Origin of the sequence: Nonomuraea jiangxiensis, from assembly GCF_900099965.1 — a bacterium.
Lineage (GTDB): Bacteria > Actinomycetota > Actinomycetes > Streptosporangiales > Streptosporangiaceae > Nonomuraea > Nonomuraea jiangxiensis.
This window is the reverse complement of the sequence record NZ_FNDJ01000021.1, coordinates 113,767-168,983: the sequence shown is the minus strand read 5'-3', so window position 1 is coordinate 168,983 and position 55,217 is coordinate 113,767. Positions and strand designations below refer to the sequence as shown.

The following is a 55,217-nucleotide window of genomic DNA, read 5'->3' as shown; positions in this document are numbered from 1 at the left end:
ATGGGGTTGCCCATCCCGATGGGCGCCATGACGGTGATCTCCATCGTGCTGCTGTTCCAGCCGAGCTTCTGGTCACTGCTGGCGGTGCTCGGCGTGGCGTGGCTGATGGTCAGCCGGATCGAATACCCCAAGCCGAAGGGCCAGCTCCTGGCGATCGTGCTCGGCTGGATCATGGTGAACGTGGCGTTCCTGACCGTGTGGGTGGCCTGGCCCGAGGGCGGTGACCTGCCGATCAAGATCGGGGCGTCGATGCAGATCGCGCTCGTGGCGGCGATCCCGCTGCGGATGCTCTTCTACAAGCGTGAGCAGCGCCGGGTCTACAAGCGTGAGCAGGGTCGGGAAGCCGAGCGGATCGGCCACTGACGGGATTTTTCGTCGTACTTCGGCTTTGATGGAGCCATGTCGGTGACGCCGCGCGAGCACACGCGCACGTACTTTCTCGGCAAACTGGCTACGGAGCTGGAGCGGCGTGGGCTGACGGCCACGCTCCGGCCGTATCCGCCCGTCCTGCGGATCAGTGATCCCGACACGGTCATGCTGGCCGAGACCGTGGACTGCGTGCCTCTCTCCGAGGGGTGGTTCTACCGATGGTCGTGGGGCGAGCTCGTCGGCCTGGCCGACGATCCCGCCCTCGCGGCCGAGCGGATCGTGCACGTCCTGACCGCCCGTCAGTGACCACCGATCGTGTGCGAGTCCTGGCGGTGTGTGCCCGGTTGCGGGTGGCGCAGGGTTGTATGCGGTGCGCCCGGCATTTCGCGCGGGCGGTGGTGCAGAGTGTGCGCGGCGTTTCGGGTGGGTGGCGGCCAGGATCTTCGTGGGTCCTGGCCGCGGCGGTCTTCTGGGTCTTACCAGCCCCGCGCCTTCCACTCCGGCAGGGACGGGCGCTCGGCGCCCAGCGTGGTGTCCTTGCCGTGGCCCGGGTAGACCCAGGTGTCGTCGGGCAGGCGGTCGAAGATGCGCTGGACCACGTCGTTGTAGAGCTGGGTGAAGCGCTCCGGGTCCTTCCAGGTGTTGCCGACGCCGCCGGGGAACAGCGAGTCGCCCGTGAACAGGTGCCGGCCCGCCTCTCCGCCGTCGTAGAGCAGGGCGATCGAGCCCGGCGTGTGTCCGCGCAGGTGGATGACCTCCAGGCTGACCGGGCCGACGTTGACGGTGTCGCCGCCTTCCACCAGGCGGTCCACCGGCAGCGGGAGGGCGGACGCGTCGAGCGGGTGGGCGATCACCTGGGCGCCGGTGACCTTCGCCACCTGCGTCAGCGCCTGCCAGTGGTCGCCGTGCTGGTGGGTCGTGACGATCGAGCCGACCGGCTCGTCCGCTATCAGGGCGAGCAGGCGGTCGGACTCGGCCGCCGCGTCGATGAGCAGGCCGTCGCCGGTCTCGGTGGAGCGCAGCAGGTAGGCGTTGTTGTCGTACGGCCCCACGGCGAGCTTGCTGATGGTGAGCTCGGGCAGCTCGCGAACGTCGGCGGGGCCGCCGACCTGGACGTCACCTGTGTAGGTCATGGATAGTCCTTCGGAGGCGTCGTGGGCAGATCGGCCGGGGCGGGCATCGTCAGCCACGGCGGCGGCGCGGGAAGCGCTCTGGCCTCCGCCTCCGGCGTGAACGACTGTCCCATGGGGACCAGGGTAACGCCCTCGCCCCGCGATCTACCGGTCAGCCATGCCAGCATGTCGGCCGGTGCGCCCGCGACGGCGGGACCCGTTCCGAGATCGCGCCACCGGGCGGCGATCCCGGCCGAGGGGTGCTGGAGGACGATCTCGCTGACCGTGCTGCGGGCGTGTTGCCAGCAGGCGCGGCAGTCGTGGAGTTCGCGCCGGACGAACGGGTCCGGCCAGTCCGCGGGGCCGTAGCCGGCGTCGAGGTCCACGTGGTGCAGGCCGACCTCGCGTAGCCGGCGTACCAGGATGTACCAGGCCGGATGTACGGGCGGGCGGAGCCCCTCCACCGGCGCCGACCAGGCGTGCTCGGGCAGGTCGCGGACGGCGGCGGCCAGGCGGGCGGCGCTGTCCGTCAGGTCGGCCAGGTGCCGGGCGGCCGGTTGGCCGGCCGTGGCCTCGACGGCGGCGGCCCGGGCCGCGTAGGAGGCGTACTGGGGGGTTCTGACGCCGGTTCTGGCCCAGGTCAGCAGGTTGACGTGGGAGTCGGCGTTCTGGGCGACGTGGGTGAGCACGTGGCCCCGCGTCCATCCGGGCAGGCGGGAGGGCGCGGCGATGTCGGCGTCGGACAGGGACGCGGCCGTGGCCAGGAGTCGGTTGGTCGCGCAGGCGAGCTCGGCCTGCAGCACGGGTAGGACGCTCATATACGGATATTTCCCTATTTGGTGGGTTGCAGGGGGAGGTGGGCATAAAGCCGCAGGCCAGATGGTTCCCTCGTGAAGGACGCCTACCTGGGTGGCAGATGGCCGTAATCTGTGAGGGACGGATTTCGGGGGCCGTCGGGACCGGCCGCCGAAATTGTCGGAGCCCCCGTCTACCATCCCCCGTGGACCTATCCGCCTTTCGACTTCCGGGATCGCCGTGGCAGACCGCTTGATCGTGCGTGGAGCACGAGAACACAACCTCAAGGACGTCTCGCTGGACCTTCCGCGAGACTCTCTGATCGTTTTCACCGGCCTGTCCGGCTCCGGCAAGTCGAGCCTGGCCTTCGACACGATCTTCGCTGAGGGTCAGCGGCGCTACGTGGAGTCGTTGTCGGCCTATGCGCGCCAGTTCCTCGGGCAGATGGACAAGCCGGACGTCGACTTCATCGAGGGCTTGTCGCCCGCCGTGTCGATCGACCAGAAGGCCACCAGCAAAAACCCCCGTTCGACCGTCGGCACCATCACCGAGGTCTACGACTACCTGCGACTGCTGTGGGCGCGCATCGGCAAGCCGCACTGCCCGGTGTGCGCGCGGCCGATCGCCAGGCAGATGCCGCAGCAGATCGTCGACCGGGTGATGGACCTGGAGGAGGGCACCCGCTTCCAGGTGCTGGCGCCGGTCATCCGAGGGCGTAAGGGCGAATACGCCGAGTTGTTCCGCGAGCTGCAGACCAAGGGGTTCGCCCGGGCCAGGGTCGACGGCACGGTCGTGCGGCTGGAGGACCCGCCGACGCTGAAGAAGTACGAGAAGCACGACATCGAGGTCATCGTCGACCGCCTGTCGGTCAAGGAGTCGGCGCGACGCCGGCTCACCGACTCGGTCGAGACCGCGTTGCAGCTCTCCGGCGGCACGATCACGCTCGAGTTCGTTGACCTGCCCGAGGACGACCCCAACCGCGAGCGCTTCTACTCCGAGCACCTCTACTGCCCCTACGACGACCTGTCCTTCGAGGAGCTGGAGCCGCGCTCGTTCTCGTTCAACTCGCCGTTCGGGGCCTGCCCCGAGTGCACCGGTCTGGGCACCAAGATGGAGGTGGACCCTGACCTGGTGGTGCCCGACCCCGAGCGCACGCTCGGCGAGGGCGCGCTCCACCCCTGGTCGGGCGGCCACACCAGCGAATACTTCGTCCGGCTGATCGAGGCGCTCGGCCACGCGGTCGGGTTCACGCTCGACACGTCGTGGGAGAAGCTGCCGAAGAAGGCGCAGAAGTCCCTGCTGTACGGCCACAACGAGCAGGTGCACGTGCGCTACAGCAACCGCTTCGGCAGGCAGCGCTCCTACTACACCAACTTCGACGGGGTCATCCCGTGGGTGCAGCGCCGGCACGCCGAGGCGGAGAGCGACTCGGCGCGGGAGCGGTTCGAGGGCTACATGCGGGAGATCCCCTGCCCCGCCTGCAAGGGGGCCAGGCTCAAGCCGGTCACCCTGGCCGTCACCGTCGCCGGCAAGTCGATCGCCGAGGTCTCGAGCATGTCGATCGGCGAGTGCGCGAAGTTCCTGGCCGCCCTCAAGCTGTCCGACCGCGACATGCATATCGCCGAGCGGGTGGTCAAGGAGATCAACGCCCGCCTGGGGTTCCTGCTCGACGTCGGCCTCGACTACCTGAGCATGGACCGGGCGGCGGCGACGCTGGCGGGCGGCGAGGCACAGCGGATCAGGCTGGCCACGCAGATCGGCTCCGGCCTGGTCGGCGTCCTCTACGTGCTGGACGAGCCGTCCATCGGCCTGCACCAGCGCGACAACATGCGGCTGCTGGACACGCTGATCCGGCTGCGCGACATGGGCAACACGCTGATCGTGGTCGAGCACGACGAGGACACCATCGCGGCCGCCGACTGGGTGGTCGACATCGGGCCGGGCGCCGGTGAGCACGGCGGCCAGGTCGTCGTATCCGGCACCGTGCAGGAGCTGCTGGGCAGCGAGGAGTCGCTGACCGGGCAATACCTGTCCGGGCGCAAGAGCATCGCCATCCCGGCCACACGCCGCAAGCGCGACAAGAAGCGGCAGATCACGGTCAAGGGGGCACGGCAGCACAACCTCAAGGGGGTCGACATCGACTTCCCGCTGGGCGTGTTCACGGCCGTCACCGGGGTGTCGGGGTCCGGGAAGTCCACGCTGGTCAACGACATCCTCTACAGCGCGCTGGCCAAGGAGCTCAACGGGGCCCGTACGGTGCCGGGGCGGCACTCCCGGATCAACGGCATGGACCTGGTGGACAAGGTCGTTCATGTCGATCAGTCGCCCATCGGGCGGACCCCGCGCTCCAACCCGGCCACTTATACCGGGGTCTTCGACCACGTACGCAAGCTGTTCGCGGCCACGTCCGAGGCGAAGGTGCGCGGCTACCAGCCGGGGCGGTTCAGCTTCAACGTCAAGGGCGGGCGCTGCGAGGCGTGCGCCGGCGACGGCACCATCAAGATCGAGATGAACTTCCTGCCGGACGTCTACGTCCCCTGCGAGGTCTGCCAGGGGGCCCGCTACAACCGGGAGACGCTGGAGGTCCACTACAAGGGCAAGACCATCGCCGAGGTGCTCGACATGCCGATCGAGGAGGCCCTGGACTTCTTCGAGGCCATCCCGGCGATCAAGCGGCACCTGCAGACGCTCAACGACGTGGGGCTGGGCTACGTGCGGCTCGGGCAGCCCGCCACGACGTTGTCGGGCGGTGAGGCGCAGCGGGTCAAGCTGGCCTCCGAGCTGCAGCGGCGGCAGACCGGGCGGACGATCTACGTGCTCGACGAGCCCACCACCGGCCTGCACTTCGAGGACATCCGGCGGCTGCTGGGAGTGCTCGGGCGGCTGGTGGACAGCGGGAACACGGTGATCGTCATCGAGCACAACCTCGACGTCATCAAGACCGCCGACTGGGTCATCGACATGGGACCCGAGGGCGGGTCCCGTGGGGGGACGCTCGTCGCCAGCGGGACACCGGAGGAAGTGGCGCTGGTGGAGGGGAGCCACACGGGGCGGTTCCTGCGGAAGATCCTGGCGTTCTGAGATTCGCCGAGGCGGTGCCCCCGCGCCGGCGGGCGTGGGGGCAACTTTCGTCGGGTGATGCCGGGTGCCGGTGCATGGTTCCGGGGTGGGGTTTCGGTGCTGAGGTCAGCGGGCGGCGCGGAGGCGGCGCCTGGCGGCGTCGCCGCGTTCGAGCCACCACTCCGCCAGCAGCAGCGGCAGGACCCAGCCCAGCCAGGCGCCCAGGGCCGACACCGTGGCGGCCATCAGGGCCTCGTCACCGTGGAACGTGGTGTCCAGCTGCGGTGACAGCATGATCGTGAACCCGACGCCCCAGAGGCGGTTGGTGATGATGGACATGGTCAGGGCGAAGCTGCGCACCATCCAGCGGCGGTGATCGACGAACCTGCGCTGCCTGGCCATCCGCCAGCCCGCCAGCGTGCAGCCCAGCCAGAGGAGCGCCAGCATGACGTTGCTGACCATGGTGACCGGGCCGAACGGGGTGGCCACACCCACCACCAGCCCCAGCAGGCCGCTGGGGAGGCAGCCGCCGAAGACGTACACGCGGCCGATCATGCGGTGCGCCCCCGGCCAGCGCCGGCGGAACCACGGCCAGATCTGCAGGCAGCACGTGATCATCGCGATCGAGCCGAAGACGACGTGCAGGGAAAGCATCACGAAGTGCGGCGGGAAGAAGTCGGGGGCGGGCACCCGGGACTGGGCCGGATCCATCGACAGGTACGGCGGCAATGAGAACGCGATGAAAACGGCGGCCACCACCGCAAGGGGTGCGACCCATGGGCGACGCCACCAGCGCGGGCCGGTTCGGCTTCGGGAGGGCTTGCCGGGGGAGGCGGCCGGAGGGGTGAGGGAGGCCGGGGTCGTCGTAGGAGTCATGGTCGTAGGCTGCGGTGGGCCGCTGACCGTCCGCGCACCAGGCGCTGACCGGTGTGACGTCCTGTGCTGACGGGTGTGGGCCGCTGGTGGCGGGGCGGAGCCGCCGGTTCGGTGGGGTGTCGGGCGGGGTTCACCCGATCGCGGGACCGAGGGGTGGCGGCCATAGGGTTGGGGTCCGTAACGGCTTGGCCTGCAGGGGGTCAGCGGCGACGCGGAGGGTCGGCAACACGATGACGGTTACGGAGCGGGGCGGAGCCATGCCCGCCGACGGCTCGTACGGGCGGCGCGAGCTCCTGGGGGCGGCGGCCGGGGTCGCGGTGTGCGGGGTGGCGCTGGCGGGATGCGGCACAGGCGATGCCAAAGCCCAGCCGAACATCAAGGGCAAGGTCATCGCCAAGGTGGCCGACGTGCCCGTGGGCGGCGGCAAGCTGGTCAAGGATCTGAACGTCATCGTGACGCAGCCCACGCAAGGGGTCTACAAGGCGTTCAGCGCGGCCTGCACGCACAAGGGCTGCACGGTCAGCACCCCCAGGGACAACGTCCTTCGTTGCCCCTGCCACGGCAGCGAGTTCGCCGCCGACAGCGGCAAGGCGCTCAAGGGGCCCGCCTCGGCTCCGCTGGCTTCGTTTCAGGTCAGGGCGGAAGGCGATGGAATCGTAGTCGTCTGACCAGGCCAATGGGTAATTGTGCGTAGTCACTCCCGATTGGGTGCGGGCAGGCTGAACCGGCGCGAGAGCGCCGGCGTACCTGAAGTAAGCACCACATTGGGAGGACGAACGATGACTGAATCGACGCGTCGGGCGATGATGCTCGGAGCCGGTGGCACTGGACTGGCGGCGCTTCTGTCGGCCTGTGCGAGCTACGGCTCGCCGACGTCGGAGGTGAGCGTGGAGTCTCCGGCCCCGGAGGAGGAGGCGTCGTCCGACGCTCCGAAGAAGAAAAAGACCGCGAAAAAGGCGCTGGCCGACACCGCGGACATCCCCTCGGGCGGCGGGAAGGTCTTCGAAGGACAGAAGATCGTGGTCACGCAGCCGACGGACGGCGAGTTCAAGGCGTTCACCGCGATCTGCACCCACCAGGGATGTACGGTCGCCAGCGTCTCGAACGGGACCATCAACTGCCCCTGCCACGGCAGCAAGTTCAACATCGCTGACGGATCCGTGGCCGCCGGGCCCGCGAGCGACCCGCTCGAGGAGAAGCAGATCACCGTGGACGGTGACAAGATCCGGCTGGCCTAGCCCGTACTTCATGAAGGTTTGCTTAGCCCGTGTCTCATGAATTTCTCACCTGAGTGCGGTTGGGTGAGCTGCATGGGAGATGACCTTCAGAGCCGCCGAGTGATGATCGCGAGCGTGGGAGCGGGTGGCCTGGCGCTGGCGATCTCGGCCTGCGGCAGCGGAACCGACACCGCGCAGCCTGCCGGCAGCGCCCCCGCGTCCAGCCCTGCATCGAGTCCGGCGTCGAGCGCGCCTGCGTCCAGCGCGCCGCAGGCCGGTGGGCCGGCGCTGGCCAAGACCGCCGACATCCCCGTCGGCGGGGGCGCGGTCTTCAAGGATCAGAAGATCGTGGTCACGCAGCCGACGGACGGTGAGTTCAAGGCGTTCACGGCTGTGTGCACCCACCAGGGATGCACGGTCGCCGATGTCGCGGACGGGACGATCAACTGCCCGTGTCACGGCAGCAAGTTCAACATCGCCGATGGGGCGGTTACGGACGGGCCTGCCCAGGAGCCGCTGGCGGAGCAGCAGATCAAGGTGGATGGCGACCAGATCACGCTGGCTTGAGCTTAAGTTCTGAGCCTGGGACATAGGTTGAGGTGGGGCGCTGGGGCTGGGCCTGAGGCGCCGGGGCTGGGCCTTCGGACGTTGTCGCGGTGCTCTGGTCGGCTGGGAGTGGTGTGGCCGGTGGGGCTCGGTCGTTGAACAGGGAAGGGCCCGTCGTGCCCGGGAAGGTGCGGCGGGTCACCTTGTCGGTGCGGGCTACTAGGCTTTTGGGCGTGGCGAGATCAGCGGGCAACACCTTGAGCTTCCGGCCCAAGCCGGGGTCCATCCCCGAGTCACCGGGGGTCTACCGATTCCGGGACGCGCACGGCCGGGTGATCTACGTTGGCAAGGCCAAGAGCCTGCGCCAGCGGCTCAATTCGTACTTCGCCGATTTCGCCGCGCTGCACCCGCGCACCCGGTCGATGCTCGACAATGCCGCCGACGTCGACTGGACCGTGGTCGGCACCGAGGTCGAGGCGCTGCAGCTCGAATACTCCTGGATCAAGGAGTTCGACCCGCGCTTCAACGTGAAATACCGCGACGACAAGTCCTATCCCTATCTCGCGGTCACCATGGGCGAGGACTTCCCGCGGGTTCAGGTCATGCGCGGGGCCAAGCGCAAGGGCACCCGCTATTTCGGGCCCTACTCGCACGCCTGGGCCATTCGGGAGACGGTTGACCTGCTGTTGCGGGTGTTCCCCGTGCGCACGTGCAGCGCGGGGGTGTTCAAGCGGGCAGGACAAATCGGCCGGCCGTGCCTGCTCGGCTACATCGACAAGTGCTCGGCGCCGTGCGTCGGCCGGGTCACCCCGGAGGAGCACCGCGCGCTGGCCGAGGACTTCTGCGACTTCATGGCGGGCAACACCAGCCGTTTCATCAGGCGGCTGGAGAAGGAGATGCGCGAGGCCGCCGGAGAGCAGGAATACGAGCGGGCGGCCCGGCTCCGTGACGACGTCCAGGCGTTGCAGCGGGCTCTGGAGAAGCAGGCCGTCGTGCTCGGCGAGGCCACCGACGCCGACGTCATCGCGCTCGCCGAGGATCCGCTCGAAGCCGCCATACAGGTCTTCTACGTGCGCGGCGGCCGCATCCGCGGGCAGCGCGGGTGGGTGGTCGACAAGGTCGAGGAGACCTCGCCCGGCGCCCTGGTCGAGCAGTTCCTGCTGCAGATCTACGCCGAGGCCAGCCCCGACGCGATGCCGCGCGAGGTGCTCGTCGCCGCGCTGCCGCCCGACAGCGAAGCGGTCGCCGAGTTGCTGACCGAGCAGCGGCGGGCCCGCGTCGAGGTGCGCGTGCCGCAGCGCGGCGACAAGAAGGCGCTGATGGAGACCGTCGAGCGCAACGCCAAGGAGTCGCTGGCGCAGCACAAGATCCGCCGCGCCAGCGACCTGACCACCCGCAGCAGGGCGCTGCAGGAGATCGCCGACGCGCTCGATCTCGACCAGGCGCCGCTGCGCGTGGAGTGCTACGACGTCTCCCACCTGCAAGGCGAGAACGTGGTGGCGTCGATGGTGGTGTTCGAGGACGGCCTGGCGCGCAAGAGCGAATACCGGCGCTTCGCCGTCAAGACCAAGGAGGGCGACGTCGCCTCGATCCACGAGGTGATCCTCCGCCGGTTCCGCCGCTATCTGGAGGAACGTTCCGCCACCGGCGAGCTGGCCCCCGACGACGATTCCGGCCACGGGCCGATCGACCCTGAGACGGGCAAACCACGCAAGTTCGCCTACCCGCCCAACCTGGTCGTGGTCGACGGCGCCGGACCGCAGGCCGCGGCGGCGCAGCGGGCGCTCGACGAGCTCGGCATCGACGACGTGGCGGTGTGCGGGCTGGCCAAGCGCCTGGAGGAGGTCTGGCTGCCGGGCGATGACCAGCCAGTGATCATGCCTCGTTCAAGTGAAGGTCTCTACCTGCTGCAACGCGTGCGAGACGAAGCACACAGGTTCGCCATCACCTACCATCGATCCAAGAGGTCGAAGACGGTGAAGGAGAGCGCGCTCGACAACGTGCCCGGCCTCGGTCCGGCGCGCAGGCAGGCGTTGCTCAAGCACTTCGGCTCCGTCAAGAGACTGCGTGAGGCCACAGCCGAGGAGATCTGTGAGGTCCCCGGCATCGGTCCGTCCATCGCCGAGGTCATCGTGTCGACGCTGAAGGGAGAGTCACCTTGATCTCGCCAGAGGCCCGGGGAGGGCACTGAAATGAACACCGGTGAGGCTCAGCCTGACGGGCAGCAGGACGAGACGACGAGCAGCGAGAGGGCGTTCGTCATCGTCACTGGCATGTCCGGGGCGGGGCGGAGCACCGCGGCCAAGGCGCTCGAGGACCTCGGCTGGTTCGTCATCGACAACCTGCCGCCCGGGCTGCTGTTCGCGATGGCGGAGGAGGCCGGCAAGGTCAAGCTGGCCGCCGACAAGGTGGCCGCCGTGGTCGACGTGCGGAGCCTGGCCTTCACCACCGACCTCAACGCCGCCATCGAGGAGCTCGAGGCGCGGGGCGTGCGGGTGCGGGTGGTGTTCCTGGAGGCCAGCGACGAGGAGCTCGTCCGCAGGTTCGAGAACGTCCGCCGGCCGCACCCGCTGCAGGGAGAGGGCCGGCTGGTCGACGGGATCACCCGAGAGCGGGGGATTCTACGCGAAGTACGCGCCAACGCCGATCTCGTGATCGACACCTCGTCCCACAACGTGCATGATCTACGTAACAAGATCGTCGCGTACTTCGGTGGGGAGGATCGGCCGGGATTGCGGGTCAACGTGGTGTCGTTCGGGTTCAAATATGGGCTGCCGGTGGATGCCGACCTCGTGGTCGACTGCCGGTTCCTGCCCAACCCGCACTGGGTGCCCGAACTGCGGCCGATGAACGGGCTCGACGCCCCGGTCCGCGACTACGTGCTCGGGCAACCGGGGGCCAAGGAGTTCCTCGACTCCTACGAGGAGGTGCTGCGGGTCATCGCCGCCGGATACTCGCGCGAGGGCAAGAGCTACGCGACGCTCGCGGTGGGGTGCACAGGTGGCAAGCACCGCAGCGTGGCCATGGCTGAGCAGCTCGCCGCGCGATTGCGCGACCGCGAGATGGAGGTCCAGGTGAGTCACCGGGATGTGGGGCGGGAGTGACGGATGAGCACTTCACAGCGTCGGCGTCGTCGCACTCGCTAGCGGGCGGTACGCCTGCCGGGCGGGAAGGTCACGGTGATCCGCCCACCGGCGGGCAAGCCGGTTCTGAGGGTCTGTCTGTTGGGCAGGGGCGTCGGGGTGGGGCGCACTTGTCCGATGGGGGGATCGGGCCCGGTGTGGTGGCGTTGGGGGGCGGGCATGGGTTGTTCGCCTCTCTGTCCGCCTTACGAGTCGTCACCGACCGGCTGACCGCCGTGGTGACCGTCGCCGACGACGGCGGGTCCAGCGGGCGGTTGCGGCGTGAGCTCGGTGTGCTGCCGCCGGGTGACCTGCGGATGGCGCTGGCCGCGCTGTGCGGTGACGACGAGTGGGGCAGCACCTGGAGCGAGGTCGTGCAGCACCGCTTCCGCAGCGAGGGCGACCTGCACGGGCACGCCGTCGGCAACCTGCTGATCGTGGCGCTGTGGGAGCTGCTCGGCGACCCCGTGACCGGACTCGACTGGGTCGGGCGGCTGCTCGGCGCGCACGGCCGGGTGCTGCCGATGGCCTCGGTGCCGCTCGACATCGTGGCCGAGGTGGAGCTCGACGGCGTCATCTCGATCGTGCGCGGGCAGGTGGCGTGCGCGCTGACGCCCGGCCGGGTGCAGGCGATCTCGCTGGTGCCCGAGGACCCGCCGGCGCGGCCCGAGGCCGTCGCGGCGGTGCTGGACGCCGACTGGGTGGTGTTCGGGCCGGGGTCGTGGTTCACCAGCGTGTTGCCCCATCTCAAGGTGCCCGAGCTGGCGCGTGCCCTGCATGAGACCAAGGCCAAGCGGCTCGTCACGCTCAACCTCGCCCCCCAGCCGGGCGAGACCGACGATTTCTCCCCCCAGCAACACCTGGAGGTGCTCCGGCAGCACGCCCCGGACCTGGCCATCGACGTCGTACTCGCCGACACGGGAATCGTCGACGATCCCGGCGCGCTGGAGAAGGCCGCCGCGGCGCTCGGCGCGCGGCTCGTCATGGCGGACGTGGCCGCCGCCGACGGCTCGCCCAAGCATGACCCACGACGTCTTGCCTCCGTCCTGGACGAGATTTTCCTCCAGAAGCGTTGATCCTGGTCGGCGTGGCGCGAAGGTGCGAGAGACTGACGTGAGCCGGTCTGAATGGGGGAGAGGACTTACGTATGGCCATGACAGGTGTGGTGAAAGACGAGCTGAGCCGCCTGCCGGTGCTGAAGCCGTGCTGCCGCAAGGCGGAGGTTTCGACGCTGCTGCGGTTCGCCAGCGGTCTGCACCTGGTGGGCGGCCGGATCGTGATCGAGGCCGAGCTCGACACCAACGCCACCGCGCGGCGACTGATCAAGGACATCGGCGAGGTGTTCGGGCACAAGGCGGAGGTGCTGGTGCTCGCGCCGGCCGGACTGCGCAAGGGCTCGCGCTACGTCGTACGGGTCTACCGTGACGGCGAGGCGCTGGCCCGTCAGACGGGCCTGATCGACAACCACGGCCGCCCGGTGCGCGGCCTGCCCCGCCAGGTGGTGGCGGGGGCCGCCTGCGACGCGGAGGCGGCCTGGCGCGGAGCGTTCCTGGCACACGGGTCGCTGACCGAGCCGGGGCGGTCGATGTCGCTCGAGGTCACCTGCCCGGGCCCGGAGGCGGCGCTGGCCCTGGTCGGCTCGGCGCGACGGCTCAAGATCCACGCCAAGGCGCGGGAGGTGCGCGGCGTCGACCGGGTCGTCGTGCGCGACGGCGACGCGATCAGCGCGCTGCTCACCCGGCTCGGCGCGCACGACAGCGTGCTGGCCTGGGAGGAGCGGCGGATGCGGCGCGAGGTGCGGGCCACCGCCAACCGCCTGGCCAACTTCGACGACGCCAACCTGCGTCGTTCGGCCCGCGCCGCGGTCGCGGCGGGGGCGCGGGTGCAGCGGGCGCTGGAGATCCTCGGGGACGAGGCGCCCGAGCACTTGGTGGTGGCCGGGCGGCTGCGGGTGGAGCACAAGCAGGCGTCGCTGGAGGAGCTGGGGCAGATCGCCGACCCGCCGCTGACCAAGGACGCCATCGCGGGGCGTATCCGGCGGTTGCTGGCCATGGCCGACAAACGGGCCTCCGACCTGGGCATCCCCAACACCGAGGCCAATCTCACCGTGGACATGCTCGCCCCCTGACCGGCGGGTGGACGCCTTTTTTGGTGCTGTCAAAAGCCTTCACAGCTTTTACGGCAGGGCACGGTGGGCTCGCACGCGCCGACGTGGGTGGCCGTCTGTCATGGCCGGTCGTCGGGGCTCACGGGGTGCTCGCCGTGACGAGCGCACTGTGGGCCGGGTGTTCCGTGACCCGTTGACCGTGGAGGCGGTGAATCGGGCGGCGCGGCCGGTGGTGGTGTTCATTGGGACGCCGGTCGCAGGCAGACGCCTCTTGACGGTTCGGGCCTCGGTAGGGGCGTCTGGTCGGCGTTGCCGGTGATGGGTGCCGGTGGGGGCGTCTGGTCGGCGTTGCCGTGAAGGGTGCCGGTGGTGGGGGCGCCCGCCGGTGGGGGGCGGCGGTTGGTGTGCTAATGGGGGGTGCCTTTCGGGGGGTTCAGTCGCGGGCCGGCCTTCGGGGGGTGAAGAGGTCCTGCTTGGGGGGCTGGGCGGGCTCGAAGGGGGCGCGGTACTCGGGCTCCTGCGGCTCCGGTTCGGCCGGGGCCGTCTGGGCCCGTCGTACGCGGACCACGCGGAACGTGAGCAGGCACAGGGCCGCCAGGGCGGCCACCGCGATGTAGAGCCAGACCGCCCACATCTCGGCCAGGGGAGCCTGGTAGAGGGACAGTGCCGTGGGCAGGCCCTCGGTGAAGTTGGGCACGGTGACGTCGGCCAGTCCGGCCGGGGCGCGTTGATCGGGCGGGGTGCGCAGGATCGTGCCGGCCATGATCGACGAGCCCGTGATCTGGCCGGCGACCACGGCGCCGCCCGCGTACAGCGCTGACAGGGGAAGCAGGACGATGTTGCGCGGGCGTACCGCGCCCATGGCGAACGCGACCACCATGGCGATCACGAGAGACAGTGCGAGGGAAAGGGGCAGGCCGTTGCCGAACTGCGTGAGGACGCCCGGAAGGCGGTCCTGGAAGAGGACGGCCGCTCCCAGCGCGGCAGCGCAGACGAGTGCGGCGAGCAGGCCTGCGAGTAGTCCGGGAAGCAGGCCGGACCTGTTATGCGACATCTCAGCCCCCAGAGATTTGCTCGAACTTACTACGACGAGTCGGGCACTTTACTCGAACCGGGCAAAACGTGTCTGCCGAACTGTCACACACAGCACGGGACCTGAAGTGGTCTAAACCAATTTGGTTCGGATAGGGTTCGTGGTTGAGGTTTCAGCCCGCCATCTGATAAACGAGGGGATCGGTTCTGTGAGCATCCGCGTAGGCGTCAATGGCTTCGGCCGTATCGGCCGCAACTTCTGGCGCGCTGTCGCCGCCAGTGGCAAGGACATCGAGATCGTCGCGGTCAACGACCTGACCGACACGGCGACGCTCGCGCACCTGCTGAAGTACGACAGCATCCTGGGCCGCCTGCCCTACGAGGTGAAGGCCACGAGCGACGAGATCACCGTGGACGGCAAGGGCATCAAGGTCTTCGCGGAGCGCGACCCGGGCAAGCTGCCCTGGGGCGACCTCGGCGTTGACGTGGTGGTGGAGTCCACCGGCCTGTTCACCGACGCCACCAAGGCCAAGGTGCACGCCGACAACGGCGCCAAGAAGGTCATCATCTCCGCCCCGGCGAAGAACGAGGACGTCACCATCGTGATGGGCGTCAACGACGGCGCCTACGACCCGTCCAGCCACACCATCATCTCCAACGCCTCCTGCACCACCAACTGCCTGGCGCCGATGGCCAAGGTCCTGCACGACACCTTCACCATCCAGAAGGGTCTGATGACCACCATCCACGCCTACACGCAGGACCAGAACCTGCAGGACGGCCCGCACAAGGACCTGCGCCGCGCCCGCGCCGCCGCGCTCAACGTGGTGCCCACCTCCACCGGCGCCGCCAAGGCCATCGGCCTGGTGCTGCCCGAGCTCAAGGGCAAGCTCGACGGCTTCGCCATGCGCGTGCCGATCCCCACCGGCTCGGCCACCGACCTCACCGTCGACGTGAGCCGCGAGGTCACCGTCGAGGAGGTCAACGCCGCGGTCAAGGCCGCCGCCGAGGGCCCGCTCAAGGGCATCCTCGCCTACACCGAGGACGAGATCGTCTCCTCCGACATCGTCACCGACCCGGCTTCCTGCATCTTCGACGCCGGCCTCACCAAGGTCATCGGCAACCAGGTCAAGGTCGTCGGCTGGTACGACAACGAGTGGGGCTACTCCAACCGCCTCGCCGACCTGATCGAGCTGGTGGGCCGCGGCCTCTGATGCAGCGACGCACTGAGCGGACCACGCACCGGCTGACCTCTCGGGGCGCGTGCCCCGCCGAAACAGGAGCATGAGCATGCGCACGCTCGACGATCTCGACGTGAAGGGCCGGCGCGTGCTCGTGCGCGCCGACCTCAACGTCCCGCTCGACGGGGAGACGATCACCGATGACGGCCGCATCCGGGCGTCGGTACCGACGATCAAGGCGCTGACCGGCAAGGGCGCCAAGGTCGTCGTCTGCGCCCACCTGGGCCGGCCCAAGGGCAAGGTCGACCCGGAATTCTCGCTCAAGCCGGTCGCCAAGCGCCTGGGCGAGCTGCTCGGCCAGGACGTGGCCTTCGCCGCCGACGTGGTCAGCGACAGCGCCCGCGACACCGTCGCGTCGCTCCAGGACAGCCAGGTGGCCCTGCTGGAGAACCTGCGTTACGAGCAGGGCGAGGAGTCCAAGGACGACGCCGTGCGCGAGGCCTTCGCGCAGCGGCTGGCCGGGCTGGCCGAGCTCTACGTCGGCGACGGCTTCGGCGCGGTGCACCGCCGCCACGCCAGCGTCTACGACGTGCCCAAGCTGCTGCCGCACGCGGCGGGCGGGCTGGTCGTGGCCGAGGTCGAGGTGCTGAAGCGGCTGACCGAGGGCACCGAGCGGCCCTACGTCGTGGTCCTGGGCGGCGCCAAGGTCTCCGACAAGCTCGGCGTCATCGCCAACCTGCTGACCAAGGTCGACCGGCTGCTGATCGGCGGCGGCATGGCCTACACCTTCCTGAAGGCCCAGGGGCATGAGGTCGGCAGGTCGCTGCTCCAGGAGGACCAGCTCGACCAGGTGCGCGGCTTCCTCGCCGAGGCGGGGCGGCGCGGCGTCGAGCTCGTCCTGCCCGTGGACGTGCTGGCGGCGGTCACGTTCGCCGCCGACGCCGAGCACGACGTGGTCGACGCGACCGCGATCCCGGCCGACCGGGAGGGGCTCGACATCGGGCCCAGGACGCGCGAGCTGTTCGCGACCAAGCTGGCCGACGCCGAAACCGTGTTCTGGAACGGGCCCATGGGCGTGTTCGAGTTCGACGCGTTCTCCGGCGGCACCAGGGCGGTGGCCGAGGCGCTGATCTCCCGGACCGGCAGCGGGGGCGCCTTCACCGTGGTCGGCGGCGGCGACTCGGCGGCGGCCGTACGGAGGCTGGAGCTTCCCGAGGACGGTTTCTCGCACATTTCCACCGGTGGCGGGGCCAGCCTCGAATACCTTGAGGGCAAGACCCTGCCCGGACTCGCGGCGCTGGAGGCGTGAAGTGGCGACGGAGCCGATCCGGCGTGGCGAGTGGCGCGGAAGATCGAGGGACGAGGCGTCCCATGGCACCGACGAGGAGTGGTGAGCGACCAATGAGCACCCGCAAGCCGCTCATCGCCGGCAACTGGAAGATGAACCTCAACCACCTTGAGGCCATCGCGCTGGTCCAGAAGCTGGCCTTCGCGCTCAACGACAAGGACTTCGACAAGGTGGACGTGGCGGTGCTGCCGCCGTTCGTCGACCTGCGCAGCGTGCAGACGCTGGTCGACGGTGACCGGCTCAGGATCGTCTACGGCGCCCAGGACCTGTCGCAGTATGACGCCGGCGCCTACACCGGAGAGGTGTCGGGCGTCATGCTTGCCAAACTCGACTGCACCTACGTGGTGGTCGGCCACTCCGAGCGCAGGCAATACCACAATGAGGACGACGACCTGGTCAACGCCAAGGTGCACGCCGCCCTCCGCAACTCGCTGACGCCGATCCTGTGCGTGGGCGAGGGGCTGCTCGTGCGTCAAGAGGGCGGACAAATCACGCACTGTCTTGGACAACTCGACGGGGCGCTGCGCAAAGTCACCGCCGAGCAGGCAAAATCGATAGTAGTGGCCTACGAACCGGTGTGGGCGATCGGCACCGGCGAGGTGGCCACTCCTGAGGACGCCCAGGAGGTCTGCGGGGCGCTGCGAGCCAGACTCGCTGAGCTCTACGACCCCGAAGTGGCCTCGTCGGTCCGTATCCTTTACGGTGGCTCGGTCAAGTCAGGCAATATCGCAGGGATCATGGCTCAACCCGATGTGGATGGCGCGCTCGTGGGCGGTGCCAGTATCGACGCCGGGGAGTTCACCAAGATCTGTCGTTTCTCCGAAATGCCCGGCTAACTGAGTCGTTCTGGGGGTGCGACTTGACAACAGGCCGTACCCTCAGAAGGCAAGTCTGAATCGTCACGCGTAACAGAGCATCGAAGGAACAGGCATACCGTGGAAATCGGAATCTCCATCGCCCTCATCCTGGCGAGCGGTCTCATGATCCTGCTCGTCCTGCTCCACAAGGGCAAGGGTGGCGGCCTGTCTGACATGTTCGGCGGCGGCTTCTCGTCGAACTTCGGTGGTTCCTCGGTGGTGGAGCGCAACCTCGACCGGTTGACCGTTATCACGGGCACGGTCTGGTTCGTCTGCATCATCGCTCTCGGCCTTCTCATGAGGCCGTGAGCACACAAGTTAACGCGTGACAGTGATTCTCCCCCCGTGTCCGTACGCGGGGCGATCGAGCGAGGAGTTCATCCGTGGGTAGTGGCAACGCGATCCGTGGCAGCCGAGTCGGCGCCGGCCCGATGGGGGAGGCCGAGCGCGGCGAGGCAGCTCCGAGAGTGCGGGTCTCGTTCTGGTGTGCCAACATGCACGAGACGCGCCCCAGTTTCGCCAGCGACGCGGCGGTCCCCGAGCTGTGGGACTGCCCGCGATGCGGCCTCCCAGCCGGACAGGACGAGGAGGCCCCGCCTGCCCCGCCCAAGAACGAGCCGTACAAGACGCACCTGGCTTACGTGAAGGAGCGCAGGAGCGACAAAGACGGCAAGGCGATCCTCGAGGAGGCACTGGAGCGCCTGCGCAACAACAAGTCCCCCTGGTAGTCCGAAGTCGGCGAAGGGCCCCGGATGCTCGTTTCCGGGGCCCTTCGCCGTTCCCGAAGTGCTGTAGGGCGGGGGTCAGGGGCGCTCGTAGACCGGCTCGCCGTCCACGAACGTCATGCGTACGCGCGTCGTCCAGATCTCGCCCGGCGGCAGCTCGAACGGGTCGCGGTCCAGCACCGCCAGGTCGGCCGGGCGGCCGGGCTCGACGGCGCCCGCGGGCGAGCGGTTGATCCAGGCCGAGCCCGCCGTGTACGCGGTCATGGCGGCGGCCAGGTCGATGCGCTGGCCGGGCAGGAACGGCGTCTGCGCGGTCGGATAGCCGGCGTGCACCGAGCCGCCCGGCTCCGTGCGGTTGACCGCGACGTGCATGCCCTGCAAAGGATCGGCGCTGGAAACGGGCCAGTCGCTGCCCGCGCAGCAGTGGGTGCCGTGCGCCAGCAGGTCCGCGAACGGATACTGCCACGACGAGCGCGGCTCGCCCAGGAACGGCAGCGTCAGCTCGTCCATCTGCGCGTGGTGGGTGGCCCACAGCGGCTGCAGGTTGGCCGTGACGCCCAGCGCGGCGAAGCGGGGCACGTCGGAGGGCTCGATGATCTGCAGGTGGGCGATGTGGTGGCGGTTGGCGGGATCGGTGCCCTCGAAGCTGTCCAGGGCCTCGCGTACGGCCCGCTCGCCGATGGCGTGGAAGTGCACCTGGAAGCCGAGGCGGTCCAGCTCGGCCACGTAATGCCTGAGCTTGCCGGGGTCCACGTACGACAGGCCCGTGCCGCCGCAGCGGCAGTAGGGCTCCAGCGTGGCGGCGGTGAAGTTCTCCGTGATGCCGTCCTGCATGATCTTGACGGAGCCGGCGCGGAAACGGTCCAGGCCCTCGGCGGCGGCCCGGCGTTCGACCAGGTCGTCGATCTGCTCCGCACCCCGGGTCCTGTCCCACCACAGGGCGCCCACCACGCGCGCCCGCAGGCTGCCCGAGCGGGCCGCCGCCAGGTAGGTGGGCAACTGGTCGTCCGAGCCCGCGTAGGAACCCACGATGGCGTCCTGCCAGCCGGTGATGCCCAGGGAGAACAGGTACGCCTGCGCGTCCGCCAGGGCGTCCAGGAGGTCCTGCGAGGTGGGGCGGGGGGTGAGCAGGCCCACGAGGTCCATCGCGCCCTCGTGCAGCACGCCGGTCGGGGCGCCGGTGGCGTCGCGCTCGATCCGGCCGTCCGCCGGGTCGGGGGTGTCCCTGGTGATGCCGGCCCGGTCGAGGGCGCGGGTGTTGACCCAGGCGGCGTGGTGGTCGCGCTGGATCAGGTAGGCGGGGCGGTCGAGGAAGTCAAGGTGTTCGCGGTGGGGGAGACCGCCAGGGAATGCGGACATGTCCCAGCCGCCGCCATCAATCCACTCTTTATCTGGATTTTTCGCGGCATAATCGGTGATCTTTGCCAAGTATGTGTCTAGGCCGAAATCTTCTGACAAATCGCACTTTGCGCGTTCGAGTCCCGCCTGGACCGGATGGATGTGCGCATCCGTGAATCCCGGCGCCAGCAAACCCCCGTCCAGGTCCACCGTCTCGTGTGGCCGGCGGGCGAGGTCACGTTCGGGGCCCACTTCCGCGATCACGCCGTCCCGGACGAGCACCGCTTCGGCCAGGACACCTTTCGGGGTGAAGACGCGCCCTCCTCGGAAGAGGATGTTCATCCAGGTCTCGCTTTCTGTGGTTGCTCGCCGCCGGCGCGGTCTCGCGGGTTCGGTCACTTCCGTTAAGTGTGCCGGTGATCGACGAGCTGCTGCCCGCGGGGGTGCACGCGGCCGAGGTCTTCGACGACGAGTCGCCCGTCGAGCTGTTCCCCGAGGAGGCGGCGCTGATGGCCGGCGCCTCGGACCGGGGGCGCAGCCAGTTCGCCAGCGTACGGGGGTGCGCGCGCCGTGCGCCGAGCCCGCCTCCCGCTTCCCGAGGGCGTGCTCGGGCTCGTGACCGGGCCGGAGGAGCGGGCCATGCCGGCGCGGCTCCCCGGGCCGCAGCCGTGGGACCGGGTGCTGTTCTGCGCCATGGAGGCCCTCTACAAGGCGTGGTTCCCGCTCACCGAGACCTGGGCCGGGTTCCGGGACGCGGTCGTCGAAATCGAGCCCGGGGGCGGGTTCGCCGCCCGCATGCTGCTCGACGCCGCCGGCCGCGGCCGGCGCTCGGCAGGCTCCTGCTCCGCCAGACCATGGCGCCCGGGGCGCCCAAGGCCGCGGCCGAGGCCGACCGGCGGATGTTCGCCGAGCCGCCCGGCGAGGTGCGCGCCGCCCGCTTCGCCTGCTCGCGCGGGATGGGCCTGCGGCAGGACCTGGCCCGCGGTGACCGTTCCCGCGGTCGTGCTCGCGGGTGACGCCGACAAGGTCATTGCTCCGGAGCTGGGCGAGGCGGTGGCCGCCGCGCTGCCGTACGCCCGGTTCGAACGGGTGCCGGGCGCCGGGCACACCCTGCCGCTGGAGGCCCCGGGCCGGATCGTCATGGCGGTCGCCGAGCTCGCGGGACGCTGAGACGACCGCGCATGCGGCTGAGCCTCCTGACTATGGAGCATCTCGGGCCGCCGGGCTTGACTGTTCGACGTGATGGAGAGGGGCCGGGCCGCGGACGGACACCAGGGAGCTGCGCCGCCGCGCGCCGGGGTTCGCCGCCGAGGAGAAGGAGAGCTGACCTCATGACATACACCGCTCGGCGCCCGGTCGCCGTCTCTCACAGTCGCGGATGGGCCTCACCCCTGCTGTGGCTGGCCACGGTGGCGATGGGTTTGATGGCGGGCTTGTTCTACGCCTTCTCGGTGTCGGTGATGCCAGGGCTGGCCCAGGCGGACAACCGTGCGTTCGTCCTGGTCATGAACCGGATCAACCAGGCCATCGAGAACCCGGCCTTCGCCCTGACCTTCTTCGGCGCTTTCGTCTTCACCGGCGCCGCCGCCATCGCCCAGTACCGGATGGGACTGCGTACCGCCGCCCGCTGGACCGCGGCCGCCCTGGCTCTGTACGTCGTGGCCCTGGCCATCACGATGGGTGTCAACGTGCCGCTCAATGAGGAGCTGGCCAAGGCCGCCGACGACTACGCCGCCGCCCGCGAGAACTTCGAGGGCCTCTGGAACGTCACGAACAACGTCCGCGGCCTGGCCTGCACCCTCGCCCTGGTCTGCCTGGCCCGCTCCCTGAGGCTGCAGGGCCGGGACGAGCGGGCGTGAGCCGCCGCCCCGCGGGGTCAGGCGTAGGCCGGCAGCCGGTCCGGCTCGCCCGCCCCGAGCGGGCCGGTGAGCATCCGCCTGCGGTAGTCCTGCGGGCTGAGCCCCCGTACGCGCTTGAAGGCCGCGCTCAGGGCGAACGAGCTGCCGTAGCCGACCTTCCTGGCCACCGTCGAGATCGTCGTGTCGGACTCGCACAGCAGGTCGGCGGCCAGGGCGAGCCGCCAGCCCGTGAGGTAGCTCATGGGCGGCTCGCCCACCAGCTCCGTGAAGCGCCGGGCCAGCCCGGCCCGCGAGATCCCGGTACGGGCCGCCAGCTCCGCCACCGTCCACGGATGGTCCGGCGCCTCGTGCAGCAGGCGCAGCGCGGGCCCGACCACCGGGTCGTGCTGCGCGCGGTACCAGGCGGGGGCGCCGGTGCCCGGGCGGGCCAGCCACGACCGCAGCACCCTGATCAGGATCAGGTCGAGGACGCGGTCCAGCACCAGTGCCTGCCCCGGCTCGCCCTTGCCGGTCTCCTCGGCCAGCAGCGCGATGAGCGCCGCGTCACCGGCCTCCGCGGGCCTGACCAGCAGTGGCGGCAGCGCGGCCAGCAGCCGCTTGCCGATCTCGCTGTGCATCTGGTAGGTCCCGCTGAGCATCAGCGCCGCCCCGTCGGGCCGCTCGCCCCAGGTGCGCACGCCGAGGTTCATCGACTCCCGCAGCTTCTCGCCGCGCAGTGTGGTGCAGCGCTGGCCGGGATGGATCACGATGTGCGGCGGAGTGCCGGGAGTGTCACCGATCGTGTACGGCTCCGGCCCCCGCGCGATGGCCACCTCACCCGGCCGCAGCGGCACGGCCTCGCCCTCGTCGGGAACGAGCCACGCCTCCCCCCGGATCACCGTGATCAGGGACAGCGGCGCGCCGTCCTCGATGCGCAACGACCACGGCGGGTCCATGACCGTCCTGAGCAGGAACGCTCCCTGCGCCCGCGGCCCGCGCAGCATACCGGTCAACGTGTCGTCAGTCAGCGTTCTCATGAGGTGAGCGTAGACGCTCACGCATGAAATAGCCATATATCATCAATAACCGTCTAAATATATGATCTTTGGATCGGGAAGGACTTCGCAATGGTTCACGACGTGACGCTGGTGCTGGCCACCGTCGCCACGGGGCTGATGGCCGGGCTGTTCTACGCCTTCACCTGCTGCGTCATGCTCGCGCTGCGCCGTACGGGCGACCACGTCTTCATCGAGGTCATGCAGCGGATCAGCGCCGCGATCAAGAACGGCTGGTTCGCCCTGGCCTTCCTCGGCGCACCGGTGTTCCTCGGCGTCGTCCTCGTGCTGGACTGGCGGGCGGGACGGGGCCTCGTGCCGGAGGTGGCGGCCGGGTTCGTGCTGTACGCGCTGACGCTGGTCATCACGTTCGGCGTGAACATCCCGCTCAACAATCAGCTCGACGCGGCCGGGCGGCCAGGCCGGGTGGCGGACGGGGCGCTGGTGCGCCGCAACTTCGAGGGGCCGTGGGTGCGCTGGAACCTGCTGCGTACGCTGACGTCGCTGGCCGCGTTCGCCTGCCTGTGCTGGGCCCTGCTGACGGCCAGATAAAGCGGAAATATGCTGAAAAATCGGTATAAAAAGGTGGGAGAAACACGCCGTTAGCGGTCACGTAACAGCGGTCGGGCATGCTCTGGAGCCATGGGATTCTTGCGCATCCGGACCACAGTGGACGAGCGGCCCGGGCGACTGGCCTCGCTCGCCTCGGCCCTGGCCGCCAGGGGCGGCAACATCCTTGGCCTGAGCGTGCAGTCCGACCATGACGGCACCGTGGACGAGTTCGTCGCCGACATCCCCGCCGGCCCGGAGGCCGTGCGCGAGGCCCTGGAGGCGGCCGGCGGGCGCCGGGTGCAGGTGGTCCCGGCCACCGCTCACGAACTGACCGACGAGCCCACCAGGGCGCTGCTGCTGGCCACCCGGCTCCGGGCGATGCCGTGGCGGCTGCCCGACCTGCTGGCCGAGTTGCTGCGCGCGGACGACGCCCGGTGGATCTATGGTGAGGCGGTGAGCGATCTTCCTGACCCCACCCAGCTCGTCGTGCCCGTGGCGGCCCGCCGCGCGGTCCGGCTCCGCCGCGCGGAGCTGCCCTTCACGCTGACCGAGGCGGCCCGGGCGGCCGCCTTCACCCGGCTCGCCCGGCCCGCCCCCGAGCCGAACGCCGGGCCGGAGCGCGAGGTCAAGCTCTCCGACGGGGCGCAGGTCACGATCCACCCGCTCACGTCGATCTACCGCGAGGCCGTACGCGACCTGCACGACAGGTGCTCGCCCGAATCGCGCAGGTTCCGCTACTTCACCTCGATGCCGGCGCTGCCCGCCCGCATGTTCGAGCACCTGTGCGACAGGAGCCGGGGGCATTCGCTGGTCGCCGGGCACGACGGGCAGGTCGTGGCGATGGCGAACCTGGTGTTCACCCCGGACCCCGGCACCGCCGAACTGGCCTTCCTGATCGAGGACCGCTGGCAGGGGCGCGGCCTGGGCACGGCCCTGGCCAGGATGCTCGTGCGGGAGGCACTTGACCTCGGGTACGCCGAGGTCAAGGCCACCATGCTGGCCGACAACGTGAGGATGCGCAGGCTGCTGATCTCGCTGGGCGCCACGCTCGGCTACACCGAGGACCCCGGCGTGGTCGAGGCCAGGCTGCCGGTGGGCGCGATGATCTCAGCCTAGGCCCTCGTCCCGCTCCTCGGGCCGGTCCGCGCTCTTGTCGGGGAGGATGCCGAGGTGGCGCTCGATGCGTTCCAGGCTCTCCTGGATCTGCGCCAGGCGCTCGTTCAGCGCGGAGCCGCCGCCGAAGAACATCTCGGTGGCGGGCCGCTCCTTGGAGCCGTGGCCCACGCGGTCGAGCAGGCGCTGGCGCACGTCGGCCAGGTCCGCGCCGGCGTCCGTGAGCGCCTGGGCGGCCAGGCCCTCGCCCTCCCGGATCAGCCCCAGCAGGATGTGCTCGGTCCCGATGTAGTTGTGGCGCATCTGCAGCGCCTCGCGCAGCGACAGCTCCAGCACCTTCTTGGCGCGGGGCGTGAACGGGATGTGCCCGGCCGGCGACTTGGCGCCGCGGCCGACCTCGCGCTCGACGAACCCGCGTACGTGGTCGAGCTCCACGCCGCAACTTTCCAGGACCAGCGAGGCCAGTCCCTCTCCCTCGTGGATCAGGCCGAGCAATATGTGTTCCGTGCCGATGTAGTTGTGGTTCATCATCCGCGCCTCCTCCTGGGCGAGGACGACGACCCGGCGTGCACGGTCGGTGAAGCGTTCGAACACCAGGGGCCTCCGTTCGACTGGGGGGCTGCCTCCACTATGCGCTAGAAACCGGGGTATGTGGGGTATTTGTCCTGTGTGGATCTTGACGAGGTGGCCGACAGGCTCTACGCGCTGCCGCCGCCGGAGTTCACCGCCGCCCGCGCGGCGGAGGCCCGCGCGGCCAAGGAGGCGGGCGACGTACGGCTGTCGCGCGACATCGCGAAACTACGCAGGCCCACGGTGTCCGCCTGGGCGGTCAACCGGTTCGCCCGCGAGCGGCCCGAGGAGCTGGCACGGCTGCTGGAGGTGGGCGAGCGGCTGCGCGCGGCCTGGCAGGAGCAGGACGCCACGGCGCTGGCCGAGCTGACCCAGCGCCGCGCCGAGGTCACGGCCCGCCTGGGCCGGCTCGTGCGGCAGGCCGGCGACCTGTCCGCGGCGGCGGGCGCCGAGGTGGACCAGACCCTGGAGGCGGCCGTGGTGGACGCCGAGGCCGCCGCGCAGGTGCGCGGCGGGCGCCTGGTCAAGCCGCTCAGCTACAGCGGCTTCACCCCGGCCCCGGCGCCCCGGCAGCGGCCCGCCGCGGTCAGGAAGTCCAAGGAGGAGGCGGCGAAGTCCAAGGAGGAGGCGGCGGAGGCGGCCAGGAGGCGCGAGGAGGCGCGGGCCAAGGAACGCCGCGAGGCCGAGGCCGCCCACCGGGAGTGGCGAGAGGCGCTGGCGGCGGTCACGAAGGAGCATGACGAGCGCGCCGAGGAGGTCGCCCGCCTGGAGCGGGAGCTGGCCGGGGCGCGCAGGCGGCTCGACGACAGCCGGCAACGGCTGGAGGTCACCCAGCGCGAGGAACGGCACGCGCGACGGCGGCTGGAGCCGTAGAGTGTACGAAACGGTTTCGTACACCTGGGAGTGGCGATGACATCCTGGACCCCTGCCGACATGCCCGACCTGACGGGCAAGGCGGCCATCGTGACCGGCGCCAACAGCGGCATCGGCCTGCCCACCGCGCTGGAGCTGGCCAGGCACGGCGCCCGCGTCGTCGTGGCCGCGCGCAACCCCGGCAAGGGCCGGGCCGCGGTCGAGGAGATCCGGCGGGCCGTGCCCGGCGCGCAGGTGGAGTACGGCGAGCTCGACCTGGCCGACCTGGACTCCGTCCGGCGCTTCGCCGCCGGCGTGGACCGGGTCGATCTGCTGGTCAACAACGCGGGCGTCGGCATGGTCCCCAGGCAGTTCACCAAGGACGGCTTCGAGCTGCAGTTCGGCACCAACCACCTGGGGCACTTCGCGCTCACCGGGCTGCTGCTGCCTCTGCTGCTGGCCGCCCCCGGCGCCCGCGTGGTCAACGTCTCCAGCGACGCCCACCGGGTGGGCCGGCTCGACTTCGATGACCTGGGCCTGGAGCGCGGCTACGGCAAGATGTCCTCCTACGGCCGCTCCAAGCTGGCCAACCTGCTGTTCACCTTCGAGCTGCAGCGGCGGGCCCGGCGCGCCGGCGCGGATCTGACCAGCGCCGCGACCCACCCCGGCGTCACCGCCACCAACTTCTTCACCGTGGGCCCGCTCCAGCCCCTCGTGAAGGTGTTCCTGAAGTCGGCCGCGGCCGGCGCGGTGTCCTCGCTCTACGCCGCGACCTCGCCCGACATCCGGGGCGGCGAGTTCATCGGCCCCCGGCTGCAGCGGATGACGCCCTCGGCCGAGGCCCGCTCCGAGGAGGTCGCCGGGCGGCTGTGGGAGGTGTCCACCGAGCTGACGGGCGTACGATTCGAGGAGATCGCCTATCGCTGAAGGACATGCACGTGGCTCCACTCGACCCTGAGCGTGACAGGGCCATTCTCGACGCCACGCTGGAATTGTTGTCGGAGGTCGGCTACGACCGGATGTCGGTCGACCAGATCGCCAAGCGGGCCAGGGCCAGCAAGGCCACCATCTACCGGCGCTGGGCGGGCAAGCCCGAGCTGGTGGTGGACGTCATCTGCCGGCGGTTCGACATGGACACGTCGCCGGTGGCGGACACCGGCTCGCTCCGCGGCGACCTCGCCTCCGTCTGCCGCGGGCTGTGCGAGCTGGTGGAGCGCAAGCACACGCTGATCATGGGGTTGTCCTCGACGCTGGTGTCCCACCAGGAGCTGGCGCGCACGCTGCGCGAGCACATGCCGACCAGGGATCTCGGCGGCGTGCGCGCGCTGCTGGAGCGGGCCGCGGCACGCGGGGAGCTGGCCGGGCCGGTGGATCCCGGGCGGCTCTTCGCGGTGGCCGAGGCGCTGGTGTGGCACCAGATGATCTTCATCGGGCCGCCGTTCGGCGCGGACTTCGTCGAGCGATCCGTGGACGAGGTGCTGATGCCGCTGGCCAAGGCATGGTCAGCAGGTGGTTCAGCGGACGGCGTGCGCTAAGTAGGCGCAGACCGGGAAGCCCTCCCGCGCGTACGGGGCCGCCAGCCGGTCGTAGTGGGCCCTGATGCGCTCCCTGATCTCCGGCGGCTGCCTGCCGATCATCCCGAAGCGCGGGCCGCCCGCCTGCACGACGTCGGTCCACCAGGCCGCGAGATCCACGTGGTGGCGCCAGCGCATGGTGTCGACGGCCGCCCGGGCGAATCCCGCCTCCTCCAGCAGGGCGACGAACCGCCGCGGCGTGTCGTTGCCGCTGAACGGCCGTGGCGGCGGCTCGTAGGGGATCCGGGCGGCGGTGATGGCCTCGGCGAAGACGCTGGTGGCGGTCATCTCGTCGGCCTTCCACCAGGTCAGGGCGAGCGTGCCGCCGGGACGCAGCACGCGGCGCAGCTCCTTGAGCGCTCTGTCGGTCTCCGGCACATGGTTGATGACGAAGTTTCCGGCGATGGCGTCAAAGACCTCGTCCTCGAACGGCAGGTCCGGCAGCACCGCGGGCCGGATCGTCGCGTACGGATGGCGGCGGGCGGTCAGCTCCAGCATGACGGGGTCGGCGTCCACGGCGGTGACCTCGGCACCGAGCGCGAGCGCCGCCGCCGTGACCACGCCGGTGCCGCAACCCACGTCGAGCAGGCGGGGCGCGCCGTTTTCGCGGGCGGTGGCGAGGAGGGGGCCGACGGTGTGGGAGCTGAGGTGGGCGAAGCCGCGGTCGTAAGCTTCGGCGTTGGTCACCCGCCTAGCGTAACGCAGCCGCCGAACCTAACAATTCCCTGTGAAATTACACCTCAAAGGCTGGTTTTTCGGGAAATCTCGCTCGTAAGGTCGTCGCCATGACCCTCGACGCCTTCATCCGTGCGCTGCCCAAGGTCGAACTGCACGTCCACCTCGTGGGCTCGGCCTCGATCGCCACCGTGCTGGAACTGTCGCGCCGCTACCCCGGCAGCGAAGTCCCCACGAGCGAGGAGGAGCTGCGCCGCTTCTACACCTTCCGCGACTTCCCGCACTTCGCCGAGGTCTACAGGGCCGTCAACCGCCTGGTCCGCGAGCCGGCGGACGTGGCCACCCTGGTCCTCGGCCTGGCCAGGGACCTGGCCGCGCAGGGCGGCCGGTACGCCGAGCTCCAGGTCACGCCGTACGCGCACCACGTCGTGGGGATGCCGATGCGCGAGGTGACCGAGGCGCTGGACCTGGCCGCCCGCCGCTCCCTGGACGAGCACGGCGTCGAGATGGCCTACATCTTCGACATCCCCGGCGAGTACGGCGAGGAGGCCGCGAGGATCACCGTCGACCACGCCCTCCAGGAACCTCCCGCCGCGCTGGTAGGTTTCGGCCTCGCCGGGATCGAGCAGGAGCGGGTGAAATATCAGGCCGCCTTCCGCGACGCCTTCGCGGCGGCCCGCGCGGCCGGCCTGCACAGCCTCCCGCACGGCGGCGAGATGACCGGCCCCGAGACGATCTGGGAGGTCATCGAGGGGTACGGCGCCGAGCGCATCGGCCACGGCATCTCCTGCATGTCCGACGAGCGCCTGGTCGCCCACCTGCGCGACACCCAGCTACCGCTGGACGTCTGCCCCACCTCGAACGTCTGCACCGGCCAGATCGCCGCCATCGGCGACCACCCGCTGCCCCGGATGCTGGAGGCGGGCCTGTACGTCACGCTCAACAGCGACGACCCGCCCATGTTCGGCACCACGCTGGCGCGGGAATATCGGGTGGCGGCCGACGCGTTCGGCCTCGGCAGGAACGAGCTGGCCGGACTGGCCAGGAACGGCGTTCGGGCCTCCTACCTGCCCAAGGAGCGCAAGCAGGCGCTGCTGGAGGAGATCGACGACCTGATCACAGCCGACACCTGAAAGCCGGCCGCGACCAGGCGGACCAGGCGCGCCAGGCGCGCCAGGCGGAGACGAGGCGCGCCAAAGAAGGAGACCTGGCGCGCCAGGAGGACGAGGCGCGCCAGGCGGAGACGAGCGCGCCAGGCAGAGGACAGGGCGCGTCAGGGCGAGGACGGGCGCCCCAGCCCCATCGGGATCTTGGCGGCCGCGGCCCGGTCCAGCAGGAACAACGTGCGCACCCGGCCCCGGGCCCCGGCCGCGGGCACCTGGAAGGGACCGGAGTCCGACAGCGCCAGGCGTACGGCGCCCGCCTTCTCCTCACCGGCCGACACCACCCACACCTCGCGGGCGGCCTGGATGGAGGGGAAGGTCAGCGAGATGCGGGTCGGCGGCGGCTTGGGGGAGCCGTGCACCGCCACCACCGGCCGCGTGTCGTAGAGCGCCGGCATGCCCGGGAACAGCGAGGCCACGTGCGAGTCCGGCCCGAGGCCGAGCAGCATCACGTCGAAGCTGGGCACCGGCCCGTGATCCTCCGGCCTGGCGGCCTTGCGCAGCTCGGCGGCGTAGGCGTCGGCGGACTCCTCGGCCGTCATGCCCGAGTCGGGACCGAGCATGACGTGCACCCGCTCCGGGTCCACGTCCACGTGGTCCAGCAGGGCCTCGCGGGCGCCGGTCTCGTTGCGCTCCTTGTCTCCGGTGGGCAGGAAGCGCTCGTCACCCCACCACACGTCCAGGCGCCGCCAGTCGACGGCGTCGCGGGCGGGCGTCTCGGCGATGGCCGCGAGCGTCGCTATGCCGACCGAGCCACCGGTCAGCACGATCGACGCCGAGCCCCTGGCCGACTGCACGTCGACCAGGCGGGTGATGATCCGCGCCGCCACGGCCTTGGCCAGGACGTCGGCGTTGCGGTGCACGACCACGGTGGGAACGCTCACGGTCATCCTTTGTACGTCCTGGCGAAACGCTTGACCGCCGCTTCGTAGATCTCGTCGCTGTCGAGTCTACGCATTTCCTCGGCCATCAACTCCGAAGTCTGCCGCCGGGCCAGGGCCACGTTCCGGTCCGGCTGGCCGGGCCGTGACAGGGTGGCCAGCCGGGAGTCGGTCCTGGTCACCGCCAGCTCGCCCTCGCCGAGCTGCAGCCGGACGGCGGTGAGGCCGGGCCCGGCCGAGTCGGCGACCTTGATCGGCGCCCCGAGGCGCTCGGACAACCAGGCGGCCAGCAGCGGCGCGCTCGGATTGCCGGGGGAGGCCTCCACCAGGCCCTTGCGGACCTTGCCCACCGGCTGGTCGAACGCGGCGGCCAGCAGGCTGCGCCACGGCGTCAGCCGGGCCCAGGCCAGGTCGGTGTCGCCGGGGGTGTATCCCTTGGCCCTGGTCACCAGCGACTTGACGCCGCTGTGGTCGAAACCCGTGGCGTCGGTGATCCGCCGCTGCGCGAGGGCGCCGATGGCGTCCTTGGCCGGCGCGTCCGGGGCCGCGCCCGGCCACCACACCACGACCGGCGTGTCGGGCAGCAGCAGCGGGCTGACCACGGAGTCGGCGTGCTGGGTGAGCTCGCCGTACAGGCGCAGCACCACCACCTCGCCGGGGGTGGACTCGCCGATGCGCAGCTCCGCGTCGAGCCGGATCGGCTCGTCGGCCTCGCGGCTGATCACCACGATGATCCGCGAGGGGTGCTCGCGGGCGGCGTCGGTGGCCGCGCGCAGGGCGTCGTACTGGTGACGCTCCTCGGACACCACGACGAGCGTCAGCACCATGCCGATGGCGGGCGCGCCCATCTGGTGGCGCAGGTGCGTGAACTGCGCCGAGATCTTCCCGGCCGTCGTGTCCGACAACATGAACGTCGTCACGACCCCTCCTTCGTCGCTCTCGGGCCGGTCGGGCCGGTCAGTGTCAAGCGTGTCAAGCCCATGGGTCCGGGGCGCTCGCTCACTAGAGCCTCCTCCACACGCGCCCGTCGCGGGCCATCATGGCATCGGCCGACGGCGGCCCCCACGACCCGGCCTCGTACGGCTCGGGCTGGCCCTGCGTGGCCCAGAACTCCTCGATCGGGTCGAGGATCTTCCACGACAGCTCGACCTCCCGCTGGTGCGGGAAGAGCGGCGGGTCGCCGATCATCACGTCGAGCAGCAGCCGCTCGTAGGCCTCCGGCGAGGACTCCAGGAACGACTCCCCGTAGGCGAAGTCCATCGAGACGTCGCGCACCTCCATGGCGGTGCCGGGCACTTTGGAGCCGAACCGCACCGTGATGCCCTCGTCCGGCTGCACCCTGATCACCAGCGCGTTCTGGCCCAGGATCTCGGTGTCGTCCTTGCTGAACGGCAGGTGCGGCGCCCGCTGGAACACCACCGCCACCTCCGTCACCCGGCGGCCCAGGCGTTTGCCGGTACGCAGGTAGAACGGCACCCCCGCCCAGCGCCGGTTGGCGATCTCCAGCTTGATGGCGGCGTAGGTCTCGGTGGTGGAGTCGCTCGAGATGCCCTCTTCCTCTAGGTAACCGACGACCTTCTCGCCGCCCTGCCAGCCCGCGGCGTACTGGCCGCGCGCCGTGTTGAGCCCCAGGTTGGCCGGCAGCCGCACGGCCTTGAGCACCTTCTCCTTCTCCCGTCGCAGCGCCGAGGCGTCGAACGAGGTCGGGTCCTCCATCCCGACCAGCGCGAGGAGCTGGAGCAGGTGGTTCTGGATCACGTCGCGGGCCGCGCCGATGCCGTCGTAGTAGCCGGCGCGCCCGCCGATGCCGATGTCCTCGGCCATGGTGATCTGCACGTGGTCGACATAGCCGCGGTTCCAGATGGGCTCGTAGAGGTTGTTGGCGAACCGCAGCGCCATGATGTTCTGGACGGTCTCCTTGCCCAGGTAGTGGTCGATCCTGAAGATCGAGCTCTCCGGGAAGGCCGAGGTGGTGATCTCGTTCAGCTCGTGGGCCGAGCGCAGGTCGTGGCCGAACGGCTTCTCGATGACCACCCGCCGCCACGAGCCCTCCGGCGCGTCGGCCAGGCCGGTCCGCTTGAGCTGCTCGACCACCACGGGGAAGAACCGCGGCGGCACGGACAGGTAGAACGCGTAGTTTCCACCCGTGCCCCGGGTCTCGTCGATCTCCGCCAGCGCCATGGCCAGCGCGTCGAACGCGCCGTCGTCACTGAACTCGCCGGGCACGAAATGGATGCCCTCGCGCAGCTGCTTCCAGACCTCCTCGCGGAAAGGCGTCCTGGCGTGCGCCTTGACGGCGTCGTGCGTCAATTGGGCGAAGTCCTGGTCCTTCCAATCCCGCCGGGCGAACCCGACCAGGGAGAATCCGGGCGGCAGCAGCCCCCGGTTGCCCAGGTCGTAAATCGCCGGCAACAACTTACGCTTGGCCAGGTCACCCGTCACGCCGAACAACACCATCACGCACGGCCCCGCCACCCGGGGCAGCCGCTTGTCGCGCGGGTCGCGCAGCGGGTTGGCGGCCAGGACCTCCGCGGTCGTGGCGGTGCCCGCGACGGCGGCCGCAGCGGTGACGGCGTCCTCCGCGGGTGCTGCCGGTTCTGTCATCTCAAGCCTCCTGTGCGGCTGCGAGCAGGTGCGCGACTCCCGCCGCGCGGTCGGTCAAGTGCAGGCGTACGGCGGGCCGCCCGCGGGTCTCGAGCGCCCCCAGGTCGCCGAGCGCCTGGGCGAGCTGAAGCCGCCCCAGCGTGTACGGCAGGCCGGGAACCGGCACGTCCTCCGCCACGGCCCCGGTGATCTGCAGGAACACCCCGTTCTGCGGCCCGCCCTTGTGGTATTGCCCGGTCGAGTGCAGGAATCGCGGCCCCCACCCGAACGTCACGGGCCGGTCGGTACGCAACGCGAGCAGCGCCCGCAGCGTCGCCGCGTCGGCCATCATCCAGGCGTCGGTCATCTGCTCGAAGTCGGCCCCTTCCGGCACCGGGGCGTCGAACGCCGCCATCCGGTCCAGATAGGCCATGATCGACAGGTAACCGGTGGCGGGCACCGCGTGCAGCAGTTCGGCGAACACCCCGGGCAGGTCCTTGGCCGTCGGCGCGCCGTAGACCTCGACGGGGCCGTCCACGAAGGCCGGCGCGCCGGTCGGCAGGTCGGGCAGGGCCAGCAGGACCGCGGTGTTGTCCTTCGACTCGGCCACGTTCGGCTGGTCGAAGGGGTCGATCCCGAGCAGCAGCCCGGCCACGGCGGTCGCGTATTCCCACACCAGGAACTGCGCGCCCAGCGGGCCGTCCACCCGCACGTCCGCCGGGTCGGACTCGATCGCGACGATCAGCTCGTCGCTCGTGCCGTTGGGGTCGGCGGCCACGACGGGCAGGATGCCCTTGCCCTGCTTGCCGGTGGACTCGGCGACGAGCTGCTCGATCCAGTCGGGCAGCCCGGTGGCGGCCGAGAGCCGGTCCTCCAGGACCAGCTTGTCGCGCCCGCGCAGCGCCGAGCCGCCGAGCGCCGCGCCGAGGTCGAGCCCGGGATTGCCGGTCTCGCGCGACAGCAGCGGCAGCACCTCCTCGGCGTCGTCCAGCAGCCGCTCCACGTCGGCACCCGCCAGCGCGGCGGGCACCAGCCCGTACGCCGACAGCGCCGAGTAGCGGCCGCCCACGTCGGGCACGGCGAGCACCAGGTGGTAGCCGGCCTCGGCCGCCCGGCCGGCCAGGGGTGAGCCGGGGTCGGTGACGACCACGACGTGGCCGGCCGGATCGATGCCCGCCTCAGCGAAGCGGCGCTCGTAGATCCGCAGCTGGCACTCGGTCTCCACGGTCGTGCCGCTCTTGCCGGCCACGACCAGGAGCGTGGCGTCGAGCCGGTCGTCCAGCGTGCGGCGCACCTGCTCGGGGTCGGAGGTGTCGAGCACGGTGAGCGGCACGTCGGCGGTGGCGCAGATGACCTCCGCCGCCAGCGACGAGCCGCCCATCCCGGCCAGCACCACGTTCGTCAGGCCCTGTGCGCGGGCCCGCCCCGCGAGCTCGCCCAGCTCGGGCAGCAGCTCGCGGGAGCGGCGGGGCAGCGTCAGCCAGCCGAGCCTGACCGCCGCCTCCGCCTCGGCGTCCTCGCCCCACAGCGTGGGGTCGCCGCCGGCGAGCCGCGCGGGCACGCCGTCGGCGACGAGGCGCCCCGCGACGGAGGCGGCGGCCGAGGCCACCGCCTCGTCGCGGTAGGACACGTCCATCACGGAACCAGGTTCTTGGTGACGCTCTCGAGCAGCTCGTTCCAGGAGGCCTCGAACTTCTCGACGCCCTCCTCCTCCAGCACCTTCACCACGTCGTCGTAGTCGACGCCGGCGTCCTTGAGCGCGGCCATGGTGTTCCAGGCCTGCTCGTAGTACGGGCGTACGGTGTCGCCGGTGATGTTGGCGTGGTCGGCCGTCGCGTCGAGCGTCTTCTCCGGCATCGTGTTGACGGTGCCGGGAGCCACGAGCTGGTCGATGTAGAGGGTGTCGGAGTATTCCGGGTTCTTCACGCCGGTGGAGGCCCACAGCGGCCGCTGCGGGCGCGCCCCCGCGGCACGCAGGCGCTGCCAGCGCTCGGAGTTCATCACGTCCTCGTACGCCGCGTACGCCAGCCGGGCGTTGGCCACGCCCGCCTTGCCCTTCAGCTCCGGCTTGCCCAGCTTGTCGAGCCGCTTGTCGATCTCGGTGTCCACCCGGCTGACGAAGAACGAGGCCACCGAGTCGATCGTGGCCAGGTTGAGGCCCTTGGCCTGCGCCGCCTCAAGGCCGGCCAGCCAGGAGTCCATGACCGCGCGGTAGCGCTCCAGGGAGAAGATCAGCGTGACGTTGACGCTGATGCCCTCCGACAGGGCCTGGGTGATCGCGGGCAGCCCCTCCAGGGTCGCCGGGATCTTGATGAACAGGTTGGGCCGGTCCACCATCCACCACAACGACCGCGCCTCGGCGACCGTCTTCTCGCTCTCGCGGGCCAGCCGCGGGTCCACCTCCAGCGAGACGCGGCCGTCCACGCCGCCGCTGGCGTCGAAGACCGGCCGCAGCACGTCGGCGGCCCAGCGGATGTCGTAGGTGGTGATGGCGCGCACCGCCTCGCCCACGTCCACGCCGCGCACGGCGAGGTCGTGGAGCTGGGCGTTGTAGGCGTCACCCTTGCTGAGCGCGTTGGCGAAGATCGTCGGGTTGGAGGTCACCCCGACGACGTTCTTCTCGCGGATCAGCTGCTCCAGGTTGCCGCTGCGCAGGCGCTCGCGGCTGATGTCGTCGAGCCAGATGGAAACGCCCTGGCCGGACAGCTTGTTGAGGATCTCACTCATTTTTCTTCAGTTTCCCGTCGTCTCGCCCTTTTCCTGCCCCAGCTTGGCCAGGCTCGCCTTCGCCGCCGCCGCCACCCGCTCGGCCGTCAGGCCGAACTGCTCGTACAACGTCTTGTACGGGGCGGAGGCGCCGAAGTGTTCGAGGCCCACCACTTCGCCGCACTCGCCGACGAACTCGTGCCAGCCGAGCGAGATCCCCGCCTCGACCGCGACCCGAGCCCGGATCGACGACGGCAGCACCGTCTGCCTGTATGCGGAGTCCTGCCCCTTGAACCATTCGACACACGGCATCGACACCACCCGTGTCGGGATGCCCCGCGACTCCAGCAGCTCCCGGCCGTCCACCGCGATCTCCACCTCGCTGCCGGTGGCGATGAGGATCACCCGGGGCTGGCCGTCGGACGCCTCGCGCAGCACGTAGCCGCCGCGGGCCACGCCCTCGGCGCTGGTGCCCTCGAAGACCGGCAGGTTCTGCCTGGTCAGCGCCAGGGCCGCGGGCCGGTCGGTGTGCTTGAGCACGGCCTTCCAGGCGTAGGCGGTCTCGTTGGCGTCGGCCGGGCGCACCACGTCGAGGCCGGGGATCGCGCGCAGCGCCCACAGGTGCTCGATCGGCTGGTGGGTCGGGCCGTCCTCGCCCAGGCCGATGGAGTCGTGCGTCCACACGTACGTGACCGGCAGCTTCATCAGCGCGGCCAGCCGCACCGACGGGCGCATGTAGTCGGAGAAGACCAGGAACGTGCCGCCGTACGGGCGGGTGCCGCCGTGCAGGGCGATGCCGTTGAGGATGGCGCCCATGGCGTGCTCGCGGATGCCGAAGTGCAGCGTGCGGCCGTAGCGGTTACCGGGGAAGTCCTTGGTCTGGTATTCCTCCGGGATGAAGGACGGCTCGCCCTTCATCGTGGTGAGGTTGGACTCGGCCAGGTCGGCGGAGCCGCCCCACAGCTCGGGCAGCACCGGCGCCAGCGCGCTCAGCACCTCGCCGGAGGCCTTGCGGGTGGAGATCGACGCGCCGGCCTCGAACGCCGGCAGCGCCTTGGCCCAGCCGTTGGGCAGCTCGCGGCGGGAGATGCGGTCGAGCTCGGCGGCGCGCTCCGGGTTGGCCAGGCGCCACTCGGCGTAGCCCTTCTCCCAGTCGGCGTGCAGGGTGCGGCCGCGCCGGGCGATGTCGCGGGCGTGCTCCAGCACCGCGTCCGGCACGTGGAAGGTCTTGGCCGGGTCCATGCCCAGCACTTCCTTGGTGGCGGCGACCTCCGCCTCGCCCAGGGCCGAGCCGTGGATCTTGCCGGTGTTCCGCTTGTTGGGCGCGGGCCAGCCGATGATCGTGCGCAGCCGGATGAACGAGGGCCGGTCGGTCTCCGCCTTGGCCGCCTCCAGCGCGTCGTAGAGGGCCTGGACGTCCTCGGCGTAGTCGTCGCCGGCCGTCCAGTCGACGCTCTCGGTGTGCCAGCCGTAGGCCTCGTAGCGCGCGACCACGTCCTCCGACTTGGCGATCAGCGTGTCGTCCTCGATGGAGATGTGGTTGTCGTCGTACAGGACGATGAGGTTGCCCAGCTTCTGGTGCCCGGCCAGGGAGCTGGCCTCGTGGCTGATGCCCTCCTCGATGTCGCCGTCGCTGACGAAGCACCAGATGTGGTGGTCGAACGGGGAGGCGCCGGGCGCGGCTTCCGGGTCGAACAGGCCGCGCTCGCGGCGGGCCGCCATCGCCATGCCGACCGCGTTGCCGAGGCCCTGGCCGAGCGGGCCCGTAGTGGTCTCCACGCCCGCTGTGTGCCCGTGCTCGGGGTGGCCGGGGGTGAGGCTGTCCCACTGGCGCAGCCGCCGCAGGTCGTCGAGCGTCAGGCCGTAGCCGGACAGGTAGAGCTGGATGTAGAGCGTGAGGCTGGTGTGACCGCACGACAGCACGAACCGGTCGCGGCCGAGCCAGTTCGGATCCGTCGGGTCGTGGCGCATCACGCGCTGGAAGAGCAGGTAGGCGGCGGGGGCCAGACTCATGGCGGTGCCGGGATGCCCCGAGCCCGCCTTCTCCACAGCGTCCATCGCCAGGGCTCGAATGACATCGACCGCCTGCTTGTCGAGGTCGGTCCATTCAAGGGCTGGCACGAGTTCGGTGCTCAAGTGCTCGGTCTCCGGAATCTAGTTGTCATTGGTACGCCGGTCGGCGGTCCCGCCCATCACGGGACCCTAACCGAGTGGACGTGGCGTCGATTCCCATTCCACCCGTGCGGGTCCATGTGTGGCGCAAGCCCCCCATTGGCCGGACCGGCCGACCCTGCGACTACAGTTTGTTTGTTCGCAGAGGCGTCACGGCGCCCACCCATGGATCCGCTCTTATCAGAGGTTACGCGTTGACTCCGCACAGGCTGGAAGCGCCTTGACGGTGCTGACCAACAGGCAGGCGACGGCGCCCACTCATCCCGAGGCGCCGCGCTCCGTCGGCATGATCATCAAGGCCTACATCGCGCTCACCAAGCCGCGGATCATCGAGTTGCTGCTGATCACGACGCTGCCGGTGATGTTCCTCGCGGCGGGCGGCCTGCCGCCGCTGTGGACGTCCATCTCGGTCATGGTGTTCGGCACCCTATCGGCGGGCAGCGCCAACGCGCTCAACTGCTACGTGGATCGCGACATCGACCAGAAGATGCGCCGCACCCGCCGCCGGCCGCTGGCCCGGCACCAGGTGTCGCCGCGCGGCGCGCTGGTCTTCGGGATCGTGCTCGGCGTGCTGTCGACCGCCGGCCTGTGGGTGACCACCAACGGGCTGGCCGCGTTGCTGTCCACCGGGGCGATCCTGTTCTACGTGCTGGTCTACTCGATGATCCTCAAGCGCCGCACGGCGCAGAACATCGTGTGGGGCGGCATCGCCGGCTGCATGCCGGTGATGATCGGCTGGGCGGGCATCACCGATCGGCTCGACTGGGCGCCGCTGGTCCTGTTCGGCGTGGTGTTCTTCTGGACGCCGCCGCACACCTGGACGCTGGCGATGCGCTACAAGGAGGACTACGCGGCGGCCAAGGTGCCGATGCTGCCCGTGGTGGCCACAGAGCGGCGGGTCGTGCTGGAGTCGATCGCCTACACCTGGGCGACCGTGCTGTGCTCGCTGGCCCTGTGGCCGGTGGCCGGGACCACGATGTTCTACCCGATCGTGGCGGCCGTGCTCGGCGCCGTGTGCCTGTGGGAGGTGCACCGGCTGCTGGCCCGGCTCAACGCCGGCAAGACCGGCATCGAGCTGCGGCCCATGCGCTTCTTCCACTGGTCCAACGCCTATCTGGCGCTGCTGTTCCTCGCCGTGGCGATCGACCCGCTGCTGTCCTGATGTCTCCTTGGCCGGGTGGCGGGCACCACGACACCCCCGGCCTGGGCCGGCACCGCGACGGCCGACACGGACCCCGGCGCTCTGATCCGTTAAAGTCACCCTATGGCGACCCGTGATCCACGCTGGGTGTTGAAGGACCGCCCGTCACTAGCGTTGATCATCGGGCTGGTCCTCACCGGCATCTGCGCTCTGGTCTCGTTCTCCTTCGACGTCTTCAACGGCGCTCCGGTGCAGTTCTTCATCGCCCTCATGCTCGCGCTGGCCCCGGTGCCGCTGCTGCTGGCCGCGGTGCTGGCGCTCGACCGGCTGGAGCCGGAGCCGCGCAGCAACCTGATCTTCGCCTTCGCCTGGGGCGCGGGCATCGCGGTGCTGGTCGCCGGCGTGATCAACTCGCTCAACCTGCACTACATCATCGACACCGCCAAGCTGTCGGAGGCCAGCGCCCGCAACATCGCGGCCACGTTCGGCGCGCCCGTGGTGGAGGAGACGATGAAGGGCCTGGTGCTGCTGGGGCTGCTGAAGTTCCGCCGGGCCGAGCTGGACGGGCCGACCGACGGGGTCATCTACGCGAGCATGGTCGGCCTCGGCTTCGCCATGAGCGAAAACGTCAGCTACTACATCGCCGCGCTCAACTCCGAGGCCGGGGTCAAGGGCCTGGCCGTCACGGTGGTGCTGCGCGGCATCCTGTCGCCGCTGGCCCATCCGCTGTTCAGCTCCATGATCGGGGTCGGGGTGGCCTACGCGGCCCAGCGCGCCGGCTCGGAGCGGGTGTTCTACGTGCTGGCCGGCTGGTCGGGGGCGATGGTCCTGCACGGCCTGTGGAACGGCCTGGCCTCCTACGGCGGCTTTCCCGGGCTGATCGTGGCCTACCTGGTGCTGCTGGTCGTGCTGATCGTGCTGATCGGCGTGGTGTTCAGGGACCGGCGCCGCATCGTCGCGCTCATCCAGCGCTACCTGCCGCCCTACGAGCCGACCAAGCTGGTCACCCAGGCCGACGTCTTCATGCTGTCGGCGTTCCCGCGGCGCCGCCAGGCCAGGCAGTGGGCCAGGGCCTACGGCGGCAAGCGCGGGCTGCGCGCGATGCGCGACTACCAGCTCGCCGCCACCGAGCTGGGCCTGCTGCACGAGCGGGCGGCCCGCCGCATGGTGGACGAGCAGATCTTCCACGAGGAGCAGCGGGCCCTGCTGGAGTGCATGAGCACCGCCAGGGCCGACTTCCCGATGCCGACCGTCCACGCCAGGGCCGCCCGGGGCCGCCCGCCCGGTTACGCCCCCGGCGCCCCGGACTGATCGAGAATCCTCTTGAGCGAGACCTCGCGCGGCCCGGGAAAGACCGGGTCGGAGCGCAGGATCAGCGCGTCGGCGAGGGCCTTGGCGTTGGCGGCGAACTCGCGGGCGGCGTAGACGTAGGTGGCCGCGGCGAACCTGACGGCCGAGTCCTCACCCACGCCGAACGCCTCCAGCCCGGCCGTCCGGCACAACGTCACCGCCCTGGGCAGGTGGAACTCCTGGGTCACCACGGTCACCCGCTCGGCCCCGAACACCCTGCGCGCCCGTACGCAGGAGTCCCACGTGTCGAACCCGGCGTAGTCCAGCACCATCACCGCGTCGGGCACGCCCTTGCCGCGCAGATAGTCGCGCATGGCCGTGGGCTCGTCGTAGTCCTTGCGGCTGTTGTCGCCCGACAGCAGCAGGGCCCGCACCTTGCCCGCCCGGTAGAGCTCGGCGGCGAGGTCGAGCCGGGCGGCCAGCATCGGCGAGGGATGCCTGCCGTCGTACAGGCCCGCGCCCAGCACCAGCGCGGCCTGCGTGCGCGGCACGCGGTCCAGCCACCCCGCCGTGCCGGCGATCGCCCGGTGGTCGGTGCTGCCCAGCCAGGCCCAGGTCATGGGGACGAGCGCGAGCACGCTGAGCGCCACCAGCCCCTGGTAGGCCCGGCGTAACGTCTTCCGATCGGGGCGGACCATTTTGGGCAAATCGCACGCCTTAGCGGTGGGGGAGTGGCCGACTGAACACCCCATACCCTGGCATATCTTCTCAGACAGTGGCGGGAACTTCGGTGGGGGAGTGGTCGGGCTGAGGAGTCCGGGTGCGCAACGAGGTGACCACCCGCAGGGCCGCGATCCAGACCAGGGTGGAGCCGAGCACGTGCAGCAGGACCAGGGCCGCGGGCACGGCCAGGAAGTATTGCGTGTAGCCGATCACGCCCTGGGCCAGCTCCACCACGAGCAGCGTCGCCGCCGCCCGCCTGGCCGGCCCCTTCGAGTTGCCGATGTGCAGAGCGAACATCAGCGCGAACGTCAGTCCCACCACGATGTAGACCAGGTCGGCGTGCAACCGCGCCATGGTCTCGATGTCCAGGTCGAAGCGGGAGGCGCGCTCGTCGCCCGAGTGCGGGCCGGTGCCGCTCACCGTCACCCCGGCCACCAGCAGCACGAACACCGCGGCCAGCAGCACGTGGCCGAGCCGGCGGATGTCGCGGTGGGTCACCCGCCGGACCGGGCCGTCACCCTCGCCCGCCCGGGCGTAGAGCATCCAGCAGGCGGCGATCAGGCCGGTGGAGATCAGGAAGTGCATGCCGACGGTGAACGGGTTGAGCATCGTGTTGACCACCAGCCCGCCCCACAGGGCCTGCGTCAGGATCCCGACCGGCTGCAGCCACGCCAGCAGCACCAGCGAGCGCCGGCGCGGCACCAGCCGCAGGGCCGAGAGCACGCACGCCACCCCGACCGCCAGCACCAGGAACGTCAGCAGCCGGTTGCCGAACTCGACGAACATGTTGAGCATCGACGTCTCGGGGTGCGGGACCGGGATGAAGCTGTCCGGCGTGCATCGCGGCCAGCTCGGGCAGCCGAGCCCGGAGCCGGTGACGCGCACACCCGCCCCGGTCACCGCGATGCCCGCGTTGACCACCACGGAGGCCAGGGCCCAGCCCCGCATCGACGCCGCGGTGGGCGCCCAGAAGGACAGCAGACCGCGTACGAGAGGGTGGGGGTGGTCGGTGGGTAGCTTCACGCCATCGATGGTACGGGCGGGACCGGCCGGTCCCGTCACCGGTCATCCCGGGGCTTCCACGGCGGCAAGGTATGTGACATATTACTGGCGGGAGGTGTTGATGTCCGACGTGATCGTCGTCGGCGCCGGAGTGGTGGGGGCGGCGTGCGCCTACTACGCCGCGCGCGCGGGCCTGGACGTCACCGTGATCGACCGGGGGCCGGTGGCGGGCGGCACGACCGGCTCAGGCGAGGGCAACGTGCTGGTCTCCGACAAGGAGCCGGGACCGGAGCTGGAGCTGGCGGTGCTGTCGAACGGGCTGTGGCGCTCCCTCGCCGAGCGGCACGACCGGCAGGCCGGGCCAGGGGCCCACGGCGGGTTCGAGTTCGAGGCCAAGGGCGGACTGGTCGTCGCCGAGACCGACGAGATCCAGCGCCGGCTCGTGGAGCTGGCCGCCGAGCAGGGCCTGGAGCACGTCCTGGTGTCAGGGCCGGAGCTGCGCGATTATGAGCCGCGCCTGGCCGAGGGGCTTGCCGGCGGCGTCCTCTACCCGCAGGACGCGCAGGTGCAGCCCATGCTGGCCGCCGCGCGCCTGCTCAGGGACGGCGCGGACAGCTTCGGCCGGGGCACGCTGCACCTGCGCCTGGGGGTCACCGTGACCGGGTTCGTCCACTCGGGCGAGCGCGTCACGGGCGTACGCACCTCCCACGGCGACGTGCTCGGCGGCGCGGTGATCAACGCGGCGGGCACCTGGGGCGGCGAGGTGGCCGCGCTGGCGGGCGTGACCCTGCCGATCCTGCCCAGGCGCGGGTTCATCCTGGTCACCGAGCCCCTGCCCGAGCCGCTCATCAAGCACAAGGTCTACACCGCCGCCTACGTGACGAACGTGGCCAGCGACTCGGCCGACCTGGAGACCTCCGCCGTCGTCGAGGGCACCCCCGCGGGGACCGTGCTCATCGGGGCCAGCAGGGAGCGGGTCGGGTTCGACCGGACGACGTCGGTGCCGGTGCTCGCCCGGCTGGCCGCGCAGGCGGTCGCGCTCTTCCCCGCGCTGCGCGAGGCGCGGGCCATCCGGTCCTACTGCGGGTTCCGGCCCTACTGCCCCGACCACCTGCCCGTCATCGGCGCCGATCCGCGCCTGCCCGGCCTGTACCACGCGTGCGGGCACGAGGGGGCCGGGATCGGGCTCGCCCCGGCGACCGGGCACCTGCTCGCGCAGGTGCTCACCGGTCAGACGCCCGACCTGGACCTGAAGCCCTTCCGGCCGGATCGTTTCTCGGAGGATTCCCCTTGACGTTCCACATCACGATCGACGGTCGGCAGGTGCCCGTGGTGCCCGGCCAGACCATCGGGGCGGCCCTGCACGCGGCCGGCGTGCGCTCGTGGCGCACCACCCGGTTCGGCGGGCGGCCGCGCGGGCTGTTCTGCGGGATCGGCGTCTGCTTCGACTGCCTGATCTCCGTCAACGGGCGCGCCCCTGAGCGGGCCTGCCTGCTGGAGGCCGCGCCCGGCGACGAGGTGACGACGTCGTGACGTACGACCTGGTGGTGATCGGCGGCGGGCCCGCGGGGGTGGCGGGCGCGCTCACGGCGGCCCTGGCCGGGCTGCGGGTGGCGCTCATCGACTCCGGCGCCCGGCTCGGCGGCCAGTACTTCCGGCACGCGGCCGCGCACGGCACCGGGCACGCGGCGGAGTCCGGGCTGGCGCGGTTCCTGCGGCTCGGCGAGCGGCTGGGCGAGCGGGCCGACCTGCTGCTGCGGCACCAGGTGTGGCACATCTCCCAGAATGACGGCGGTGATTTCACCGTGCACTGCAACGGTCCCGACGGCGGACCGGTCGCGGTCCGGGCGCGGCGGCTGCTGATCGCGACCGGCGCGCACGACCGGCCGCTGCCCTTCCCCGGCTGGGACCTGCCCGGCGTGCTCACCGCGGGCGGCGCCCAGGCACTGCTCAAGGGCAACGGCGTGGTGCCGGGCAGGCGCGTCGTGGTCGGCGGCACCGGCCCCTTCCTGCTGCCCGTGGCCACCGGGCTGGCCGAGGCGGGCGCGCGCGTGCTCGGCGTGTACGAGGCCAACGGCGGCCTGGGCCTGGCCCGCCACCCCCTCCTGGCGATGGGCAAGGCCGGCGAGGCGGCGGGATACGCGGCCACCCTGGCCCGGCACCTGGTGCCGTACCGGACGAGGCGGGCGGTGGTCGCCGCGCACGGCGAGCGCGAGGTCCAGGCCGTCACCGTCGCCCGCCTCGACCAGGACTGGAACGTTCTCGCCACCCGCGTCGTCGAATGCGACACCGTGGCCGTCGGCTACGGCTTCGTGCCCCAGATCGAGCTCGGGCTGCAGCTCGGCTGCGGCACCCGCCAGGACGTGGACGGCAGCCCCGTGCTCAGCGTCGACTCCGCCCAGCGCACGACCGTGCCGGGCGTCTGGGCGGCCGGCGAGCCCACGGGCGTGGGCGGCTGGCAGCTGTCCGAGCTGGAGGGCCGCATCGCCGGCCGGTCCATCGCGGAGCGCCCGGTCGCGGGCGTGCTGACCCGGCGGCGCGACCGGGGGCGGGCCTTCGGCGCCGCGCTGCAGCGGGCCTACCCGGTCAAGGCCGGCTGGCAGGGCTGGTTGCGCGCGGACACCCTGGTGTGCCGGTGCGAGGAGGTGCCGCTGGCCCGCGTACGCGAGGCCCGCGACCTCGGCGCCACCGACGCCCGCTCCGTCAAGCTGCTGGCCAGGCCCGGCATGGGCTGGTGCCAGGGGCGCATCTGCGGCTACGCGGTCTCCTGCCTGGCCGGAGAGCCGCAACAGCCGTCCCGGCGGCCCATCGCCCAGCCCGTCAGCCTCGGCGCCCTCGCCGACACCGCGGACGGCATCCCGGACGACCCCGCAACCGATCCCGTAGACGACCCCGCTCACTGATCCACGACCTGGAGGACTTCCTGATGGACACCCGCAGCAAACCCTGGCACGGCGTCATGGTGGCCACCGCGCTGCCCCTGCACGAGGACCTGTCGGTCGACTTCGACGGCTACGCCGAGCACTGCCGCTGGCTGGTCGCCAACGGCTGCGACGGCGTCGTGCCGAACGGCTCCCTCGGCGAGTACCAGACGCTCACCGATGAGGAGCGGGCCAAGGTGATCGAGACCGCCGTCGCGACCGTCGGCGGCGCCAACGTGATGGCCGGCGTCGGCGCGTACGGCGCGGCCGAGTCGCGCCGGTGGGCCGAGCAGGCGGGCGAGGCGGGCTGCGGCTCGGTGCTGCTGCTGCCGCCCAACGCCTACCGGGCCGACGAGCGGGCCGTCGTCGAGCACTACCGGGAGGTCGCCCGCGCGGGCGTGCCGATCGTGGCCTACAACAACCCCTACGACACCAAGGTGGACCTGACTCCCGCGCTGCTGGCCCGGTTGCACGAGGAGGGGCTGATCGTGGCGATCAAGGAGTTCAGCGGTGACGTGCGCAGGACGTACGAGCTCGCCGAGCTCGCGCCGGGGCTGGACGTGCTGATCGGCTCGGACGACGTGCTGCTCGAACTCGCCGTGGGCGGGGCCGTGGGCTGGATCGCCGGCTACCCCAACGCGCTGCCCGTCTCCAGCGTCGAGCTCTACCGGGCCGCCGTCGCCCGCGACCTGGACACCGCGCTGCCGCTGTACCGCAAGCTGCACCCGCTGCTGCGCTGGGACTCCAAGACCGAGTTCGTGCAGGCGATCAAGCTGTCCATGGACCTCGCGGGCCGCTACGGTGGCCCGTGCAGGCAGCCCAGGCAGCCGCTGACCGAGGAGCAGGCGGCCGTCGTGCGGGCGGCTACGGAGAAGGCGCTGGCAGAAGGGCTGCGATGAGGACAAAGCGGGTATTCCACGCGGTTGACTCCCACACCGAGGGCATGCCCACCCGGGTGATCACCGGCGGGATCGGGGTCATCCCCGGCGCGAGCATGGCCGAGCGGCGCGTCCACTTCCGCGATCACCTCGACCACATCCGCACCTTGCTCATGACCGAGCCGCGCGGCCACGCGGCCATGAGCGGCGCCATCCTGCAGCCGCCCACCCGGCCGGACGCGGACTGGGGCGTGCTGTTCATCGAGGTGTCGGGGCTGCTGCCGATGTGCGGGCACGGCACGATCGGCGTGGCCACCGTGCTCGTCGAGACCGGCATGGTGGAGGTCGTGGAGCCGGTCACGACCGTGCGCCTGGAGGTGCCCGCCGGGCTGGTCGAGGTGGACGTGGCCGTCGAGGACGGGCACGCGACGGGGGTGACGCTGCGCAACGTCCCCTCCTACTGCGACCGGCTGGACGCCTCCGTGAGGGTGCCCGGGTTCGGGGAGATCCCGTACGACCTGGCGTACGGCGGCAACTTCTACGCCATCGTCGACCTCGACGCCTACGGCCTGCCCTTCGACCGCAAGGCCAGGAACGAGATCATCGCGGCCGGCCTGGCCACCATGGACGCCATCAACTCGGCCGACGAGCCCGTGCACCGTGAGGACGACCGCATCCGCGGCTGTCACCACGTCTACTTCGCCGCGCCCGGCTCCGACGCCCAGCACTCCCGGCACGCCATGGCGATCTACCCGGGCTGGTTCGACCGCTCGCCGTGCGGCACCGGCACCAGCGCCCGCATGGCGCAGTTGCACGCCCGCGGGGAGCTGCCGCTCGGGCGGGACTTCGTCAACGAGTCGTTCATCGGCACCCGGTTCATCGGCCGGCTGCTGGAGGACACCACCGTGGGCGGCGCTCCCGCGGTCGTCCCGTCGATCACCGGGCGTGCCTGGGTCACCGGCACCGCCCAATACTTCCTCGACCCTACCGACCCGTTCCCGGCCGGGTTCGAGCTGTGAGGGAGCCCCGTACATGACCACCGTGATCACGACGGTCGACTACCACACCGGCGGGGAGCCGTTCCGGATCGTGACCGGCGGCGTGCCCGAGATCCGCGGCGCCGACGTGGCGTCGCGGCGCGTCACCGCCATGGCGGAGCTGGACGACGTGCGGCGGCTGCTCTGCCACGAGCCGCGCGGGCACGCGGACATGTACGGGTGCTTTCTCGTCCCCCCTGACGACCCGCTTCCGCCGGCGGCGCCCCGGGCGGCGAAGGCCGCGTTCGGGGCGCTGTTCTGGCACAAGGACGGCTTCTCCACCGCCTGCGGCCACGGCACCATCGCGCTCGGCGCCTACGCGGTGCACGAGGGGCTGGTCGAGGCCGACCCCGACGGGGAGACGGACGTGGCCGTGGACGTGCCGTCCGGGCGCGTCACGGCCCGGGTGCGCTGCTCCGGGGGCCGGGTCAGGGCGGTGACGTTCGTCAACGTGCCGTCGTACGTCGTCGCCCGCGACGTCCCGGCCGGCGGGGTCAAGGTCGACCTCGCCTATGGTGGCGCGATCTACGCCTCCGTGCCGGCCGCGGCCCTGGGCCTGTCCGTGGAGCCCGCGCACCTGACCGAGCTGATCGGCCACGCCCGCCGGATCAAGGCCGACCTCGCCGGCCATCCGGCCACCCTGCACCCCTCCGACGAGCGCCTGTCCGGCGTCTACGGCGTGATCTTCCACGACGAGCTGCCGGACACCGAGGGCATGGCCCACCAGCGCAACGTCACGGTGTTCGCCGACGGGGAGGTGGACCGCTCGCCCTGCGGGTCCGGCACCTCGGCCCGGCTGGCCCTGCTGCACGACTCGGGGCTGCGAGGGCCGCTGCTGCACACCAGCATCGTCGGCAGCGCGTTCCGCGCCCGGGTGGCCGAGGTGGTCGCGGGCGGGATCGTCGCCGAGATCGAGGGCATGGCCTACCGCACCGGACGCCACTCCTTCGAGCTGGACCCGGAGGACCCGATCGGGACGGGGTTCACGCTGCGATGACCGGACTGCCGTACATCGACGCCGCCACGGTGGAGCGGCTGGTGCCGGTCGGGCGGGCCGTGGACCTCCTGGAGGAGGCGCTGCGGGCCGGGCTCGACCCGGAGGAGACGCCGTGGCGGCCCATCGTGGACCTGCCCGCGGGGCAGCTGCTGCTGATGCCCGCGGAGGTCGGCGGGCCCGGCGCCAGGCGGTACGCGGGGGTGAAGGTGGTCACCATCGCGCCGGACAACCCGGGGCGCGGGCTGCCCCGGATACAGGGGACGTACCTGCTGTTCGACGGGGACACCCTGACGCCGCTGGCCGCGCTGGACGGGATCGCGCTCACCTCGCTGCGCACCCCCGCCGTGTCGGCGCTCGCCGTCCGGCACCTGGCCGGCCCGGAGGCCAGGACGCTGGTGGTGTTCGGCAGCGGGCCGCAGGCGTGGGGGCACGTGCTCGCGTTCCGGGCGGTACGTCCGGTGGACGACGTGACGGTCGTCGGCCGCGACCCGGGCAGGGCCGCGGCGCTCGCCGACCGCTGCCGCGCGCTCGGCCTGACCGCGCGCGCCATGACCACCACCCCGGCCCCGGCGACGGACCCGGCGGAACCGGCGGCAGGCGGGACGACGGGCGGGACGACGGGCGAGACGACGGGGGCGACCGGCGCGCTGACGGACGCGGTGGCGGAGGCGGTGGCAGCAGCGGACCTGGTCGCGTGCTGCACGACCGCGAGAGAACCGCTGTTCCCCGGTAAGCTCGCCCGCGACGGCGCCACCGTCGTCGCGGTCGGCTCCCACGAAGCTGACGCCCGCGAGCTCGACGGCGATCTCGTCGCCCGCGCGACCGTGGTCGTCGAGGCCAGGGCGACGGCCATGCGAGAAGCCGGAGATGTGATCATCCCGATGCGTCACGGTACGATCGCCACCGGCCATCTCGCCGGCAACCTCGCCGACCTGATCTCCGGACGAGTGGTGGCCGGTCCCGGGCCGCGCGTGTTCAAGAGCACGGGCATGGCGTGGGAGGACCTGGTGGTCGCGGCCGCCGCTTACGAGGCGTGGACTTAGGGAGGGGATGGGCGGATGCCTGCCGAGGACCGGCTCGACCTGCCGATGGTGGGCGAGCGGCAGAGCCTGCGCGAGCAGGTCGCGCACGCGTTGCGGGCCGCGCTGATCACCGGTGAGATGCGTCCCGGGGTGGTCTACTCCGCGCCGGTGCTGGCCGCGCAGTTCGGCGTCTCGGCCACGCCCGTCCGCGAGGCGATGCTCGACCTGGCCAAGGAGGGCCTTGTCGAGGCGGTGCGCAACAAGGGCTTCCGGGTGACCGAGCTGTCCGACCGCGACCTCGACGAGCTCACCGAGATCCGTCACCTCATCGAGGTGCCCACGGTCTCCCGGCTGGCCGACACCTCGCGGGCGGAGCAGTTCGAGCGGCTGCGGCCGATCGCCGAGGAGATCGTCTCCGCCAGCGAGCGCGGCGACCTGCTCGCGTACGTGGACGCCGACCTGCGCTTCCACGTGGAGCTGCTGGCGCTGTCCGGCAACGCCCACCTGGTCACGGTGGTGCGCGACCTGCGCAACCGGGCCAGGCTCTACGGACTCTCGCAGCTCTCCCAGCGCGGCTCCCTGGGAGACTCGGCCAGGGAGCACCTCGCCCTGCTCGACGCGCTCAAGAGCGGCGACGGCGCGACCGTGGGGCGCATCATGGAGGAGCACATCGGGCACGTCCGCGGCATCTGGGCCGAGCATTAAGTTCTGATATTCCGGGATCGCGCACCCTTTGGGGGCGGTACCCTTTTTCCGGGCCGACCTGACGACCGCCGGCGGCCCCGACTTCCTGGTCCTCAGCGGACCGGCCGCCCTCCGCTTCCGGTGGCGGCAGCAGCCTGGTCAGACGGACACCCGCAATCCGCTGACCTCCGTAGGGCTCGGCTCACCCGCCCACCGTAGGGCCGAGCCCCCCGCCGCGCGCCCGAGACCCCATCCCACGGGCGCGCGGCGGCTCGCCCGGCCACACGGGCGCGGCGCCTCCGGGGTTTCCGGGCACCGGCTCCGCGCTATTCCCGGCGCCGGGCCAGCCGGGTCGAGCCCAGGCTGGCGGCCACGATGCAGATGATCGCCGCCCACTGCTGCAGGTGCAGGATCTCGCTCAGCAGCAGCACCCCGACCAGCGCCGCCACGGCCGGCTCCAGGCTCATCAGGATGCCGAACACGTGCTTGGGCATCTTGCGCAGCGCCTGCAGTTCCAGCGAGTACGGGATCACCGACGACAGCAGCCCCACCCCGAGCCCGATCAGCAGGACCTCCGGCCGCAGCAGGTCCGTCCCGCCCGTCGTGATCCCGACCGGCGCGATCATCAGGGTCGAGACGATCATCGCGAAGGACAACCCCGTCGTCCCAGGGAAGTGCCGCCCGGCCGCCGTCGCCAGCAGGATGTACCCCGCCCAGCAGGCCCCCGCCAGCACCGCGAACCCGATCCCGACCCAGCTCACCGCCGCCGCGCCGCCGGCCCCGCCCCACGGCGCGAGCAGGACCACGCCCGCCCCGGCGAGCCCCACCCACAACAGGTCGATCCTGCGCCGCGAGGCCGCCACCGCCACGCCCAGCGGCCCGAGGAACTCGATCGCCGTCGCGATCCCCATCGGCAGCCGTGACAGGGCCTCATAGAAGGACAGGTTCATCACGGCGAGGATCACGCCGAAGCCCAGCCCCACCGCCCAGGAGCGCCACGCCAGGCCCCGCAACCTGGGCCTGGCGATGGAGCCCATGATCAGCGCCCCGGCCACGATGCGCAGGAACACCACCGCGCTCGGCGGCAGCGCCGCGAACAACTCCTTGGCGAACCCGGCGCCGAGCTGTACCGACAGGATCCCCAGCAGCACGAGCCCGGAGGGCGGGATCGAGCCGGCGGCAGTCCGTAACAGGCCCTCCGGCTTGGCCAGGCCGGGGCGGCGGTCGAGGGGGTCGTCCACGGCGAAGGCGGTCACGGAACTCCTCTGGGACGGATGAGGGCAACCGGCACAGCCTACTCATGCTGGGCGACATGTCCGGATTTAAGGTGGTACTACTTCTGAGCAGATCTTCACCGAGCCACCCCAGGACCCATGAAAGCCCCCGCACCTCCCGTGAACCTCGCCCGCCCGCCGCTGGCCCTGTCCGTGGCCTCGTTCGTCAGCACCTTCGACCGGTTCGCCGTGAGCCCCATGCTCGTGGTGATCGCCATGGACCTGCGCGTCTCGCTGGCCGCGTCCGTCGCCGCCGCCAGCGGCTACTACCTGGCCTACGGGCTCACGCAGCCGCTGTGGGGGCTGCTGTCCGACCGCTACGGCCGCGTACGGGTGATGCGCGGCACGCTGTACGGCGCGGCGCTGGCGGGGGTGGCCTCGGCACTCATGCCGGCGCTGGGGGCGCTGGTGCTGGCCAGGGTCGTGACGGGCGCCTGCTTCGGCGCCGTCATCCCCGCCGGCCTCACCTACGTCGGCGACACCGTCCACGCCTCGGTACGGCAGCGCGCCCTGACGGACCTGATGGGCATCTCCGCCCTCGGCACCGCCATGGCCACGGGACTCGCGGGAGTGGTGGCCGACCTGGTGGACTGGCGGGTGGCCTTCCTGATCCCGGCCCTGTGTGCGCTGGGCTGCGCGCTCTCGCTGCGCTCGCTGCCCGAGCCGCCCCGCGCCGAGGCCGAACGGAGCGCCGGGGCGCGCCGGTTCCTGGGCATGGTGCTCGGGCACCGGTGGGCCCTGCTGGTGTTCGGGCTGGCCTTCACCGAGGGCGCGATCATGCTGGGCAGCCTGCCGTTCCTGGCCACCGCGCTGCAGCACACGGGGGTGGCCGCGGCCGTGGCGGGCTTCGGCATCACCGCGTACGGGCTGGGCCTGTGGCTCGTCTCCAAGGCCGTCAAGCGGCTGTCGGGCCGCTGGCCCACGCCCGTGCTGATGGCCGTGGGCGGCGCCCAGATCTGCGCCGGGTTCACGATCATCACCGTGCAGGTGAACATGGCCACCGTGACGGTGACGGCGCTGCTGCTCGGCGGCGGCTGGTCGTTCCTGCACTCCTCGCTGCAGACCTGGGCCACCTCGGTCGTCCCCGGCGCCCGGGGCACCACCATCGCGTTCTTCGCCGCGTCGCTGTTCGTGGGCAGCGCGGTCGCGTCGTGGGCGGCGGGCCCGCTGGCCGAGGCCGGGCGCTATCCGCTGCTGTTCGGGCTGGCGGCGGCCGCCGTGGTCCCGCTGACCGTGATCGCCGCCCTCAGCCGGCGCCGCTACGGCAGGCCCGAGAACCCCGGGCCACGATGAGCCGCCGGGCAGTCCCGAAGCCCGGCACGGCCTGGGTGACCGTCACTCCCACCGGAACGTGCGGGAGACCAGCGCCAGCGCCACGACCGCCCACCCGGCCAGCACCGCCAGCGAGCCGAGCGGGAGTGCCGCGCCGTCGGCGAGCACCGTACGCAGCCCTCCGGTCAGCGCCGAGATGGGCAGCGCCTCCAGGAACGGCTGCGCCCCCGCCGGGAACTTCGACAGCGGGAACACCACCCCGCCCGCCCCCAGCAGCACCAGGTAGACCAGGTTGGCCCCGGCCAGCGTCGCCTCCGCCCGGAGCGTGCCCGCCATGAGCAGCCCCAGGCCGCTGAAGGCCGCCGTGCCCAGCACGATGAGCAGCGCCGCGCTCAGGAACGACCCGTGCGGCCGCCACCCCAGCGCGAGCCCCACCCCCACGATGACGGCCGCCTGGATGACCTCCACCGCCACCACGGCCACGGTCTTGCCCAGCATGAGCCCGCTCCTGGACAGCGGGGTCGCGCCCAGCCGCTTCAGCACCCCGTAGCGGCGCTCGAAGCCGGTCGCGATGGCCTGCCCGGTGAAGGCCGTGGACATGACGGCCAGCGCCAGCACGCCGGGGACCAGGAAGTCGACCCGCCGCCCGGCCCCGATGTCGATCAGCGGCGCCAGCGAGAAGCCGACCAGCAGCAGCACCGGGATGATCAGCGTGAGCAGCAGCTGCTCGCCGTTGCGCAGCATGGCGCGGACCTCCGCGCCCGCCTGCGCGAGCACCATCCGGGGGAACGGCGCCGCGCCGGGCGCGGGGGTGAAGTCGAGGGGGGCGGTGCCGCCGGTCGTCGTCATCGCAGCTCCCTGCCCGTCAGCTCCAGAAAGACGTCTTCGAGGGTGCGGCGCTCGATCCGCAGGTCGTCGGCCGTGACGCCCTCGGCCGCGCACCAGGCCGTCACCGTCGCGAGCAGCTCGGGACCCACCAGGCCCTCGATGATGTAGTGCCCGGCGGGCGACTCCTTGGCCGCGCTGCCCGACGGCAGCGCGTTGAGCAGCTCCTCCAGCGCCAGCCCCGGCCGGGCCCTGAACCGGAGCTGCCGCTCGGCCCCGGTCAGCGAGGCCGGGGTGCCCTCGGCCACCACCCGCCCCCTGTCGATGATCACGACCTGGTCGGCCAGCCGCTCGGCCTCGTCCATGTGGTGCGTGGTCAGCACCACCGACACCCCCGCCCCGCGCAGCTCGGCCACCAGGTCCCAGCAGGCGTGCCTGGCCTGCGGGTCGAGCCCGGCCGTCGGCTCGTCGAGGAAGACCAGCTCCGGCCGCCCGATGACGGCCGCGGCCAGCGACAGCCGCTGCTGCTGGCCGCCCGACAGCCGCCGGCACGGGGTGCGGGCGTGCTCGGTGAGCCCGAGCCGGCCGAGCAGGGCCCGGGAGTCGAGCGGGTGGGCGTAGAAGCGCGAGACCAGCCGCAGCCACTCGCCGCAGCGCATGGCCGGCGGCACGCCGCCGCCCTGCAGCATGACCCCCACCCGCGCGCGCAGCTCGGCCGCCGTGGGCGCGAGCCCGAGCACCCGCACCGTGCCCGAGTCGGCCCGGCGGAACCCCTCGCAGATCTCGACCGTGGACGTCTTGCCCGCGCCGTTGGGCCCGAGCACGGCGGTGACCGCGCCGCGCCCGGCGCTGAGCGTGAGGCCGTTTACGGCGGTGTTGCCGCCGTAGCGTTTGACCAGGTCGATCATCTCGACGGCTGGGGATCCCATGGTCACGAGTTTAGGGACTGCGACGGCCGGTCCGGCTCGCAGGTGACGGTCCCCGGTGATGGCGGACATGGACACAACCGAAATATCTGATAACCGGGAATTAGGAGGACCTTGAACCGGTTAACATCACTCGGCCCTCGTGGGCCACACGCCTGCGAGGGAGAGGGGTCCCGCATGTCCGTGGCAGCAGCCACGTCCGCCGCCGTCCAGCACCATGAGCAGACGAGGTCGCGCCGGGGGATCTTATTGCTGATCCTCGGCGCGCTGTCGGCGATCGGGCCGCTGTCCATCGACATGTACCTTCCGTCCCTGCCCGCCATCACCGCCGAGATGGGCAGCGCCCCCGCCCAGGTCCAGCTCACCCTCACCGCCTGCCTCATCGGCGTCGCGGTGGGCCAGGTGATCGCCGGGCCGGTGAGCGACGTGCGTGGCCGGCGGGTGCCGCTGATCGTGGGCGTGGCCGGGTTCATGGCCGCCTCGCTGCTGTGCGCGTTCGCCCCGACCGTGCCCGCGCTCATCGCCTGCCGCCTGCTGCAGGGCATGCTCGGCGGCGCCGCCCTGGTCATCGTCCGGGCCGTGGTCCGCGACCTGTACGACGGCGCCGCCATCGCCCGCATCTTCGCCACGCTCATGCTGGTCAGCGGGCTGGCGCCGATCCTCGCCCCCATCGCCGGGGCCCAGTTGCTGGCGGTCACCTCCTGGCGGGGGGTGTTCGTGGCGCTCAGCGCCGCCGGGCTCGTGCTGCTGGTGGCGATGCTGTTCGGGGTGCGCGAGACGCTGCCGGCCGGGCAGCGGGAGAGCGGCGGGCTCAGGCACACCGCGGAGACGTTCTGGCGGCTCCTGCGCGACCGCTCGTTCATGGGGTTCGCGAGCACCGCGGGGCTGGCCTTCGCGGCGATGTTCGGCTACATCTCCGGCTCGCCGTTCGTGCTCCAGGAGGTGTACGGCGCCACCCCCCAGCAGTTCTCGCTCATCTTCGGGCTCAACGCGCTCGCCCTGACCGCCATGGCCCAGCTCGGCGGGCGGCTGTCGGGACGGGTGCCGCCGGTCCTGCTGGTCCGCGTCGGCCTGGTCATCGGCCTGGTCGGAGCCGGGCTGCTGCTGGCCGCCGCGCTCGCCGGACTCGGCCTGTGGGGCATCGTGAGCGGGCTGTTCGTCATCATGCTCGGCCAGGGTCTGGTGTTGCCCGGCACCGGCGCGCTGGCCCTGGCCTCGCAGCCCGCGCAGGTGGCGGGCAGCGCCTCCGCCCTGCTCGGCGTGCTCCAGTTCGCCCTGGGCGCCGCCGCCGCGCCGCTGGTCGGGCTGGTCGGCTCGGCCAGTGCCCTGCCCATGGCCGGCGTCATGCTGGGGCTCGTCCTTTGCTCGGCGTTGACCTTCGTCCTGCTGGGCAGGCCCAAAGTTAGGTAAGGCTTGCCTGCGTGAGGAATTCCATTCCCGAGCTGGTCGGAACCGTTTGTGGTCGGGGAAGGAATTACGGCACACTGATGTTGTGAAAAAGGCGGGAGCGAGCCCGGCGCGGAGAGCGCCGTGGTGGCCCCCGACGAAAGAGGGGACTCCGCGAAGCGTGTGAGGAGTGGTGAGCGACCAAGTGAGGCAGCCGTTGATCGATCCTGGTAGCGAGCGCAGCACGCGCGCCCGCGTGGCCAGGCTGATCCTTGAGCATGGTCCCGTCGCGGCCGCCGCGCTGGGCGAGCGGCTCGGGCTCACGCCCGCGGCCGTCCGCCGCCACCTCGACGCGTTGCTCGCTGACGGCATGATAGAGCCTCGCACGGTGCGCCCGCGCGGCCAGCGCGGACGCGGGCG

54 protein-coding genes and 1 pseudogene (2 of these 55 only partly in view) are annotated in these 55,217 nt (G+C 71.3%); 36 read left to right on the top strand and 19 right to left on the bottom strand.

Annotated features, from left to right (window positions below; all coding sequences use genetic code 11):
• A protein-coding gene (gene pssA / locus BLS95_RS37635; RefSeq protein WP_245765512.1) for a CDP-diacylglycerol--serine O-phosphatidyltransferase crosses the window boundary here: on the top strand, window positions 1-363 show its 3' portion. The gene continues 429 nt to the left of window position 1, outside the view; 363 of the gene's 792 nt are visible here — the last part of the coding sequence; its start codon lies off the left edge, out of view; its stop codon occupies window positions 361-363.
• 36 nt (window positions 364-399) lie between these two features.
• Window positions 400-675 carry a hypothetical protein gene (locus tag BLS95_RS37630; protein WP_090942994.1) on the top strand — a complete coding sequence of 92 codons (276 nt, stop codon included), beginning with the start codon at window positions 400-402 and terminating at the stop codon, window positions 673-675.
• 170 nt (window positions 676-845) lie between these two features.
• Here BLS95_RS37630 and BLS95_RS37625 read toward each other — a convergent pair whose 3' ends face one another.
• Together BLS95_RS37625 and BLS95_RS37620 are read right to left on the bottom strand one after the other, a co-directional pair.
• Window positions 846-1,502 (bottom strand): MBL fold metallo-hydrolase, encoded by a 657-nt coding sequence (locus BLS95_RS37625; protein ID WP_090942991.1) that lies wholly within the window; start codon window positions 1,500-1,502, stop codon window positions 846-848.
• Entirely contained in the window at window positions 1,499-2,299 is an 801-nt protein-coding gene (locus tag BLS95_RS37620; protein WP_090942988.1) for a maleylpyruvate isomerase family mycothiol-dependent enzyme, read from the bottom strand. Before BLS95_RS37620 ends, BLS95_RS37625 begins: the two co-directional genes overlap by 4 nt.
• Window positions 2,300-2,516: 217 nt before the next feature.
• Here BLS95_RS37620 and uvrA point away from each other — a divergent pair, with 217 nt between their 5' ends.
• Window positions 2,517-5,357, top strand: coding sequence for an excinuclease ABC subunit UvrA (gene uvrA / locus BLS95_RS37615; RefSeq protein ID WP_090942985.1), 2,841 nt, complete (start codon window positions 2,517-2,519; stop codon window positions 5,355-5,357).
• 105 nt (window positions 5,358-5,462) lie between these two features.
• On the opposite strand, the gene BLS95_RS37610 is transcribed toward uvrA, so the two are convergent.
• On the bottom strand, window positions 5,463-6,092 hold the full coding sequence (locus tag BLS95_RS37610; protein ID WP_218136175.1) for a DUF2306 domain-containing protein: 630 nt from the start codon (window positions 6,090-6,092) through the stop codon (window positions 5,463-5,465).
• Window positions 6,093-6,469: 377 nt separating this feature from the next.
• Here BLS95_RS37610 and BLS95_RS37605 point away from each other — a divergent pair, with 377 nt between their 5' ends.
• From BLS95_RS37605 to whiA, 7 genes are all read left to right on the top strand, one after another.
• Entirely contained in the window at window positions 6,470-6,880 is a 411-nt protein-coding gene (locus BLS95_RS37605; RefSeq protein ID WP_245765511.1) for a Rieske (2Fe-2S) protein, read from the top strand.
• Window positions 6,881-6,991: 111 nt separating this feature from the next.
• The gene (locus BLS95_RS37600) at window positions 6,992-7,450 is read left to right on the top strand and encodes a Rieske (2Fe-2S) protein (protein ID WP_090942976.1); all 459 of its coding nucleotides are present in this window, start codon (window positions 6,992-6,994) and stop codon (window positions 7,448-7,450) included.
• Window positions 7,451-7,552: 102 nt separating this feature from the next.
• The gene (locus BLS95_RS37595) at window positions 7,553-7,996 is read left to right on the top strand and encodes a Rieske (2Fe-2S) protein (protein ID WP_090942972.1); all 444 of its coding nucleotides are present in this window, start codon (window positions 7,553-7,555) and stop codon (window positions 7,994-7,996) included.
• A gap of 236 nt (window positions 7,997-8,232) precedes the next feature.
• Window positions 8,233-10,137 (top strand): excinuclease ABC subunit UvrC, encoded by a 1,905-nt coding sequence (uvrC, locus tag BLS95_RS37590; protein ID WP_090942969.1) that lies wholly within the window; start codon window positions 8,233-8,235, stop codon window positions 10,135-10,137.
• Between the two features lie 30 nt (window positions 10,138-10,167).
• Window positions 10,168-11,079 carry an RNase adapter RapZ gene (rapZ, locus tag BLS95_RS37585; RefSeq protein ID WP_090942966.1) on the top strand — a complete coding sequence of 304 codons (912 nt, stop codon included), beginning with the start codon at window positions 10,168-10,170 and terminating at the stop codon, window positions 11,077-11,079.
• A 176-nt stretch (window positions 11,080-11,255) separates the two neighbouring features.
• The gene (locus tag BLS95_RS37580) at window positions 11,256-12,173 is read left to right on the top strand and encodes a gluconeogenesis factor YvcK family protein (RefSeq protein WP_090942963.1); all 918 of its coding nucleotides are present in this window, start codon (window positions 11,256-11,258) and stop codon (window positions 12,171-12,173) included.
• 71 nt (window positions 12,174-12,244) lie between these two features.
• Entirely contained in the window at window positions 12,245-13,225 is a 981-nt protein-coding gene (gene whiA / locus BLS95_RS37575; protein ID WP_026214667.1) for a DNA-binding protein WhiA, read from the top strand.
• A 412-nt stretch (window positions 13,226-13,637) separates the two neighbouring features.
• Here the strand turns inward: whiA and BLS95_RS37570 are convergent, their stop codons facing one another.
• Window positions 13,638-14,258, bottom strand: coding sequence for a hypothetical protein (locus BLS95_RS37570; protein ID WP_090942960.1), 621 nt, complete (start codon window positions 14,256-14,258; stop codon window positions 13,638-13,640).
• Between the two features lie 187 nt (window positions 14,259-14,445).
• On the opposite strand from BLS95_RS37570, the gene gap reads away from it, so the two are divergent.
• The 5 genes from gap (at window position 14,446) to BLS95_RS37545 (ending at window position 18,350) form a co-directional block, all read left to right on the top strand.
• Complete coding sequence (gene gap / locus BLS95_RS37565) at window positions 14,446-15,450, top strand: type I glyceraldehyde-3-phosphate dehydrogenase (RefSeq protein WP_090942956.1); 1,005 nt, start codon at window positions 14,446-14,448, stop codon at window positions 15,448-15,450.
• 76 nt (window positions 15,451-15,526) lie between these two features.
• Window positions 15,527-16,726, top strand: coding sequence for a phosphoglycerate kinase (locus BLS95_RS37560; protein WP_281250073.1), 1,200 nt, complete (start codon window positions 15,527-15,529; stop codon window positions 16,724-16,726).
• Between the two features lie 92 nt (window positions 16,727-16,818).
• Window positions 16,819-17,601, top strand: coding sequence for a triose-phosphate isomerase (tpiA, locus tag BLS95_RS37555; protein ID WP_090942950.1), 783 nt, complete (start codon window positions 16,819-16,821; stop codon window positions 17,599-17,601).
• Between the two features lie 99 nt (window positions 17,602-17,700).
• Complete coding sequence (gene secG, locus BLS95_RS37550; RefSeq protein ID WP_090942947.1) at window positions 17,701-17,931, top strand: preprotein translocase subunit SecG; 231 nt, start codon at window positions 17,701-17,703, stop codon at window positions 17,929-17,931.
• A gap of 74 nt (window positions 17,932-18,005) precedes the next feature.
• The gene (locus tag BLS95_RS37545; protein ID WP_090942943.1) at window positions 18,006-18,350 is read left to right on the top strand and encodes an RNA polymerase-binding protein RbpA; all 345 of its coding nucleotides are present in this window, start codon (window positions 18,006-18,008) and stop codon (window positions 18,348-18,350) included.
• A gap of 75 nt (window positions 18,351-18,425) precedes the next feature.
• Here BLS95_RS37545 and BLS95_RS37540 read toward each other — a convergent pair whose 3' ends face one another.
• Complete coding sequence (locus tag BLS95_RS37540) at window positions 18,426-20,027, bottom strand: amidohydrolase (RefSeq protein ID WP_090942939.1); 1,602 nt, start codon at window positions 20,025-20,027, stop codon at window positions 18,426-18,428.
• Window positions 20,028-20,255: 228 nt separating this feature from the next.
• Here BLS95_RS37540 and BLS95_RS57140 point away from each other — a divergent pair, with 228 nt between their 5' ends.
• The gene (locus BLS95_RS57140; protein WP_218136173.1) at window positions 20,256-20,855 is read left to right on the top strand and encodes a 4'-phosphopantetheinyl transferase superfamily protein; all 600 of its coding nucleotides are present in this window, start codon (window positions 20,256-20,258) and stop codon (window positions 20,853-20,855) included.
• Between the two features lie 161 nt (window positions 20,856-21,016).
• Window positions 21,017-21,544, top strand: coding sequence for an anthrone oxygenase family protein (locus BLS95_RS37530; RefSeq protein WP_090942936.1), 528 nt, complete (start codon window positions 21,017-21,019; stop codon window positions 21,542-21,544).
• A 17-nt stretch (window positions 21,545-21,561) separates the two neighbouring features.
• Here the strand turns inward: BLS95_RS37530 and BLS95_RS37525 are convergent, their stop codons facing one another.
• Window positions 21,562-22,560: an AraC family transcriptional regulator gene (locus BLS95_RS37525; protein WP_218136172.1), complete on the bottom strand. Its 999-nt coding sequence runs from the start codon at window positions 22,558-22,560 to the stop codon at window positions 21,562-21,564.
• 90 nt (window positions 22,561-22,650) lie between these two features.
• Here BLS95_RS37525 and BLS95_RS37520 point away from each other — a divergent pair, with 90 nt between their 5' ends.
• Entirely contained in the window at window positions 22,651-23,130 is a 480-nt protein-coding gene (locus tag BLS95_RS37520) for an anthrone oxygenase family protein (protein ID WP_090942930.1), read from the top strand.
• Window positions 23,131-23,220: 90 nt separating this feature from the next.
• Window positions 23,221-24,246, top strand: a complete 1,026-nt coding sequence (locus tag BLS95_RS37515; RefSeq protein WP_090942927.1) for a GNAT family N-acetyltransferase — start codon at window positions 23,221-23,223, stop codon at window positions 24,244-24,246.
• 135 nt (window positions 24,247-24,381) lie between these two features.
• On the opposite strand, the pseudogene BLS95_RS37510 reads toward BLS95_RS37515, so the two are convergent.
• A pseudogene (locus tag BLS95_RS37510) lies at window positions 24,382-24,837 on the bottom strand (Clp protease N-terminal domain-containing protein); the annotation flags it as partial.
• A 75-nt stretch (window positions 24,838-24,912) separates the two neighbouring features.
• On the opposite strand from BLS95_RS37510, the gene BLS95_RS37505 reads away from it, so the two are divergent.
• Genes BLS95_RS37505 through BLS95_RS37495 form a run of 3 tightly spaced genes read left to right on the top strand, consistent with a single transcriptional unit; the run spans window position 24,913 to window position 27,200 of the window.
• On the top strand, window positions 24,913-25,686 hold the full coding sequence (locus BLS95_RS37505) for a hypothetical protein (RefSeq protein WP_143044007.1): 774 nt from the start codon (window positions 24,913-24,915) through the stop codon (window positions 25,684-25,686).
• 36 nt (window positions 25,687-25,722) lie between these two features.
• A complete protein-coding gene (locus BLS95_RS37500) occupies window positions 25,723-26,592 on the top strand; it encodes an oxidoreductase (protein ID WP_090942918.1) in 870 nt (289 codons plus the stop codon).
• 11 nt (window positions 26,593-26,603) lie between these two features.
• A complete protein-coding gene (locus BLS95_RS37495; protein WP_218136171.1) occupies window positions 26,604-27,200 on the top strand; it encodes a TetR/AcrR family transcriptional regulator in 597 nt (198 codons plus the stop codon).
• Here BLS95_RS37495 and BLS95_RS37490 read toward each other — a convergent pair.
• Entirely contained in the window at window positions 27,180-27,926 is a 747-nt protein-coding gene (locus BLS95_RS37490) for a class I SAM-dependent methyltransferase (RefSeq protein ID WP_218136170.1), read from the bottom strand. The two genes, BLS95_RS37495 and BLS95_RS37490, sit on opposite strands and share 21 nt — an antisense overlap.
• A 98-nt stretch (window positions 27,927-28,024) precedes the next feature.
• Between BLS95_RS37490 and add the strand changes: the two genes are divergently transcribed.
• On the top strand, window positions 28,025-29,047 hold the full coding sequence (gene add / locus BLS95_RS37485; protein WP_090942909.1) for an adenosine deaminase: 1,023 nt from the start codon (window positions 28,025-28,027) through the stop codon (window positions 29,045-29,047).
• A gap of 140 nt (window positions 29,048-29,187) precedes the next feature.
• On the opposite strand, the gene pgl is transcribed toward add, so the two are convergent.
• The 6 genes from pgl to tkt form a co-directional block, all read right to left on the bottom strand.
• Window positions 29,188-29,961, bottom strand: a complete 774-nt coding sequence (pgl, locus tag BLS95_RS37480; protein WP_090943090.1) for a 6-phosphogluconolactonase — start codon at window positions 29,959-29,961, stop codon at window positions 29,188-29,190.
• Window positions 29,962-29,963: 2 nt separating this feature from the next.
• Window positions 29,964-30,878, bottom strand: a complete 915-nt coding sequence (locus BLS95_RS37475) for a glucose-6-phosphate dehydrogenase assembly protein OpcA (protein WP_090942905.1) — start codon at window positions 30,876-30,878, stop codon at window positions 29,964-29,966.
• An 82-nt stretch (window positions 30,879-30,960) separates the two neighbouring features.
• Window positions 30,961-32,562 (bottom strand): glucose-6-phosphate dehydrogenase, encoded by a 1,602-nt coding sequence (zwf, locus tag BLS95_RS37470; RefSeq protein WP_090942902.1) that lies wholly within the window; start codon window positions 32,560-32,562, stop codon window positions 30,961-30,963.
• A 1-nt stretch (window position 32,563) separates the two neighbouring features.
• Window positions 32,564-34,177: a glucose-6-phosphate isomerase gene (locus BLS95_RS37465; RefSeq protein ID WP_090942899.1), complete on the bottom strand. Its 1,614-nt coding sequence runs from the start codon at window positions 34,175-34,177 to the stop codon at window positions 32,564-32,566.
• A complete protein-coding gene (gene tal / locus BLS95_RS37460) occupies window positions 34,177-35,268 on the bottom strand; it encodes a transaldolase (protein ID WP_090942896.1) in 1,092 nt (363 codons plus the stop codon). Before tal ends, BLS95_RS37465 begins: the two co-directional genes overlap by 1 nt.
• A gap of 6 nt (window positions 35,269-35,274) precedes the next feature.
• Entirely contained in the window at window positions 35,275-37,305 is a 2,031-nt protein-coding gene (gene tkt, locus BLS95_RS37455; RefSeq protein WP_245765520.1) for a transketolase, read from the bottom strand.
• A gap of 334 nt (window positions 37,306-37,639) precedes the next feature.
• Here tkt and BLS95_RS37450 point away from each other — a divergent pair, with 334 nt between their 5' ends.
• On the top strand, window positions 37,640-38,581 hold the full coding sequence (locus BLS95_RS37450) for a heme o synthase (protein ID WP_090942890.1): 942 nt from the start codon (window positions 37,640-37,642) through the stop codon (window positions 38,579-38,581).
• A gap of 102 nt (window positions 38,582-38,683) precedes the next feature.
• Window positions 38,684-39,871, top strand: coding sequence for a PrsW family intramembrane metalloprotease (locus BLS95_RS37445; protein WP_090942887.1), 1,188 nt, complete (start codon window positions 38,684-38,686; stop codon window positions 39,869-39,871).
• Here BLS95_RS37445 and BLS95_RS37440 read toward each other — a convergent pair.
• Window positions 39,847-40,548, bottom strand: coding sequence for a SanA/YdcF family protein (locus tag BLS95_RS37440; protein WP_090942884.1), 702 nt, complete (start codon window positions 40,546-40,548; stop codon window positions 39,847-39,849). The two genes, BLS95_RS37445 and BLS95_RS37440, sit on opposite strands and share 25 nt — an antisense overlap.
• Before the next feature lie 70 nt (window positions 40,549-40,618).
• On the bottom strand, window positions 40,619-41,596 hold the full coding sequence (locus BLS95_RS37435) for a COX15/CtaA family protein (protein ID WP_090943088.1): 978 nt from the start codon (window positions 41,594-41,596) through the stop codon (window positions 40,619-40,621).
• On the opposite strand from BLS95_RS37435, the gene BLS95_RS37430 reads away from it, so the two are divergent.
• The 8 genes from BLS95_RS37430 to BLS95_RS37395 are packed head-to-tail and all read left to right on the top strand — an operon-like array spanning window position 41,478 to window position 49,135.
• Complete coding sequence (locus BLS95_RS37430; protein ID WP_342742809.1) at window positions 41,478-42,869, top strand: NAD(P)/FAD-dependent oxidoreductase; 1,392 nt, start codon at window positions 41,478-41,480, stop codon at window positions 42,867-42,869. The two genes, BLS95_RS37435 and BLS95_RS37430, sit on opposite strands and share 119 nt — an antisense overlap.
• Window positions 42,866-43,108 carry a (2Fe-2S)-binding protein gene (locus BLS95_RS37425; RefSeq protein WP_090942878.1) on the top strand — a complete coding sequence of 81 codons (243 nt, stop codon included), beginning with the start codon at window positions 42,866-42,868 and terminating at the stop codon, window positions 43,106-43,108. Before BLS95_RS37430 ends, BLS95_RS37425 begins: the two co-directional genes overlap by 4 nt.
• Window positions 43,105-44,478 (top strand): FAD/NAD(P)-dependent oxidoreductase, encoded by a 1,374-nt coding sequence (locus BLS95_RS37420; RefSeq protein ID WP_218136169.1) that lies wholly within the window; start codon window positions 43,105-43,107, stop codon window positions 44,476-44,478. The genes BLS95_RS37425 and BLS95_RS37420 overlap by 4 nt, the downstream gene beginning before the upstream one ends.
• Window positions 44,479-44,501: 23 nt before the next feature.
• On the top strand, window positions 44,502-45,395 hold the full coding sequence (locus BLS95_RS37415; RefSeq protein ID WP_090942872.1) for a dihydrodipicolinate synthase family protein: 894 nt from the start codon (window positions 44,502-44,504) through the stop codon (window positions 45,393-45,395).
• Window positions 45,392-46,393: a proline racemase family protein gene (locus tag BLS95_RS37410; protein ID WP_090942869.1), complete on the top strand. Its 1,002-nt coding sequence runs from the start codon at window positions 45,392-45,394 to the stop codon at window positions 46,391-46,393. Before BLS95_RS37415 ends, BLS95_RS37410 begins: the two co-directional genes overlap by 4 nt.
• Before the next feature lie 13 nt (window positions 46,394-46,406).
• Window positions 46,407-47,408 carry a proline racemase family protein gene (locus BLS95_RS37405; RefSeq protein ID WP_090942867.1) on the top strand — a complete coding sequence of 334 codons (1,002 nt, stop codon included), beginning with the start codon at window positions 46,407-46,409 and terminating at the stop codon, window positions 47,406-47,408.
• Window positions 47,405-48,451 carry an ornithine cyclodeaminase family protein gene (locus tag BLS95_RS37400; protein WP_090942866.1) on the top strand — a complete coding sequence of 349 codons (1,047 nt, stop codon included), beginning with the start codon at window positions 47,405-47,407 and terminating at the stop codon, window positions 48,449-48,451. The genes BLS95_RS37405 and BLS95_RS37400 overlap by 4 nt, the downstream gene beginning before the upstream one ends.
• Window positions 48,452-48,466: 15 nt before the next feature.
• On the top strand, window positions 48,467-49,135 hold the full coding sequence (locus BLS95_RS37395) for a GntR family transcriptional regulator (RefSeq protein WP_090942863.1): 669 nt from the start codon (window positions 48,467-48,469) through the stop codon (window positions 49,133-49,135).
• Between the two features lie 305 nt (window positions 49,136-49,440).
• On the opposite strand, the gene BLS95_RS37390 is transcribed toward BLS95_RS37395, so the two are convergent.
• Window positions 49,441-50,370 carry an EamA family transporter gene (locus BLS95_RS37390; protein ID WP_090942860.1) on the bottom strand — a complete coding sequence of 310 codons (930 nt, stop codon included), beginning with the start codon at window positions 50,368-50,370 and terminating at the stop codon, window positions 49,441-49,443.
• A 117-nt stretch (window positions 50,371-50,487) separates the two neighbouring features.
• Between BLS95_RS37390 and BLS95_RS37385 the strand changes: the two genes are divergently transcribed.
• Entirely contained in the window at window positions 50,488-51,681 is a 1,194-nt protein-coding gene (locus tag BLS95_RS37385) for an MFS transporter (protein WP_090942857.1), read from the top strand.
• A gap of 42 nt (window positions 51,682-51,723) precedes the next feature.
• Here BLS95_RS37385 and BLS95_RS37380 read toward each other — a convergent pair whose 3' ends face one another.
• A complete protein-coding gene (locus BLS95_RS37380; RefSeq protein WP_090942854.1) occupies window positions 51,724-52,509 on the bottom strand; it encodes an ABC transporter permease in 786 nt (261 codons plus the stop codon).
• The gene (locus BLS95_RS37375; RefSeq protein WP_090943087.1) at window positions 52,506-53,414 is read right to left on the bottom strand and encodes an ABC transporter ATP-binding protein; all 909 of its coding nucleotides are present in this window, start codon (window positions 53,412-53,414) and stop codon (window positions 52,506-52,508) included. The genes BLS95_RS37380 and BLS95_RS37375 overlap by 4 nt, the downstream gene beginning before the upstream one ends.
• Window positions 53,415-53,588: 174 nt before the next feature.
• On the opposite strand from BLS95_RS37375, the gene BLS95_RS37370 reads away from it, so the two are divergent.
• Both BLS95_RS37370 and BLS95_RS37365 read left to right on the top strand, forming a co-directional pair.
• A complete protein-coding gene (locus BLS95_RS37370) occupies window positions 53,589-54,821 on the top strand; it encodes a multidrug effflux MFS transporter (RefSeq protein ID WP_090942851.1) in 1,233 nt (410 codons plus the stop codon).
• A gap of 169 nt (window positions 54,822-54,990) precedes the next feature.
• Window positions 54,991-55,217 carry the 5' end (the start) of a helix-turn-helix transcriptional regulator gene (locus BLS95_RS37365; RefSeq protein ID WP_090943084.1) on the top strand. It continues 490 nt past the right edge of the window, so only the first 227 of its 717 coding nucleotides appear in the window; the start codon lies at window positions 54,991-54,993; its stop codon lies beyond the right edge, outside the window.

What these genes read in the sequence shown, in the direction of transcription:
- BLS95_RS37625 (WP_090942991.1), bottom strand. Translation starts at nt 1,502, where the DNA reads ATGACCTACACAGGTGACGTCCAGGTCGGCGGCCCCGCCGACGTTCGC.
- BLS95_RS37405 (WP_090942867.1), top strand. Translation starts at nt 46,407, where the DNA reads ATGACCACCGTGATCACGACGGTCGACTACCACACCGGCGGGGAGCCG.
- BLS95_RS37605 (WP_245765511.1), top strand. Translation starts at nt 6,470, where the DNA reads ATGCCCGCCGACGGCTCGTACGGGCGGCGCGAGCTCCTGGGGGCGGCG.
- BLS95_RS37515 (WP_090942927.1), top strand. Translation starts at nt 23,221, where the DNA reads ATGGGATTCTTGCGCATCCGGACCACAGTGGACGAGCGGCCCGGGCGA.
- BLS95_RS37520 (WP_090942930.1), top strand. Translation starts at nt 22,651, where the DNA reads ATGGTTCACGACGTGACGCTGGTGCTGGCCACCGTCGCCACGGGGCTG.
- BLS95_RS37395 (WP_090942863.1), top strand. Translation starts at nt 48,467, where the DNA reads ATGCCTGCCGAGGACCGGCTCGACCTGCCGATGGTGGGCGAGCGGCAG.
- whiA (WP_026214667.1), top strand. Translation starts at nt 12,245, where the DNA reads ATGGCCATGACAGGTGTGGTGAAAGACGAGCTGAGCCGCCTGCCGGTG.
- BLS95_RS37430 (WP_342742809.1), top strand. Translation starts at nt 41,478, where the DNA reads ATGCCCGCGTTGACCACCACGGAGGCCAGGGCCCAGCCCCGCATCGAC.
- BLS95_RS37600 (WP_090942976.1), top strand. Translation starts at nt 6,992, where the DNA reads ATGACTGAATCGACGCGTCGGGCGATGATGCTCGGAGCCGGTGGCACT.
- BLS95_RS37530 (WP_090942936.1), top strand. Translation starts at nt 21,017, where the DNA reads ATGACATACACCGCTCGGCGCCCGGTCGCCGTCTCTCACAGTCGCGGA.
- BLS95_RS37400 (WP_090942866.1), top strand. Translation starts at nt 47,405, where the DNA reads ATGACCGGACTGCCGTACATCGACGCCGCCACGGTGGAGCGGCTGGTG.
- BLS95_RS37560 (WP_281250073.1), top strand. Translation starts at nt 15,527, where the DNA reads ATGCGCACGCTCGACGATCTCGACGTGAAGGGCCGGCGCGTGCTCGTG.
- BLS95_RS37375 (WP_090943087.1), bottom strand. Translation starts at nt 53,414, where the DNA reads ATGGGATCCCCAGCCGTCGAGATGATCGACCTGGTCAAACGCTACGGC.
- BLS95_RS37630 (WP_090942994.1), top strand. Translation starts at nt 400, where the DNA reads ATGTCGGTGACGCCGCGCGAGCACACGCGCACGTACTTTCTCGGCAAA.
- add (WP_090942909.1), top strand. Translation starts at nt 28,025, where the DNA reads ATGACCCTCGACGCCTTCATCCGTGCGCTGCCCAAGGTCGAACTGCAC.
- tpiA (WP_090942950.1), top strand. Translation starts at nt 16,819, where the DNA reads ATGAGCACCCGCAAGCCGCTCATCGCCGGCAACTGGAAGATGAACCTC.
- BLS95_RS37380 (WP_090942854.1), bottom strand. Translation starts at nt 52,509, where the DNA reads ATGACGACGACCGGCGGCACCGCCCCCCTCGACTTCACCCCCGCGCCC.
- BLS95_RS37370 (WP_090942851.1), top strand. Translation starts at nt 53,589, where the DNA reads ATGTCCGTGGCAGCAGCCACGTCCGCCGCCGTCCAGCACCATGAGCAG.
- BLS95_RS37410 (WP_090942869.1), top strand. Translation starts at nt 45,392, where the DNA reads ATGAGGACAAAGCGGGTATTCCACGCGGTTGACTCCCACACCGAGGGC.
- BLS95_RS37440 (WP_090942884.1), bottom strand. Translation starts at nt 40,548, where the DNA reads ATGGTCCGCCCCGATCGGAAGACGTTACGCCGGGCCTACCAGGGGCTG.
- BLS95_RS37620 (WP_090942988.1), bottom strand. Translation starts at nt 2,299, where the DNA reads ATGAGCGTCCTACCCGTGCTGCAGGCCGAGCTCGCCTGCGCGACCAAC.
- BLS95_RS37525 (WP_218136172.1), bottom strand. Translation starts at nt 22,560, where the DNA reads ATGAGAACGCTGACTGACGACACGTTGACCGGTATGCTGCGCGGGCCG.
- BLS95_RS37385 (WP_090942857.1), top strand. Translation starts at nt 50,488, where the DNA reads ATGAAAGCCCCCGCACCTCCCGTGAACCTCGCCCGCCCGCCGCTGGCC.
- rapZ (WP_090942966.1), top strand. Translation starts at nt 10,168, where the DNA reads ATGAACACCGGTGAGGCTCAGCCTGACGGGCAGCAGGACGAGACGACG.
- zwf (WP_090942902.1), bottom strand. Translation starts at nt 32,562, where the DNA reads ATGACAGAACCGGCAGCACCCGCGGAGGACGCCGTCACCGCTGCGGCC.
- BLS95_RS37500 (WP_090942918.1), top strand. Translation starts at nt 25,723, where the DNA reads ATGACATCCTGGACCCCTGCCGACATGCCCGACCTGACGGGCAAGGCG.
- BLS95_RS37540 (WP_090942939.1), bottom strand. Translation starts at nt 20,027, where the DNA reads ATGAACATCCTCTTCCGAGGAGGGCGCGTCTTCACCCCGAAAGGTGTC.
- BLS95_RS37415 (WP_090942872.1), top strand. Translation starts at nt 44,502, where the DNA reads ATGGACACCCGCAGCAAACCCTGGCACGGCGTCATGGTGGCCACCGCG.
- tkt (WP_245765520.1), bottom strand. Translation starts at nt 37,305, where the DNA reads ATGGACGCTGTGGAGAAGGCGGGCTCGGGGCATCCCGGCACCGCCATG.
- BLS95_RS37595 (WP_090942972.1), top strand. Translation starts at nt 7,553, where the DNA reads ATGATCGCGAGCGTGGGAGCGGGTGGCCTGGCGCTGGCGATCTCGGCC.
- BLS95_RS37445 (WP_090942887.1), top strand. Translation starts at nt 38,684, where the DNA reads ATGGCGACCCGTGATCCACGCTGGGTGTTGAAGGACCGCCCGTCACTA.
- tal (WP_090942896.1), bottom strand. Translation starts at nt 35,268, where the DNA reads ATGAGTGAGATCCTCAACAAGCTGTCCGGCCAGGGCGTTTCCATCTGG.
- BLS95_RS37465 (WP_090942899.1), bottom strand. Translation starts at nt 34,177, where the DNA reads ATGGACGTGTCCTACCGCGACGAGGCGGTGGCCTCGGCCGCCGCCTCC.
- BLS95_RS37570 (WP_090942960.1), bottom strand. Translation starts at nt 14,258, where the DNA reads ATGTCGCATAACAGGTCCGGCCTGCTTCCCGGACTACTCGCAGGCCTG.